This window comes from Bacillus sp. JKS001846 (genome assembly GCF_900176455.1).
Lineage (GTDB): Bacteria > Bacillota > Bacilli > Bacillales > Bacillaceae_G > Bacillus_A > Bacillus_A cereus.
In genome coordinates, this window is sequence record NZ_FWYG01000002.1 from 230,687 (window position 1) to 288,357 (window position 57,671).

Sequence of the window (57,671 nt, forward strand, 5' to 3'; positions counted from 1 at the left end):
TCCTTTCTTTTTAGAGTGGATAGTCGTTACAGAAGGACACTTTCCGAAGTGCTCTTACATTTTCATACCAAATAGTGTTTTTATAAAAAACTTTTCACCTTTAAAGCAGACAAGCATATATTATTGTATGGGGCACTCCACTCCATACGTTCAACCCTTTTAGTCTAGATGCACACTTATATGTGTGCTCTTTTTTATTCACTTGAAATAAGGATTTTGTTCAATGAAAAGAAAACATCCGGGGCAGTAGATGCTCTTAATACAATTGGAGTTTTAACTAAATAAATGGAATAGAAGCGATTAAGCTCGTCCTATACTTTAATATATGTGAAAGGTGAAACATAAAAAGACACCTTAATTAGATGTCTTCTCAGAGTGCCAGAGGTAATTTATATGTTGGATATACCTTCTATATCATTGTATGACAATCAATTCTTATTATGCCTAAAAAAGGTTTTAAATACGTTGATTGTGTAGTTATAATTTAACAAAGAATAAGAACCTGTTATGGACACTTTTTATACAAACAAGATATTAAATTTAATTAGTAATGTATGCGTTGATATAAATCTGAATAGGCTTAATCATTACATCATTGATACCAAAAACATATTTTTTATTATTTAACATATATTCTGACAACTCCTATTAATTGTTTGGAACGCATGTTAAATTTATACGCTTTCCCCCTATTTATAAACACTTTTACCCTCCCCCCTCTATCATTAATTTATTTGCACAATTCAACTCTAATTTACATATGCTACTGTGTGCTACACATGCATCTAGATCACCTATGGGCAGGCATGATCTGAATTCAACCTTTTAAAGCGCACTATATAAACGCTTTTTTTCATGCGTAAATAGTCTCTACAAAATGAAATTATTATTACATTCCCTTCCGTATAACATTTTCAATCCGGTTTATACTATAACTGTAACTTTAGAGTTACACAACCTAACTTTTAGGGCCTAATTTTCTTTTGTACAACAAGTGGTTAGCTAATCAAGCTGGCTACTTTGTTGTGCTAAATGATGTCTTTACTCGAATTTACGCTTCACTTCTTCTATTAGCCAAGATACGATATTAAAATCATTAGCTTCAACTCGTTCCATACCAATCACAGACCTTTATAGTGTAAAAATATCAGTATGTCCAATTTTTATAGATTTTTTGCACCAGAACCAAAAATAATTTCATTAAACCAATTTCATATTCACACAGAAAATCCACACTTAACTAGAGTCATATACTCACACCATCCTTTCTAGACGAGCATAAGATGTACTAACGAACGAAAGGGGGTAATTTTATGGGTTTTGGTTTTGGTGGAGGTTGTGATTTTAATAGATGTGATGATCATAGACAAGAACATCACAGAAAAGATGAAAGAGAAGACAATAGAAGACAAATGAATAACAATCCAGAATTATTACAATTTTTAAGAACGTTAACTCCTGGTACTTGTATTGTTCTTCAATATGATTGTCAACCACCTACAAGTGCAACATTCCAAGGTTTTCAAGGAAACAACGTAATTATTTTATCTGATTTTGATTGTTTCCCAGGATTAGCACGTATTGCAATTAACAGAATTAACGTAATTTCTATAAATTCACCTGATTGTAATCGTTTCTGTTGCAAGCGTAGGCATTGTAAAGAATGTCATGAGCATAAACATGAGCACGAACACCATCGTAGAGATGAATATTAAAAAATAAGTGAAAGAAAAATCTTTCCCTTAATTTATAAGCCAATTTGCAAGAAAAACACCTATTAAAAAATAGGTGTTTTTTCTTTCCTAAATTTAATGAACTAAACATAAATAACAAACCATTCCCTATAGCAGACATATACTATTGTAAGGTCGGCATCCAAATGACCCAAATAAATACCCACGCCAAGAAATAAAACTACAAAGTATTTCTTGGCACCTTTTACATAAAATAAATTTTTTTAAAATGTACAAACCTAATTGAAAATCTACACATATAATGTATTCTACCTTTCTATTATCTTATTTAAGGGATTTATCTTATATAAATCCCTTCTTTTTTAAGTATTTAACCATTCCATTTAACATACATAAAATAATTATTCCTAAAAACAAAATAAGATAAGAGCTTTTCACTCTTATCTTTCCCTAATATTTATTAAAAATTCTATTAAACTACTCGTTGAACACTAATAGCATCTAGGCTGGTCACATTAAAGTTGGCAGCAGCATCCACCCAAATAAGAAATCCATTCTCTATACGAATAAAGACTCCTGTTCCATCGATTTGATCTCCACCTGAAAAAACTCTAATTTTATCGCCTTCCCGTAAACCATTCAATCTTTTTCGTTCTTCAATATCCCCAATTTTTCTTACTTCCTCACGGCCTCTTTTCCTTCGATTTCTATTACATTCATCACATTCACATCTACGTTCAAAAGACATTTAACATAACCCCTTTTTCCTAAAAAACTTATTTGCACTATATATTATGAAAGAAATAAATTAATGGATTAGGTGTTCTTCTCCTAGCAATTGCCCAATTAGCTAATTTATTTAAAATTATAATTACTAATTTCAATAATTGTACAAGCCATTTTGTATTACTTACATACAATAACAGTGAGATGATAATCATCTTATACCCCAAAACCCTAAATTACCCGTTCAGTAACTATCTTTAAAAGATAGAAAAAAGGACAGTTTTTAACTGTCCTTTTTTATTTTTTACAAAGATACATATTTTAAAAATCAACATCTGTTACCAATAAATACATATATTATCTACTACTCCAATACACTGTTAGATAAAACTTCTCTATCATGGAAGAGACTTATTTTCTATCTGTCAAGAATTTAGGTTCTTTTTTCACTGTTTGACATCCATTTATATTAATGGACGGTAATTACTTCCCTTCCATATAATCGATTCTACGCTTTTCATTTTAAATCTAGTATCTTTTCTTTCTTCTATTTTTTTTAATGTATTCATAAATTTTATCCATGATAAACGTTTCATGTTTTATCCAAATGGCTTCAGCTTCTTCTAATGTAACTACACTTACTAGTTTTTCAATTGCTGTGTCTTTAACTAAAAATGTAGCTACAGCACCTGTAGATGTCGAGTATTTACTGATAACTAAATCTATAATATTTTCAATCTCTAATATTTTATTATTATGAGAATTCTTCTCGATTTGACTACTTTGATTTGTTATTTCTTTTTCAGACAGTTTTTTTAATCGGGAATTTAGAATAAATTCAATATAACCTATTGGAGAATTAATATCTGTACGAAATCGTATATCCTCAATTATTTCTAATACAATTTCTTTATGGGCTTTCCATTTTTTTAACACTTTAGGAAACACTTTTTCTTTACAGCGTTCTTCAAACCTTTTAATTTTTTGTTCAAATGTATTGGGCTGTTGAAATTTATCTAAATTCTTTTCAAAATGAACTAAATTGTTATCTTTCTTTTTTTGTCCACAGATAATAAATTTTATTTTTTGTACTTTCCTCCCTAATTTAATTTCTTCAAATTCAAAAGAAATGTCTGTATTTTGGTTCAATTCTTTTTGAGAGGGTTTTAACACACGTTGCTTAAAATTTGCATAGTTAGGGTATATATCCATTGCATCTAAGTAATACCTTAAATTTTCGAGACTAATTGTACGTTCTTTTAAATCTTCATATTGTTTTAGCAGTTCATAAATACGTATAGCGTATGTACTTTTCAATTTAATAACATTTGCTAATCTATAGCTTGTAAACTTGCTGCTTAATTCTAATAAAAATGGCTTTAATAATGGATCGAAACGCATATCGATTGTTCCTTTATTTCTGTTGTAAATTGCTGAAGAAAGCCAAGATACCTGTATCAACTCTTCCCCCGTCCGAATTTCAATTACTTTTGATAATAATTCCTTTGTAATTTTACTTAACTCCGAATATTTAGTAGATCCATTTAGACCAAGTAGATTATGAAAATGTTTGATGGAAAATGTGTAAGTTTTAAAATCCCGATCATTGGGTTCAATATTACTAGCCAAACAAAGTAATATTTTTTGTTCTACTAAATTTAAACGTGAATTTGCCTCAATTAAAGTATTTGATTTAGAAACAATATTATTTTCTTTGATCTGCAAATCTTGATTTTCAGGCATACCTACATACGTCCCTTCTTTCTTACCTCTACTTTTTTATGAACTATAACAAATACATTCCATTTGTTATAGTTATTTTTTATTAATTTAGAAATCTAAATTCTGACTATTAAAATTGAAGAACCGTTTGTTTTATATAAAATTATTCCAAAAATCATTTAAATAGTAATGATTATTTTAAAAATATTTAGAGCTACAAAGTTTATAACCAAATTTGTTACCTTTAGAACCATTTTTTTGCTAGAGTTAAGCAACCAAATTTGTTATCTTTAGAACCATTTATGTTAAAGTTAACTAACCAAATTTGTTATCTTTAGAACCATTTATGTTAAAGTTAACCAACCAAATCTGTTACCTTTAGAACTACTTTTGTTAGAGCTAAGCAACCAAATTTGTTACCTTTAGAACTACTTTTGTTAGAGCTAAGCAACTAAATTTGTTACCTTTAGAACTATTTTTGCTAGAGTTAAGCAACCAAATTTGTTACCTTTAGAACTATTTTTGCTAGAGTTAAGCAACCAAATTTGTTACCTTTAGAACTATTTTTGCTAGAGTTAAGCAACCAAATTTGTTACCTTTAAACCATTTTTGTTATGATTAAAACCAAATTTGTTACCTTTAAAACCATTTTTGTTATACTTAAAACCAAGTTTGTTACCTTTAAAACCATCCTTGTTAGAGTTAAATAACCAAATTTGTTACCTTTAAAACCATTTTTGTTATAGTTAAAACCAAATTTGTTATCTTTAGAACCACTTTTGTTATAATTAAGAATCATAACCCCTTATATATCAAGACATTTCATACTCTTAAAACATATAAACATATAAAACATATAAAATAATTAATATATAAAACAAGCAAACCAAAAAGTGTTGAATGCATATACTTATTATTATTTTTCAAATGAAATTTCCACGTCATAAAACCAAATTTGTTATATTTAGTTGAAATAGACAAATAAACGTCAATTAATTAAAATAGGAATATTTAACTATGAATCGAGTTATATATTCGGTTGAAATTTCATAAAATAAAAAAGCCTCAAAAAAGGGCCTTATGAGTTTCGTAAGAAAGGAATGTCTCCTATATACTATATGCTTGTTACAATAGGATGTGAATAAATACATAATAGTCTCATTTGTCGGAGAAGTGAAGTAGCTTAATTGGATGGAGGGATAGTTGAAGGTATTCTTTGTATGGAGATGCTGTTTTATGAAGATGAAGATTAAAACTCAGTATCACGAACTTTTTTAGAAAAAGTACCTGAATCTTTTTAAAAATAAGAAAAAATATAGATTGACACTCCCTTGCTTAAAGTTGAGAGCTTTAATTCTAAAGGATTAACGAACCAGACTCTTGGATGACTAAGAGTTCGCAATCCATTTTTTGTCGTAAGGAAATACATATAATGGTGTTTTTTATTGATTATGGGTATGAATGTATATTTGGTTAGCAATAATTTCGGTAAGACCCCTTTTCTTAATAAAACAATGATCTGTTCCTTAATGTTATTTAGATATTTACTTGTCTGATTGAGATACCTACGGATATCTTTTTTCTTCTTGCAATTACAATCGGTTAGGTTGAATTTTGTTCTCCTGCGATAACACAGGGCTTTGAAATACGAAAAGACCGCAAGGCTTTTTTAAAAAGCACTTTGCAGCCATATAATTTCCTTTCTTTTTTAAATGAAAATCGATTGTATTCTTTTCTGATTCAAAGGTACAATATAAATATATTTAACCGCCTAACTTTTATATATGTTTCATCAACTCTTCAGGAATCGCTTGTTGACCTCAAGTGTACGTTTGTTGAATCCGTTTTCAAAATTACTTTTTACCTGTTTTATTTTGTCCATATATAAGATTAAGAAGCTGCATATATTCATCTTCTTGTCCGATGTCAAATCGTTTCCCTTCAATCATTTTTCCATATACTTTTTTAGTCATAATTAAAGAATGAATTGCATCTGTTAATTGATATTCCCCCCAACACCAGGTTGAATGTTTTTTAATAACGGAAAAATATCAGGTGTGAAAACATATCTACCAATTACTGCAAGATTAGATGGAGGATTTACTTTTGGCTTTTCTATGATATTTGTAATATTCATATAATTACCCTTTACAATATCTCCTTCAATAATACCATACTTCTCTATGCACTCATCTGGTACCGTATGAATGCCTATTACACTATTTTTTGTCTCTTTATAAATACTAATTAACTGATTTAAAGCAGTTTCTTTATCTGAAACTACAATATCATCTGGCAAGAGGACAGCAAAAGGTTCATTGCCAATAAATGTTTCACCTAATTTTATTGCCTCACCCAGTCCTCTCGCATATGGCTGCCTTATATAATGGATTTGAACATTAGGAATAGCAAGCCCTTTTAACAAATGGGTTTTTTTTTCTTTTTCTAAAAAAGCCTCCAATTCTAATGAATAATCAAAGTAATCAACTATTAAATCCTTTCTGCTAGAAAGTACAATTAATATTTGCTCAATACCTGAATTTACAGCCTCTTCCACAATATAATGAATCGCTGGTTTATTACCTATTGGAAACATTTCTTTTGGAATTACCTTTGTAATTGGAAAGCTCCTTGTGCCGTAACCAGCAGCTGGAATGATTGCTTTTTTTATCACTAATCTCTCGCTCCCTCATGTGTTTACAATATTAATATTCAGTAACCTCCTTACCTGCGCATGACGATTCCAAAAGAGGCTTTTACCTTCTGATTGCTTTCATCGCTTATATGAATAGGCCTTTCATTTGTCACCAATCCAACTTGTCCCTCAATATACTGTAACAACTAGTACTATAGTACTAAGTTTAGAGAGGTGATTATCATATGGATATATGTATTATAGGCTCTGGTTATGTGGGAATCACATCAGCAGCAGTATTAGCAGATTTAGGTCATGATGTTATATGTGTAGATAAGGATCAAGAAAAAATTCATTCTCTCCAAAAGGGGGAATGCCCCATTTATGAACCGGGTTTAAAGGAACTTATTAACAAAAATAGAAACCGATTACAATTCAGTTGTGATATCGATAATGCTATTCAACAATCACCCGTTATTTTTATCGCTGTAGGAACCCCTTCTACCTCAAGTGGAAAGACGGATTTAAAATATATATACTCCGTCATTGACCTGCTAGTTCCGGCTATAACATCGTATAAAACTATTATTACGAAAAGTACAGTTCCACCAGGTACAAATCAACTATTATATGAGACACTTATTAAACGTGGGGTTTCATCGATCTTATTCAATATTGTCTCCAATCCTGAATTTCTTCGCGAAGGCTCTGCTGTTCACGATATGCTCAATCCAGATAGAACTATTATAGGTATCCAAAAAGGTGATACAACGTCGTTAAAAATTATGCAGGATATATATAAAGGGATTAGTGCTCCTTTCCTTTGTACAGGTTTAAATGAAGCAGAGATGATTAAATATACATCTAATGTATTTTTGGCTACCAAAATATCTTTTATAAATGAAATTTCTCGAATTTGTGATGCATATAACATTGATATTGTTGAAGTGGCAAAAGGAATTGGCTATGACTTTCGAATTAACCCTCATTTTCTTCAGGCGGGGATGGGGTATGGCGGATCATGCTTCCCAAAAGACGTACATTCACTCATTTATACAGCAAATGATAGGCACGTAGCAGTTCCTATTTTACAGGCTGTACAATTCATTAACTCCACACAGATAGATCTCTATATTGAAAAAATTAATAAAGCTATAAAAGAACCCCCTTCAAAAAAAATAACGGTTTTAGGAATTGCCTTTAAGCCAAATACTGATGATATTCGTAGCTCTCTTGCCGTAATGCTTCTTGAAAAGTTAATCCCTCATGGCTATGATCTACATGCTTATGACCCCAAAGCTTTTCTTCCTTCACATTTAAAAAGACAAGTTACCCAGCATGATAACCTAGAATCTTCAATTACAAATTCTGATTGTATTATTATCGCCACGGACTGGAATGAATTTAAAACACTTAATTGGAAACAAGTCAAACAAGTTATGAGGGGATGCACAATCGTGGATGGACGCAATTGCATTGAAAAAGATGAAATAGAAAAATATGGATTACAATATATTGGAGTGGGCCGATCATGAAAATACTTGTAACAGGAGCCGCTGGTTTCATTGGCTCACATTTGTGTCAAGCATTACTTAAAAATAGTGTATATCATGTAGTTGGAATTGATCATTTCATCGGTCCTACTCCAGCTACTTTAAAGACAGGTAATATACAATCCCTTGAATTGAATTCACGTTTTCAATTCATACAAGAAGACATTCTAAATACAGATTTATCAAAACTATTACAAGATATAGATGTTATTTATCATCTAGCTGCTATTCCTGGTGTGAGATCAAGTTGGGGAAAAGATTTTCAGCCTTATGTTACAAATAACATAATGGTTACACAGCAGTTGCTTGAAGCCTGTAAACACATAAAATTAGATAAATTTATTCACATATCCACCTCTTCTGTTTATGGTGAAAAATCTGGTGCAGTTTCTGAGGATTTATTACCTACCCCTCTATCCCCATACGGTGTTACCAAATTAAGTGGTGAGCACTTATGTCATGTTTATCACAAAAATTTTCATATACCAATTGTTATTTTAAGATATTTCACAGTATATGGGCCAAGGCAGCGTCCTGATATGGCATTTCATAGATTAATTAAACAACTGCTAGAAGATAAACCTCTCACAATATTTGGTGATGGAACACAAACACGTGATTTTACCTATATTGATGACTGTATACGAGGAACGGTGGCCGCTTTAGAGACAAAAAAAAATATAATAGGTGAAATTATCAATATCGGTGGGAAAGAAAAAGCATCCATTTTAGACATCATTTCTATGTTAGAAAAAATATCAGGGAAATCAGCAATCAAAAACTTTCTAAAATCAGTTCCTGGAGAACCAAAGCAGACATGGGCAGATATATCTAAGGCCAGTACATTACTGCAATACTCTCCAACAGTTTCTCTATCCGACGGACTGGAAGCAGAATATGATTATATAAAACAACTATACAAAGGAGATTAGTTTATGAAAATTGCATATATATGTACAGAAAAATTACCATCTCCAGCGATTAAAGGTGGAGCAATTCAAATGATGATCGATGGGGTGTCCCCCTATATAAGTCAAGATTATGAACTTACTATTTTCTCCATTTCAGATCCAAATCTTCCAAATCAAAAAACACAAGATAATGTCAATTACGTGTATTTGCCTCAAAAAGACTATGAACAGCACGTTATAAGAACCCTCCAAACCAATACATTTGATATTATACATGTCTTTAATCGTCCTAAAAATATACCTCTATATAAACAAGCTTCTCCACACAGTAAATTTGTATTAGGTCTTCATAACGATATGTTTGCTGAACATAAACTATCTATTTGTGAAGGCAATCTTATTATTGAAATGGTTACCGCCATTACGACTGTTAGTAACTATATTAAACAAACTGTGATTGAGAGATTTCCACAAGCTGAAGAAAAGATTTCCATTGTCTACTCTGGTGTTAATTTAAAACAATCCCCCTCCATCTGGACATCAACAGGAAAAAAGATAAGAAATGCATTTCGTACAAAATACGGTATCCAAGATAAAAAAGTAATTCTATTTGTTGGCCGATTATGCAAAAATAAAGGTCCAGACTTGCTCATTCAATCTATGAAGAAGATTATTCAAACGCATAAAGATACGGTACTTGTAATTGTTGGTGGTAAATGGTTTAGTGATAACCGAGTAAATAAATATGTTAAAAGGCTATATAGACTTGCAAGACCAATTAAAGAACACGTAATTTTCACCAAATTTATTCCTGCAGATCAAATTCATAATATATTTCTAATGGGGGATATATTTATATGTAGCTCACAATGGAACGAACCATTGGCACGTGTTCATTATGAAGCAATGGCTGCTGGAATCCCAATTATTACAACAAACCGTGGGGGAAATGCAGAAGTTATAACAGATGAATATAACGGCTGCCTAGTAGAACAATATAATAATCCAATGGAGTTTGCCAGACTTGTCCAGGCTTTGTTATCTCAACGCGAATTTGCACAATGGATTGCTGAAAACGGAAGAAAAATTGTGGAGGAAAACTTTACATTTAAGCATACAGCAAAAAAACTAGATCAGGTATATAAACAAGTCGCAGAATCTACTAATCAACCTGCTAGAAATCTAATACGCCCTCTCAAAATTCTAATTGTTTGAACTGCCCAGCATTTAACGTTTTTATGAACTATTTGAATTAAGGGATTCCTAAATACAGAAACTTAACGGTTTCTAACTAATTAAGCTATTCGTGTAGTTCCTAACGGTAAGAGGTGGGGCGCTTTATTGCTAAGATTCTGTCCTACATTAACATCTCAATCTTAATATGTGTGCTAAAAGAAGAGAGAATCTACTCAAGAAGATTTGGATGTTTAACGTTTTTATTTTGATCAAAACAATTCAAACATAACTAACTAGAAATAAAAAATATATAACGGCGGCCTATTATGCATATGTTAAAGAACAAAAAAACGCTTGGAGAACCAAGCGTTTTTTTGTTCTAATTATTTTACGCGTCTTCTTCTTCACCATCATCGTCTTCGTCTTCTTCATCTTCATCTTCGTCTTCTTCATCTTCATCTTCGTCTTCTTCCTCTTCGTCTTCTTCTTCATCTTCGTCTTCTTCTTCGTCTTCATCTTCGTCTTCTTCGTCTTCGTCTTCTTCGTCTTCTTCCTCTTCATCTTCTTCATCTTCGTCTTCTTCGTCTTCTTCTTCGTCTTCTTCCTCTTCGTCTTCTTCGTCTTCTTCGTCTTCTTCGTCTTCTTCTTCATCTTCGTCTTCTTCGTCTTCTTCCTCTTCTTCATCTTCGTCTTCGTCTTCGTCTTCTTCGTCTTCCTCTTCGTCTTCTTCCTCTTCGTCTTCGTCTTCTTCGTCTTCTTCTTCATCTTCTTCATCTTCATCTTCTTCGTCTTCTTCTTCGTCTTCTTCATCTTCGTCTTCTTCGTCTTCTTCGTCTTCTTCTTCGTCTTCTTCGTCTTCCTCTTCCTCTTCTTCTTCTTCTTCGTCTGTAAAGATAACTTCTGTTTCATCTGCATATTGAATTTCAACCTCTACACCATTATGTGTACCAGATTGAATTATTTCAGCTAGAGCTTTTAGAACTTCCTGTAAATCACCATCTGAATTAACACTAAAGCCATTTTCAACATCTAATTTTATTTTTGCTCTTTTCACATCAGCCATTTACCTAACTCCTTCAATATATTTTTATATATACTATGTTGAAAGAATATGAAAAGATTAATCTATTTGCGGAAATTTCATTATTCATTTTCCTTAGCACTCTTTACTAAGTTTGCTATCCACGGGCTTCTTAATGGATGATCGGGAGTAATAATTTTAACTTTTACTTTCGGCTTTTCTATTTGAGCTGGAACGACCCCATTTTGTTCTGGGTATTGTTCTTCTATTTCTATTGCATTTTGGGTCTCTTCATCTTTTACTTCATCAATTATTGTGCTTTTCTTCCTCTTCTTCTTTTTCTTCTTCGTCTTCTTCGTTTTTCTCGTCTTCTGAACCTCTTCATCTTTTACTTCATTAATTATTTTAGTTTTTTGTGGAGATTCCTCTTCTAAATCTAGCAATCCGATTTTGGGTAACTCCTCTAATTCTATTTCCTTAATAATCGCTAAATTCTCTAGCACCGAAGATTCATTTAGTACAATATTTTTTTGCTGCTCATACTCTGACAATTCCCATCCCATTGGCCCTGGTGGAGAAAATACAAATTTCTCTAAATCTAAAATAGGGATTACTATCTCTTCTTGTTCTGAACTCATTTTATTTCCCTCCACTATTGCTCTTGATTTCTTGGTAAATATCAGAAAAACTTTGTAAAAATTCTTCCTTAGAGTCTTCAAGTGCAATGATATTTTGCAATGCCCAAATATACTTTTCATCAGACCAGGAACGCTTTTGTCCTAAATAGTATTTATGTGCAATTGCACAGAATAAGTGAGGGAACGATAAATCAGTCCAGAGAACACGAAATTGTTTTTCTGATAAGGGATTTTCCGAATTATATGCACTTAACATATGAATTGCTAAATTAGTATCCCAAACCGACATTTTTTTCATCACTTTATTTAAAATGATACGTAGATCCCTCACGGGTAAATCACTTGTAATAGAATGTAGCTCTTTCATAAAAACAGCATCATCTATTTCTGCAAACCTTGCTAAAGTAAAATCTTGCTGACAAAAACTATTAGATGCAATAACTTCTTTTGTCCATTGGTCATAATATGGATCATCTATTTCTTGTAATGCTCTCTTACCACGTGCTAACATCTTATCGACGTATTCTAAAAACATTGTTGAAAATACATCATCTGGAAAGGAGAGTGCAATTCTTTTGTTTCCTTCTAATTCTTGTAATTTCCATCTGTATAATTTATGCCATTTTCCTAATCGACTCCGAATTTTACTTTCTTGCATCGGAATATATCCTTCTGATGCTTGATGAAATTTACCTGCATATATGAGTACCTTTTCTAATTGTTCTTTATTATAATATATGACTTCTTTCCCTTGATGCTTATCATATAGTACATACGCATACTCATCAGATCCGATACAAAAGCCCCCTCTTGTTGTTTTATGAATGTTTGTAATGGGTAATCCATTTTGAAGGAGATATAAATGTGCTCCAGCAATAAATAGCATCCTTTTAGGGTGCATATGTGCTTGTTTTAATATTTTTAATCCTTCTTCTGTTTCAACTTCCCACATTGTTCTCCCACTTCTGCTTGATTGTAAAGTAATATTACTTACTTCAAATGGATAAAAGTTAAGGACCTTTTTTAAATGTTCATTCTCTAATCCAGTTGTTTCTTCCAATTTTCTTCACCCTCCTCTTAAATTTTATAAAACTTCCCCATACACTTTCATTAAATCCATAGCGACTCGGTTCCAATTAAATTCTTTTTCAACCTTCGCACGTCCATATTTCCCTATCTGTTTTCTTTTATTTTCGTTATTTAATAGATTAATTATCTTTTCTGCATATGCATCAGGATTCTCAAAGTCATTGACAATATATCCATTTTTTCCTTCTTCAATAACTTCAGGGTTACCGCCTCGATTACTTGTGATAATGGGTAAACCCGCTGCCATTGCTTCGTAATGCACCCTAGCAAGAGGCTCTTGCCACTGTGAAGAGCAAACAAAAATATCTGACATAGCATAAAGTGTTGAAATATCCTTCGGTTTAACAAATTTAATAAAGACTACATGTTCTGGAAACATTGCACCTAAGGTATATAAATGTTTTACATAATTATTTACATTGTTATCTCCAAACCATTTTGAACCAATAAAAACCATTACGATGTCTGGATTTTTCTCAATTATCTTAGGAAGAGCTTGTAGCAAAATATGAGGACCTTTTACTTTGCTCAAGCGTCCAACAAACAAAACTATTTTTTTATTTTGTAAATTCAACTGTTTCTGCACATAATTTTTAACTTTTGTACCATTCGCGGTCCACGAAGGATAATATTCATTTACATCTACACCAGAATATACCGTTCTTGTCTTTGCTTTTGCAGTTTGAAAGCGCGAGGTAATTGTTTTTCCTATATAATCACTAACTGTTACAATTTTAGAAACAGCGGCAATACATGCTTCGCCCTCTTTATCACTTATCTTTTCGTATGCAAACATTTCATTATGCACACTTAACACGAATTTGGTCTGTGGTGCCGCCTCACGCAAAATTGTAACCCAATTGGGACGATTACATAAATGAACCACATCATATTTTTCCTGTTTCAAATGTTTAATAACATAAGGCAAATACTCCTCTTCTGGAAAACGTATATACCTTACACCTTTGTTTTTTTCTTCTGATTTTAGATTAGGATCTGTTATAGAAATAACTGTCACATTTTTCCCATTTGAAGCAATAATGGAAGCAACAGAATCTATATAAATTTGAATAGCTCCCCCCCGTACAGCTGGTACAGGTAGCTTTTCAGTGGATATTATCGCAATTTTCATTAAATCGCCTCCCTGTTTCATAAAATACAACTTTCTTCATATGTTACGAAGGAACCCTTATATTTGTGAGTTATCAAGAATTATTTCATCTTTTATAATTGAATTTGGTAAATAGCACTTTTTCTTCTTAAAGGCAAATGGCTAGAACAAAAATGGTCATGTACCATAAAGTAATAAGAGAGTATAAAAGGATGGTGGTATATGTGGAGAATCAAAATGAAGAAGCGATGTATACATTATCGCCCGAAGAGGAGCAAAAATTAGTTGCCTTGGCAGAGACAATGATTCAACATTGGGACATTCAAGCGACTACAATCGAATTAATACAAGGTGGACAACTAGCCTTAGTATGGAAAATTCATACTGCAGATGGACCATTTTGCTTAAAGAGAATTCATCGCCCTGAAAAAAAGGCTTTATTTTCTATTCACGCCCAAGATTATCTTGCAAAAAAAGGCATGCGTGTTCCGAGCATAATTCCAAGTAAAGTGAATCAGTTATATACAAAACACGGACCATTTTTATTTGTTGTTTATGATTGGATTGAGGGAAGACCATTTGAGCTTACAATGCAAGAAGACCTTGAAATGATTATGAAAGGGTTAGCAGATTTTCATGTAGCTTCTATTGGCTACAAACCGCCACCAGGCATACCTATCTTTACAAAACTGGGACGTTGGCCCAATCATTATATTAAAAGATTTCAACAGATGGAGATTTGGAAAAATTTATCCGCAACTATGCCAGATGATCCATTTTCACAATTGTACTTGGCTGAAATTGATGCTTTCATTTCAGAAGCAAAAAACACACACCAAAGATTATTGGAATCTGAATATACAAAATGGACTGATGAATTACAAGAATTCCCCAATTTATGTCATCAAGATTATGGAACAGGAAATTCCTTATTAGATCCAAGTAATCAAATTTGGGTAATTGATTTAGATACAGTTTCTTACGATCTTCCTATTCGAGACTTGCGTAAAATGATTATTCCTCTACTAGATACAACTGGTGTTTGGAATGAAAACCAATTTCAAATTATGATTAACGCATATGAGTCAGTTTCCCCTTTAACAGCTGAGCAGAAGAAAATTATGTTTATTGATATGTTATTTCCTTATGAATTGTATGATGTGATTCGTGAAAAATACGTCAGAAAATCACCATTACTTGCTGAAGAACTTGCTGGAGCTATGGAATATGAAAGGATAAAGTCAAAGGCTTTAAACATATTAATAGAGGAATTTTAATACGCAATACAAACAGTTCTGGTAAAAAGGTTATTGTTATCTTTTTCCGCCAGAAGGCCGCTTTCTTAAAAATGTGAAGGTGTGAAATACCAATTTTAGATGAAAAATAAATGTCGGTATGCAAAAGTTTACGTTTTTACTAGAAGCAAGAATAAGGAGCCTTAATTGCGAGAACCATTGTTTGAAGTTGTTTTGTATTTAATCGTTTTCTTGCTATATGGAATCATACTTATAAAAAAGCAGGGAAAAGATTAACGTATCATTTTTTCACTGAAGAGCTAACTCAACTTCCAAAAAACGTTACGGGATGTAGTTATATCAAAAACGTGTATTTCTAGTTAACTATGTTCGAATTGCATTTACCAAAATAAAGACGTTAAAAATCTTAATCTTCGTGAGTGTGATTGCCCTTCTTGTAGTACACATAACGATAGGTATGTTAACGTAGGATTAAATCTTAAAAACGAAGCTATCCCTCTCTTAACTACAGGGATAGCTTAATCGATTAGAACCGTTAGGGAGTTAAATTAAGAGTGGCTCGGCAAGGTTCTGTTACGAAGTTCATTTAATAGAGGCATAGAACTTACACAGACTGTCCAATTCCAAATTATGATACATCTCCAAACAAAATATGTACAAGCCAAATTTATTTTTGGTAGATTGGCTATTCCTGATTATGAAAGGTATATTCCCAAAACCTTAAGTACTCTTTAAAGATTATGAGAATGAATTGAACTACCCCCACTTTCACTTCGTTTAGAAGTGAGGGATTCCTAAGTAAAGAGTTCTATCGAACTCTAATTGATTAGGCTAACCCCGCAGTCCTTGCGGTTAGAAGCCTTATCGCTTCATTCTTTATATTGATACTTGCGTTAATATCCCTATCATGGTGTGTACAACAAGAAGAACAGTCCCATTCACGTAGGTTTAAATTTTTAACGTCTTTATTTTGATATCCACAACAAGAACATAATTGGCTGGAAGCAAATGTTTTCGATACGACAATGACTTGTTTGCCATACCATTTTGCTTTATATTCCAACATGGTTCGAAACTGTGACCAAGATACTTCACTAATTGCTTTTGCTAACTTATGATTCTTTAACATATTCGATACTTGCAAATCCTCTATACCGATAACATCGTGGTTTTTGATGATTTCAGTTGAGATTTTGTCCAAGTAATCTTTTCTAGCATTTGATATGTATTCATGAATTCTAGCTACTTTTACTCGTTGTTTATTCCAGCCAGAAGATCCTTTCATTCTTCTAGAAAGAATACGCTGTGCTTTCGCCAACTTATCTTCTAATGATCGGAAAAACTTCGGATTTTCATAGGGTGTTCCATCTGACAAAATGGCGAAATCTTTTAGTCCTACATCTATCCCAATGTAAGAATGTGTTTTCGGAAGTTCTTGTACTTCTGTTTCAACTAATAGTGACACAAAATATCTACCAGAAGGGTTCCGTCTAACCGTAGCATTTACAATACGTCCCTTTACTTCGCGACTTTTGGCAAATCGAACAAGACCTAGTTTTGGCAATTTTACTTTATTTCCTACGACGGCAATGTTTTCATTTGTTTGTTTTGTAGTGTAAGATTGTACGTTGTTCTTCTTGGATTTGAAACGCGGGGCACCATTTTGTTTTTTGAAAAATCGTGTATACGCATCCGTAAGGTTGCGAACAGAAGACTGAATCGCAATACTATCCACTTCTTTGAGCCAAACAAACTCTTTCTTCATGGCAGGAAGTTTGGCAGAGCATGTACCATATGTTAAACCTTTTCCAGTCTCTTTGTATGCGTGATCCCATAAAGAAAGGAAATGATTGAATACAAAGCGAGAACAACCTATCGTTTTGTTAATTAGAATTGCTTGTGCCTGATTTGGATAGATACGAAACTTATAGGCTTTATTAATTATCATTTGATTCACCTCCATTTCGGTATATGACTATTATATACCGAACATATATTCTGTGGATAGTGAAGTAACACTTTATGTATATTGAACAATTAAGATGGCTTCCTGTCATCCCTTGTTCGAAGCCAATTCATCTCCCACCTACTCACTGGGCTGTGACCCTTCACGCTCCTTGAGGAAGGAGTCTTCTTGGCTAAAATGATAAATAGCTATGCTTTTCTCTTTCACATGACACAGCTCAATTTGGGAATACGTGTCCTTTTAAAAAGGAGTTCGTAAATAGCCCCTTCTCAATAATATAGGGAATAACTCTAATGTATAGAATAACCTAATATGCATGGATTTAACACTCCCAGCCCTAGAGGAGCAAGGAGTGTTAATTTAAAACATATTAGAATCAACATTAAAAATCACATGTTATTCTATTAGTTTTTGCATTTTAATGGGAAACCTCTTCCACATCACCAATTGATTGAATTGATTCAAGTCTAACATTAATTTTATTCGGAAAACCTATAATATTACCAGTTGAATTACTTATTACTTCTACATTTGGTCCAATAACAGTAACTAAATTTTGACTCACATTCATTATAATGCCTTTAATATGAATTCCTTCTAAAAACAATACAGTACGTAAATGAAGCAACCCATAGGCATATAAAAGTTCTCTAATCTCATTTGTTACTTCTGCAAAATTATTGTTAGAACTATTAACTACTGAATGATAAGAAGATTTCTTTAATTCTAAAGCCGTGTTAGGGGACATTTTTGATTTTAATAAACCATCAGAAAATTTTTCTGATTCTAATAAAGTATCAAAACGCCTTCTTGATTTAAATGGAGCGATAAGCGGAATCGGATTTATATCAAACAATCTAAATTTACGTTTACTATTATCAGATTTTAAACAAAACTGACACATCTATGCTCCCCCTATAATAAGTATGTATTATATAGTAAGCAGATTAATTAAAAATGTACTGGGTATTTATAATACCCAGTACATTTTTAATTAATTATGCTCCTCGATCATCACTAACCGCTAAAATGTCCCTAATTGCAACACTAATTTGGTTTGGATTTTCAAGTGCATTTCCATTATTATTACTTTCTACTTCAACGCCTTCTCCATTACCACGACGAAGAGTAACAAAATTTGCTCCAATTCGTGTAATCAAGCCTTCTACGTGAAATGATGGTAAAAATAATACAACTCTTGCCCCTACCAATTGAAATGCTTCCAACAAAGTTCTAATTTCATTATTATTCTCTTGAAATTCTGCCATTCTCTATCTCCATCCTTTACTTTTAATTTTGACATCTAACAATGTAATTCTATTAAATTAACTTATTATTAGTTGTCAAAATAATATATGTTTAAACATACTAATTGAAATAGACAAGTTGGCAAAAACTTTTTTAGTTATACGGTTAGCAGATTATATAAAAATGTACTGGATATTTATAATACCCAGTACATTTTTAATTAATTATGCTCCTCGATCATCACTAACCGCTAAAATGTCCCTAATTGCAACACTGATTTGGTTTGGATTTTCAAGTGCATTTCCATTATTATTACTTTCTACTTCAACGCCTTCTCCATTACCACGACGAAGAGTAACAAAATTTGCCCCAATTCGTGTAATCAAGCCTTCTACGTGAAATGATGGTAAAAATAATACAACTCTTGCCCCTACCAATTGAAATGCTTCCAACAAAGTTCTAATTTCATTATTATTCTCTTGAAATTCTGCCATTCTCTATCTCCATCCTTTACTTTTAATTTTGACATCTAACAATGTAATTCTATTAAATTAACTTATTATTAGTTGTCAAAATAATATATGTTTAAACATACTAATTGAAATAGACAAGTTGGCAAAAACCTTTTTTAGTAATACGGTTATTGGGATATAGTCTTTAAAACCCAATTCATAAAAAATATCCCTCTTAAACAAATTTCATATTTAAATAACAAATCCACACTTAACTAGACTCATATACTCACACCATTCTTTCTAGACGAGCATAAGATGTATTAACGAACGAAAGGGGGTAATTTTATGGGTTTTGGTTTTGGTGGAGGTTGTGATTTCAATAGATGTGATGATCGGAGAGATCATCACAGAGAACATCACAGAAAAGAAGAAAGAGAAGACAATAGACAGGTGAATAATAATCCAGAGTTATTACAATTCTTAAGAACATTAACTCCTGGTACTTGTATTGTTATTCAATATGATTGCCAACCACCTACAAGTGCAACATTCCAAGGTTTTCAAGGAAACAACGTCATTATATTATCTGACTTTGATTGTTTCCCAGGATTAGCACGTATTGCAATTAACAAAATTAACGTAATTTCTATAAATTCACCTGATTGCAACCGTTTCTGTTGCAAGCGTAAGCATTGTAGAAATTGTGACGAGCATAAACATGGGCATGATCGTAGAGATGATTATTAAAAATGAATGAATAGAAATACCTTTCCCTTAATTTATAAGCCAATTTGCAAGAAAAACACCTATTAAAAAATAGGTGTTTTTTCTTTCCTAAATTTACTGAACTAAACATAAATAACAAACCATTTCATATAGCGGACATATACTATTGTAAGGTCGGCATCCAAATGACCCAAATAAATACCCACGCCAAGAAATAAAACTACAAAGTATTTCTTGGCACCTTTTACATAAAATAAATAAACTTTTTAAAATGTACAAGTTAATTATCAAATGGTTTTTATTATATAATTAAAGATAAATAGACCTATACCACAAATCCACATATGCCTCCTCAAAATAAATAGAGAGACACTAGTCTCTCTTTCAAAAAATACTTTGGGAATTCTAAATTGTCCCTCTTAGTATCAAACCTAGAACGGCCATAATATCGCATTGATAATAATCCGTAAAATCCAGATTGTATTCTTGCTGATCTTTTCTAATTACTTATTAATTATTATTCGAGTTTCTAAATTACAAATATCGCGCATGATCTCTTTTTGTTCTGAATTTAGACCATCAATTTTCACATTTAAGTCTTCCATACACTCACATCCTTCGAACATCATAATAGAACAACCTCTATATGTCATGAGACAACTTTTTTTGACATGAATGTATAGGGATTATTTCCATGTCAAATCCTTATTTTATACATTCTTCCCGATCGTGTTTATCATTACTAAACTAGTACAGACATTTGTTAATTCACTAATAGTTGTACTAATTAATCACGTTTGGTGGTCTTATTAGAACTCAAAATGAATCTCAACTAAATTCTTCATATTCCAAGTATTATTAATAATTATTACGGAAAATTCAGTTATAAGAATGCAGACAATAGTTATTAATGCCCTATGTATACCCTGCAGAACATTAAATGGCTATTTTGTGCATTAAAAGAGAGCATCCGGCACGGTAGATGCTCTTAATACGATTAGAGTTTTAACTGAATAAATGGAATAGATGCGATTAAGCTTATCCTATACTTTAATATATGCTTGTTCTTCTTAAAAGGTGAAAAGTAAAAAGACACCTTAACTAGATGTCTTTTCAGAGTGCGGGGGTAATTTACATATTAGATATGCCTTTCTATATCATTGTATGACCATTAATTCTTGTTAGGCCTACAAAAGGATTTTAAATACATTGATTGTTTAGTTTCAATATAACAAAGAAAAAGCACCCGTTATGAATTCTTTTTTATATGAACGAAATATTAGAAGGGGTGATCATAACATTATTGATACGAACTAGCTTATCTTTTAATTATTTTCCAGACATTAAAATAATACTCCTTAATTGTTCGGAATTCATGTTAACTTTATACTCTTTTCCACCGTTCATAAACACTTTTACTTCACTCCTATGTTGTTAATTTATTTGCACAATTCAAATTTCCATATACTACTGTATGCACATGTATTTAAATCACATTTGGGAGTATGATTTGAAATACACATAACAAAATAACTATATAAAAATTTATTGATGTATATATAATCTTTACAAAATGAAATTTTTATCGTTTTCCGACAGAAGACTCCTTCCTCAAAAATGTGAAGGTGTGAAACACCAATTTTAGGTGGGAGATGAATGTCGGTTGGCATAAGCCAACATATTTGCTATCATTTACTTGTACAGATTGCTCTTCGAAAACTGAAGATATGAGGTTGGTTGCAGAAAAACGTTGCAACCGTAAAATTTTCAACGTTCTATCGCCCCACGCTTCTCAAAATTGCGAAAACCAAGCTAAAGTAGGTAGTGTGGTGAGTCAGCGTACAAGATACTTATGTTCTCACCGTAGGGATTGCGGGTAGAGCCTGCTAAGATAACTAGTGGATACATCGGTGTTCGCAGGAATCTCCCACTTCAAACAGTCCGTTAGGACGTTAAGTGGTGAGTAGTTCAATTGGGTTTCTTTTATTTAAATCATAATTCCCTTAAAAACTTTTCACCTTTTTACTGGACAAGCATATGTTATTGTATGGAGGCATCCATTCATAGAAATTTAACTTTCTTGTTAAAGAGCATACTTACATGTGTGCTCTTTTTTGTTTGATATGAAATAACGATTTTGTTAAGTTTTGCTCCATCCATTTTTTATACATCTTTCCGCTAAACACATTTGTCCAGAAAATCCTATATTATTGAACAGGTTTATCGACTCTCAACTTGCAATTTTTCACTTTTGATGATGTAACCATCTATAATGGAAATATACTTTTTTCAAAGGAGGCATCTAATGTATATATCAAACAGGATTGGCTTATTTAGCTGAATTGCAACTTGTCTATACTTTTTAATTGAACCTTTCTTTATTTTCACTTCTACAGCACCTTATAACTATTTGCATCATGCAATAAGTAATCTAGGTGTAACAACCTGTGGAGAATTCACCTATGAAATAGCTCCTTATGAAATATACTCCCCTAATCATTTTTGGATGAATCTACTCTTTATTCTTAATGGAATAACATTTTGTGTTGGAGTACTATATATCACGACATCTAGAAAAAACAAGAATTAATAAAATAGAAACATTTTTTATACTTATAATAGGAGTATCCACTATAGTTTCAGGATTAATTCCTGCAGATGTAAACCTAATTGGACATTCTATTCTAGTTTGGATAGGTATGCTTACTGTATTTCCAGGACTATTTATTTTTGCTAAGAATCTTAAAAAAGCTAGAAAATGGACATATTTCTGTTTACTAAGCTTAATAGTAATAACAACCCTTATCTTACTTGTTTTTCTTTTCCCCTTACCTTCAGGTCTACTACAAAGACTTTTTACTTGGTTCTTTTCGTTTTGGGAACTGTATCAACCTACAAATTAATAAAATAAAGATTTTATTTTACTTTTGCTAGCCACCCTTCCCTTGTATAAATGCACCTTTTTTACATACCATATTAAAATCCAAATAATCCTCTTTTAGGGGGATACTACTATGAACAAGGTATTAAAATAAATTTTAATCTTCTTTTATGCGTTGTTTTACATTGTAATGATTAGCTGGATTATCTATCTAAACTTTGTTTAAGAGCATTTTATTTCTCCAAGCAAGAAATCGATCTAAGCTCGAACATAAGTATTTGTAATTAGACATCAGGAGCGCTCTACAAGGCACTCTTTAGCTTTAAAATAAGGATTTTGTTAAAAAACTAAATAAAATTCCATATCCTGCTAATAATAATCACAATACAATCTGCTTCTTACCTAGGTTGTATCGAATGGAGCAGTTAATACAAATGACTGCTCTATTTTAATTTTCATTACATAAACTTAATATTTTTATCCATACTATACAAAACTCACGAAATATTTATACTCCTTAAATTCGTGGATGTAATGTTCTTATAGCAGTTAGCTTATGCTAGCTGCTCTTTTGTATTGAGTTAAAAATAAGTTTTAGGTCTTATTCCTTTTCTACAACATATACTTTTAACCTAACCGTCCAGCTCAAAGTGTTACCTCCTATCTTAAAGAGCACTTATGCATGGTGCTCTTTTTTATTTTATTTTTTTCATTTCCGCATAACGTTTGCAACCCTGTTCATACTATTTTTGTAACTTAAAGTTACAAACTATTTCTATAAGCGCAGCGTTTCTTTTGTACAACAAGCAGTTAGTTTTGTTAACTAGCTGCTTTGTTGGTAAAAGAAAGATTTTGTTTTAAAATTACACATACCTAAAAAACATACGTATAATATCTTGAGTATCCTTTTTCAATATTAGTTTTGGTCAGAGAACACTTTTAAGAGTGCTCTTTTAATGTATTGCGATGTATCACGTTTTACATACAATGAAAAGTCACATATATTATTATAGTGTATTGTTCATAGTAATAGGCGGAGCACCCTGATCAGGTGCTCTTTTTTATTTCCAATTAAATAACTATTTTGTTAAATTTCTCAATTCAAAAAGTACTAACTTTATAAAATGGATTCATATACATTTATTGAATACATATTAAGTTCATATAAAACCAAATAATTTAGGAGCTGATTGATATGACAAGTAAACCACTAGTAATAATGCTTCCTCCTATATCCAAAACCAAAATTACTTTTTATTCTTCTTCTGGTGAAATAATTAATCACAGTTTTTTTACAAACGAAACTCCAGAACCTATAGCAACGTTTGCAAATTGTCCTATAGAATTTGAAAGGTTTGAAACTAATAGAATGCCAGTCCTTATAAAATAATTTTCATTAATGTTTTTCTAAGTCCCACAGATTCCAGGAGGTTATTTTATATAGTTGCGATAGGAAAGATATTGAAGCTATCCCCGGCTTAACACTGCACGTGCAACTTTCATTGCATACAATGTCCCATCTTATTCCTTCTATACTAAAGTAACTAGATTAAAAGCTTTACGGAGTTTGTTTATTTTCTTCAATTGTTTATCATTCAATTGAAGTATTCTCATATATTTTCTAATCGTCTCTTCATTTGTGGCATCGTGTATTAGACTGTGGACTAATTCATTTACAATGATTAGGTTTTTGAGCTCGTCAGTTCCCCTATACCTTTCGTTACGTTGTGATAACAGTATGCATCATCAGCTAGTAAAAAGATTCCTGTGACAGCACATTTTCCATTTCTTATGTAATATCTCCATATCATGTTATTTGCCCATTCTATATTTTCTCCTTTACTAGAGGATAGCAATAATTTTTGTATTTCGTTAGTGATGTTATCTTCTAGGCTTTTGATGAGTTTTTGTCTTCCCTTTCTATTTAAAAGATTATTTTGTTAAAAACTTGTTCCTAATTTATAACCAATATCTTTATCCTTTATTTCTTATTAAAATTACGTTATATATAGTTCCTCCTGAATAAAACTTAGTATTTCGTCAATACTATAGACCACCCATTTGTAAACCACATTCCATAATTAGGGCAGTTAGCTTTTGCTAGTTGCTTTTTTTATTGAGTTGACAATAAAATTTAGGGCTTATTCCTTTTCTACACCATATAATTTTAATCTAGACATCCAACTCAAAGTGTTATCTCCTATCTTAAAGAGCACTTTTGCATGGTGCTCTTTTTTATTTAACCACTTTCATCTTTACATAAAAAATCCACACTTAATTAGACTCATTTACTCACACCATCCTTTCTAGACGAGCATAAGATGTACTGACGAACGAAAGGGGGTAATTTTATGGGTTTTGGTTTTGGTGGAGGTTGTGATTTTAACAGATGTGATGATCATAGACGAGAGCATCACAGAAAAGAAGAAAGAGAAGACAATAGAAGACAAATGAATAACAATCCAGAATTATTACAATTTTTAAGAACGTTAACTCCTGGTACTTGTATTGTTCTTCAATATGATTGTCAACCACCTACAAGTGCAACATTCCAAGGTTTTCAAGGAAACAACGTCATTATTTTATCTGACTTTGATTGTTTCCCAGGATTAGCACGTATTGCAATTAACAGAATTAACGTAATTTCTATAAATTCACCTGATTGTAATCGTTTCTGTTGCAAACGTAAGCATTGCAGAGAATGTCATGAGCATAAACATGAACACGAGCACAATCATAGAGATGAATATTAAATAATAAGTGAAAGAAAAATCTTTCCCTTAATTTATAAGCCAATTTGCAAGAAAAACACCTATTAAAAAAATAGGTGTTTTTCTTTTCTAAATTTCACTTAACCGAACATAAATAACAAACCATTCCCTATAGCGGACATATACTATTGTAAGGTCGGCATCCAAATGACCCAAATAAATACCCATGCCAAGAAATAAAACTACAAAGTATTTCTTGGCACCTTTTACATAAAATAAATAAATTTATTAAAAATGTACAAACTTAATTAAAAATCTACACATATAATGTACTCTACCTCTCTTATCATCTTAAAAAAGGGATTTAATTTAAAATTAATCCCTTTTTTAAGTATTTAAACACTCAATTTAATCTACATGATAGAATAATCCCTAAAAAAATAGGATACGGGGCCATTCCTGTTATCTTTTACTTATATTTATTTAGAGCGCTATTAAACTACTCGTCGAACACTAATAACCTCTAGGGTTGTCACGTTAATGTTTGCAGCAGCATCCACCCAAATATGGAATCCATACTCTATACGAATAAAGATTCCTTTTCCATTGATTTGATCTCCGCCTCAAAAAACGTTAATTCTGTCATCTTCTCTTATGTCATCTTCTCTTATGCCATCTAATCTTCTTCGTCCTTCAAAATTCCCCAATCCTCACAGCCCGCTTGAAGTGATACCATAAAGTTAGACAGATTATTTCATTAGGCGACCTTTTGGGCATGGGCCCAGTATTTTACTGGACTCATGTATTTTAGTTTTTCCTTACTTCTTTTATGATTATAGTACTTTGTTTACTTCGCTACTTATTTCTTAAATTGTTCTATACTTTTAAATCCCTTTCAATACAGAAATTCTGATTTCGTGATTCCAAAGAAGTTTTCAATCAATGTGTTATCGCAACAGTTTCCTTTATGAGACATTCATTGTGTAATGCCACGTTTAGTATAGGAATGACGGTTTCGTTTGCTAGTTTCATACTTTGATCAGAATTGATCAAGAGTGTATCTATTGTTGAAGCAGGTGAATAAGTTAGTCTTGAACCAATTGTATATATGATAATTTCCCCATTACATAGGTCCAATATTGGCGATAGATATAGCTTTTCTCCAAATAATTTAAACTCCGTAAATTATGTAACCCACTTTTCATTTTGCTTTTTAGCGTGGAAGTTGCGGTTTAAAATATTTGGTGCAATTTTTCCATCCGTTCCTTTATAAGAGTAATATTCTTTCATATGAACAGGAAATTTCAATCCCAAATCTTTCATGATACGATACATTTTTTATGATTCACCCTATTCCCGCGATTCATACAGTTTAATCCACTAATATTGCCACACTAAGGTAAATATCAATATCCACTTTCCCCACCTAAATAGCATTTTATCGCTTGTATTTTTCTTTCGAAGAAAATTTATCCATAAGAAAGTGCACCTCCGATTGTTAGACTGTTTCTAACAATCGAGGTGCACCTTAGTTCTTCATCAATTTCTATTACGTTCAACACATTCACATTATTTAAAATGCTATTAACCTATGCGTCGAACACTAATAACATCTAGGCTTGTCACATTAATATTTGCAGCAGCATCTACCCAAATAAGAAATCCATCCTCTATTCGAATAAAGACTCCTGTTCCATCGATTTGATCTCCACCTGAAAAAACGTTAATTCTGTCGCCTTCTCTTATACCATCTAATCTTCTTCGTCCTTCAAAGTTTCCCACTTCTCTCACCTCCTCACAGTCCGTTCTTCATCGACTTCTATTACGCTCAACACATTCACATTATTTAAAATGCTATTAACCTATGCGTCGAACACTAATAACATCTAGGCTTGTCACATTGATATTTGCAGCAGCGTCTACCCAAATAAGAAATCCATCCTCTATTCGAATAAAGACTCCTGTTCCATCGATTTGATCTCCACCTGAAAAAACGTTAATTCTGTCGCCTTCTCTTATACCGTTTAATCTTCTTCGTCCTTCAAAATTCCCCACTTCTCTTACTTCCTCACGTTCTCTTCTTCTTCGGTTTCTATTACATTCATCACATTCACATCTACGTTCAAAAGACATTTAATATACCCCCTTTTTCCTAAAAATTTTATTTGCATTATATATTATGAAAGAAATAAGTTAATTGATTAGACTTTCTTCCTCTATCAAACATCCAATTAACTAATTTATCAAAAAAAAAAAAAAAAATTAAAATTGTACAAGCCAATTTGTATGACTTACATACATTAACAAGGAGATGATCAACATCTTACTATACTCCAAATCCCAAATTACCTGTTCGTTAACTATCTTTAAAAAATAGAAAAAAGGTCAGTTTTCAACTGTCCTTTTTTCTTATTTACAATGATATATATTTTTGAAATTAAACACTCATTACTAATAAATACATATATTATATAGTGCTCCAACACACAGCTAAATAAAACTCCACTAACAAAGAAAGAACTTATTTTCTACCTTTCAAGAATTTAAGTTCTTTTTTCATTGTTTTATATCGTTTTATATTAATTTATGGGTTTTGATTCCCTTCCATATAATTGATTCTACGCTTTTACCCTACATTTATTAGTCATAAGAGTTCCTCTCAATCTCAAAGAACTTTTGCAGTATAAAAGCTAGGATTCGGCAACTCCACCTGTGGTACAACCACAATTTTTTAAAATTATTTACTGGTTCGTTGCATGAAGCCAACATCTCTAGCCGAAATTCATAAGATATTTAGAAAGAAAAAACTTTGAACCTCTTGAACGAATAGTTGTAATTCATCAGACACAGAAATAGACATACCAAAACGCTATCCCTTCCTATGATTCTTCAGAAAGTATAGTGCTTTTTGATTATAAAGCTATAAAAATATTATGGCTTGATGGATTATGTGGCGGCGCCCTATATTAATCCTAATAAACATAAACCATGCTGATTGACTTAGATTATTAACTCTTTGTTATTGAAAATGTTGTTCCAATTTTGTCGGAAGTAATATTCCAACTATTTTTTCTAGAGAAAATAAAAAACAAAGATTCCGCTTATGCGAAGATCATTTATCTAGTATTGAGCATTTAATAATTATGATAAGTACAAGCATCGTAAGGAAGTGTATACATGAATGAAAAACATGTTTTTTTGGATTGAGTAGCATTTGATCCGAACTTATTGGGTCCTACATTGCAACCTATCTCGTCATTCACTTTACCTACGGGATTAACAGGAATTGGAGTGACTGGACCTACAGGCGCTACAGGTGCAACCGGTATGACTGGTTTAGGAGTAACACCAGCATTCGGAATGTTGAATACTGATCCAGTTACAGATATTCCAGCAGTAACTGATACAAATATAGATTTTACAGTGACAGGACCTTTTAGTGGGGTTATATTAAGTACTGCTGACAATTCAATAACTGTTGGTAGTACTGGTGTATATGCTGTAACTTTTTCGACAGGGGTTAGTGTATTTGGAGAAGATTCAGGAATTCTTATTATAAATTTTACAATAAACGATACTGTTAATTTTCTTTCTCAAATCCGAATCGATTTGGATCAGGGCAATAGAATTATGGTATCAAAAATAGTTTTACTTTCATTAAACCAAGGAGATGTTCTTCGGGTATTAATTAGACTCTCTTCTGGACCTGTTTCTTTTGGTGATGCATCATTTGTTGTTGAAAAGGTTGGCTGACATAAAAAAGAGATCCGATTGGCTCTCTTTTTTTAATTTAGTAAAATTATCTGGATTTTCACCCCTTTATTTTGGAAATATTTCTTTTGTGATGAAATCAAGTCATAATCTCTCTTTGTTTTCATGCTGCATTTTCACATACAAAGAAACTTGCTTAGCAAAACAACCTTGCTGACGTCCATCAAGCTAATACTTAGAAGTCTCCAAAACACGTAAATTTTATATCATCACATTTGTCTATTCTATAAGCGTTCGGCTTACTTTTTGTTTTGGGGAACAATCAATTTCTTAACCTGATAGCGATATGGTGCCTCCCCTATTAGTAAAAAAACCTATCGATATGAAGTGAACCCCGAAAACGGGACACCTATCAAAACACCTAAACCACTTGTTCCCTAAATTCTTTAGGGGATAGGTGGTTTAATTTTTCTTGAATTCGCACACAATTGTAGTAATGAATGTATTCTAGCATAATCTTTCGCACAGTTGTGTTGGATACTTTTGTTATCTCTTGTGAATAGAAGGATTCACTTTTTAAATGACCAAAGAAGCTTTCCATGACGGCATTATCATGGCAATTTCCTCTCCGGGACATGCTGGTGATAATGTCGTTTTCTTTGGCATATGCTTGAAATTCCTTCGCTGTATAAATACTTCCTTGATTTGAGTGAAGAAGGACATCTTTTACTTTTCGCCCTCTCATTGCTTGTTTTAATGTCTTCATTGCTAATGGCAGTGCTTGGGACTCGCTGATGACATAACTAATAATTTCACGATTAAAGGCATCCATAATCGTTGATAAATACAAGGTACGCTCTTCAAATAATAGATACGTCACATCCGTAAACTACTTTTCATTTGGTGCGGATGCATCGAATTGGCGTTCCAATCGATGAGGGGCTACTACTGGCTCCGCACCACTGATATATTTCTTTTTCTTTCGACGAATTTTTGAGAGAATCTGATTTTGTCTCATGATTCGTAATACTTTTTTATGTTTCACACACAGCCCCATTTTCCGAAGAGTTGCGGTCACTCTTCGATATCCATATCGTAATTTATGCCGAAGACAAACATCCTTTATTTCTCTTCTATCTCATCTCTTAGGTCCACTGTTCGTTGTAACCAACGATAAAATGTAGACCGGGGTAATTCTAATACATTACACAATTCTTTTACCGTTATTTTTGTTTTTAAATCGGTCCATAAAGTAACTACAGTTTCCGGGTTCAACTCCTTTCGATTTCCAGATACTTTCCCCATATCAGTAATTTTGTTTTTAACTGTTTATTTTCTAACCGTAGCTGTTCCAATTCATTTAACTCTTTTGACCCTTTTCCATAAAAATATTGTTTTCCTACAGGTTGTTGAAAACGGTACGTTTGACCGGTACGATACCACTTCATCCACGTCTTAATTTGGGAAACATTTTTAATTCCAAACTTCTCCATAATGGTCCGATTGGAATATCCATCCTTTTTCATTTCAATCACTTTCCACTTTATTTCTTCTGGGTAATGAACTCTTGTCTTCAAACCAAAAACACCTCCATTGAATTTGCATACTTAGAATGCGAATTCAGGAGGTGTTCTTTTCATGTACCACTATTCGGGTTCACTTCAATATATGACATTAGCTCATTTTAGAAAATTCCTTACCAAAAAGAAGCATATATGATGAGGTGGACATATTTTAAACTATATTCCATTGGAAAGGTGCGGACACGTATATGAATTTACATTACAAGAAAAAGTTCATTATAACAAGCATGCCTTATTTTCCACATATTAATTTATCAGGCCTTCCTGAAGTAACAAGAATATCTTCATGCTTTCCTAAAACTCCAAAAACGAAAAAACCACTAAAATCCCCCAAATCAAAAACATTGTGCTTTAGGCAATTTATAGAGCATAAAATCCAATTAATTCCTCCTGCCAAAAAAGGAACCATCAAAGTGGATAGACAAATATTTACTACGATTGAAAAGGTGTGTTCAGAAGTAGTTACTATTTCAGGATTTATCCGTAAGACTATTACCTATACAGCATTAGCTTATAACAAGGTAATTCCAAACTATAGGATCCAAGGTGACATTCCCTTTCAAGGTCTTATAGAATCAAAAGACATTAATGAGGAGCATCAATTTAGCATCATCGAAGAAAAAATATTCGGCGATGTTTTTAAACGTGAAGCTAGCTTTGAAAATCCAAAGAAATTCCAAGTATACAATTCTCCATTTACTTTCAATTTTATAGAGAATGATGCTGTAAAAGTTTCTATAAAAATGAGTACTTAGTAAATTAACATTCTCCTATTTTGAATATTAATTCAGCTCATGCCAGAGGCTAACTTTGTAATTACTATTCTTTCTAACATCACTTATTATCTGCTGAAAAAACATTTTCAAATGGATTCAATACCTTATGTAGAATTTAAAATAATCATTTTTCTTGGAAGAATAAGTGAAAAAGATGAGTTTAACACTGATAGTGCCACGACTAGTTACCTTGCTAGAAAGTTAAATAGAACTAGGGGAAAGGTTTCAGAGTTAATGAACGGTTTAATAGAAAAGGGACGATTAGCAGTTGCAGAAACTAGAACAAATACCGAAGATGGCCGTATGGGTACAACTCATACATGATTTGTAAACCCCAATATTATCCGCTGTTCTTCAAAAAATCGAGTAAGTAGATAAAGTAACTCAAGAAAGCTATAAAAACCACTTAATAGTTTTAATCTGTACCCTTTGTAAAGCACATTTTGAAAAAAGTTAGGCAACATCAAGAAGATGATTTCTGTATCCAACAGGAGTCATCTTTTTTAAATTCCATTGATATCTATAATGATTATAATACGTCATATATTTCTTAATCTCTTGTTTCAATTCATTAAAGGACACGCAAGGTTTTATATGAGCTTTATCTTTCAGATGACCAAAAAATGATTCTTGTGGGGCGTTATCCCAACAGTTTCCTCTTCTTGACATGGATTGTCCAAGGTTTAGCTTTTTAACTAGCTTTTGATAGGTAGGGCTTGTGTAGCGGGATCCTTGATCTGAATGAATATAAGCACCTTCAGTCAATCGAATCCGCGGATTCCTTTTTAGTTTATGGAGAGTTGTCGTTACGAGCTCTAATGTCATCTGTTCTGAAACATGGTAAGCTAAAATTTCATTAGTTGAGCCGTCTAAAATTGTAGATAAATAGGCTCTTTGATTCTTACCGTAAACTAAATAGGGGATATCTGTAAGAAGTGTTTTCCCTGGGGTATTTTGTTTAAATTCCCGATTTAATTGATTCGGTACTATTCGATGTTCTTTTGTAGCTTTAAGCATTCTTTTATAAGGATTCGCTTTGCGAACCGGACAGATAATCTCGTATTTCTTCATAATTCTACGGATACGCTTTAAATTGTAGACAACTTGAAACTGACTCGCCAATGTCATCTTTATCTGACGAGCCCCCTTGTTTCTATTTCTAAATCGAAGTGCTTTTAATATGGTTTCCTTCAAGATTTCATCTCGATCACTCTTTTGTTTCCGTTGTTCTTGAGATGAAACTGAAAAGTAATTATAGTATCCCGAACGGGATACACCAGCTACTTTACACAAATGACTGACCATATTCCTTAAGTTGTATTTCATGATGACAGAACGAATCAAGATGAATTTCTGACTAGGTGGTAGTGTTATTTCCTTCTCATCCTCCCTTCCATAAGTTTGATTTTTTTTAGCAATTCGTTTTCCGCCTTTAGTAAGTTTCGTTCGGCTTCTAAACGGGCATACTTTTCTTCTAATGTAAGCTCTCTCTCAAGAGTTCTTCCAGCGTTTTCGATACGTGTATCCCTTAAACCCAATACACCATTTTTTCTATAAGCAGCACGCCATCTACTTCCCGATGACATAACTCGTTTCATTCCAATCATATCTATATCAAAACCACATTCTTCAAAAATATTTCGAGGTAGCTTTCCTTTTTCATTTTCCTCAATAAAAATATGCTTAAATTCCTCTGTATAAGTGATACCTTTCTGACTTACAGATTTTACGTATAGGTTATTTGATAGAATTTGAATTTCTCTTTCTGTAAATAGTTTTTTTGTCATTTTCAACATTCTCCGATCCCAATTTTCCTTTTATTATACAAGAAATACCCTATAGAATAGACTTTTTTCAAGTGTCTATTCTATAGGGTACATTTTATAAATCCTAGCCCTTTTTATTATACATTAAATTAGTGTATCAACCACCGTGATCTCCAACTGAAAGACTTTGAATCACTTCGTAAGATTGTGGAGTTTTCGCTATATTCGTTACACCTATAGTCAAGGTTATAGCCGTGACAATTCCCATTAAACTGAATGCTATTTTTTTCATTTTAAAGCTCCTTCCTCAAAAAATTTTCGTTTCGCTTGCAACCCTAAATGGAAATACTTACTGGCCGCATGATGATTCTTTTCATCATAAAATTTTGTTCCCAGCGTCTCATAAGACTCTTGAACATCTTCATACAATCCTTCTCTTTCGAAGTAATCAATTCCTGCTAGCACTACTGTTTCGAGTATTTGAGTAGGTGAAGCATTGTTTAGCTCTTGTAAAATGAGATATCGATGTATGAACTCTTCTTGATTTAGTTTCTTACTAATATTTAATCCGTTCTCAATGAGTTCTGCTGCGACATCTCGCTCGTCCAGTTTGTAATGTTCCAACGCCTTTGCATACATGGCTTTGTAATGGTTTGGAGACTTTTCAATGACTTCAGATAAATAACGAATCGCTAAAGATGATAGGTTTTGTTTAGAATACATCCAACCCAAGTTATGGCGCACCATAATAATAAACTTATCTTCTCCGACTTTCTGGAACTTGTCCATTGCACCCGCAAAATGTTCCTCTGCTAATGACCATTCTTTTAAGTTTATACAAGCTAACCCCAACAAGTTCTCACAAAATCCGACATTACGCTCATAATCAGCATGGGCTAAAAACATTTCTTTTGCCTTTGTTGTGTACTGAAAAGAGACCAGCGAATCACAAATATCAAAATGGAATGCACCTAACTTATAATAAAATTCAGCTTTCTCAACGTCATCATTGATAAGCTCTAATAATTTTTCGGCTTGATCAAAGTGTTCTTTTGCAACCTTGTAACTACCAGTTCCACTAGCATGGATAGCTTTAAAGAAATGATAATAATAAGTTAAAGTGTTGTTAGAAGGAATCTCAAAAGATTCTACTTTATCAAAACTACTTGTAGAAACACCTAAGTTATCAATTACATATTGATGACGAAAATCTAATAATGAATAGTATAATAATAAGTCCTGATCTTCTATGTTTTGAATTTTATCATCAATTTCTTCTTTTAAACGATGCGCATTACTTATGCGCCGTGCACGAATTTCCACATACCAATCATTTAATAAGCCCAGAATCTGTTCGTTTCCTTTGATTGCTATATTCATAATCTACCCCCTCAATACCAATTATCATATATTCTTTTAATAATATAATAACAGAATTTGTAATTTAATAGGTGTATTTTCAAATATATATCAATAAAATTCAGAATATTATTACTATTATTTTCAGAACTATAGCCAAACAAGAACCCCAAAATGAAATGAGATTCTTGTTTTACTGTCCAATGCTATTCTATAAACCTAGCACACTAACAATCTGACATGCTTTGGAATTTGCAATATGATAATACATCTCTAACCCTTTTCTTTCCGAGCGTAGAATCTTGCCACGCATCTTAGATAAATGCTGAGATACAGTTGATTGGGGTACTTCTAATAGCTCTGTTAACTGTGTTACATTACAAACTTTGCGACGTTCTAGCTCCTTCACAATTTGTAACCTAACTGGATGGGCCATAATCTTTAATAATTCTACATCCGCCTCTGGGATTTTGTACATTTCATTACTTACTTGAATAGTTGTCATTTTAATTTCTCCTCGTATATTATATTTAAGCTGTAATTCAAACTTAGGTTTTCTTCCTATTCAGTCAATAATGATTTACCAGGTGCCATAGCGCTGAAAGAACGATTATTACAGCGTATAGCCAATCAAAAAGTAGAAATTTTTAAAATGGGTTTAGAATCTACATCTGTTTATAGTTTTCATCCATCTATGTTTCTTCATTATGATAAAGAGTTACAAAGTTTTGGAGCAAAAGTCTTTCTAATGAATCCAAAACAAATTACGAACTTCAAGAAAAGCTATTCTGACATGGATAAAACAGATGAGATTGACGCCTTCGTCATCGCTGACTATTTACGGTTCGGACGAAATCAAATGTCTATCGTAAAAGAAAGCCAGTACGTAGCACTACAACAATTGACAAGATCTCGTTATCAGCTCGTTAGAATGTTAACAAAGGAAAAACAACATTTTCTACAACACCTAAGTTATAAGTGTAATACGTTCTCACAAGAGGTGGATTCTTCTATATTCGGTAACGCCATGATGGAGCTATTCCTTGAAAAATTTAGTCTAGAGGAATTAGAAAAGACAATTAAAGCAGGAATTTCTTATTTTAATAGAGAAGAGCTACATGAATATGTGCAAGAATACGCTAAAAAATTAGCGATTTTATTCCATCAAGAAAATAACCGTTCAAAAGCAAGCGATTATTTTTATCTTAGCCATCAAGCAGAAGAACAAAACTTTGAAAAGGAGGCTTTAAAATGAAAAAAGTAATGTTTAGCTTAATTGGATTAACAGCCGCATTTACGTTTATGTTTATGTTTAACGCTAACAATGGAACTGATACACAAAAAGCTCTTAGCGAGGATAAAGTCACACAATATGCTCACGGCCATACTGGTGGATGATAAATAAACAAAGGTCTTCACTTCATTGTGAGGGCTTTTTATATTTTATAAGAATTCCCATAAAAATGTTAGAATTACACCATTAGTTTCATAAAATATAATTTAGAAACATTAGAATATTTATAGAGATGAGGAATCTATTAATGTATTCACAAGACAATTTTTATAAAAAATTAATTAAAGAACAAAGAGTTGTAAATATTTTTCTAATTAACGGGGTTAGAATACCTGGAATCATTATTGCAGTGGATAAATTTTCAGTGCTAATCTCCACCCATGGAAAACAACAATTCCTTTATAAACAAGCGATTTCAACAGTTTCTGTATAAACTATCATGAACCCCGGTATTTCATTATTAATATAAAAACGAACCAAACATATTGAGAAACAAAAATATACCCTTCACAAAACCAAATAAACCAACGTTTTCCAATCTTTCTTAATATTCCACTTTTAGGTAAAATATCCCAAAAATATTAGTAGATTGTATTATGTAATAGAACCTATTATTACTTTAAAAGGAGATGGAGAAATTATGAAAAATGCATTAAGAAAATTAAGAGTATCCTCACTTGCTCTAACATTAGGAGTGGTTTCATTCGGGGTACTATCGCCAAATGCGAGTGCGGAAGGATTAGTGTATCGTGTTGGAGACACTATTTATGATACTCGTGAGACAGAAGAAAAAACAACGATACAAGAGAGTTTGAATCCCTTAGAGAACTCTTCAGGGCTAGCAGCACAACCTACTGTTAATTCAAAAGTATCAAGATATTTAGTCCCACCGCTTATAAGTGCAACGGCAACATCCTCGGCTACAATGAAACAAAATAAAATTGTAGCTAAAACAAGAGCATATAATGATTTAGGTGGGCTTATGGGGACAAAAACAGATTCTGCTAGTAATTCATCTTACGCAGGTGCAACAGTAAGTACAGGTATTAAATATATTTCTAGAGCTATTGGTAATCATACGTATGAAAAATCTGGGTATGTAACTATTAATCATGAAACAAGAACTTCATAAAAACAAATAAGTTACGTGACGAAAAAACATAAAATTAATTCATAAATAAAAAAAGGTTGATCTAATATTCAAGCGTTAAATGATTATTAGATTAATCTTTTTATACTGATGAATAATAAGGAGCGATTATGAAAAAGAGTTGGATTTTATTCATTTTAGTTTTTATATGTATTATTTCTATTAGTATTTTTGTTGTTCTTAATAATAAAGAAAATTCAAGTTCAAATGTAAAATCTACTGAAGAGCAACTCACAAAAGGATCTAATCGCTTGGGGTATGGAATGATGGGAAAAGGAAATAAAATAATAGATAATGGGAGTGTATTAAAAGATATATCCGACGGGAAAATCGATTCAAAGATTACTTTAAATAATTATATTGACAAAGATCGGAAGTATAAAATCCTTGTAATGAATAATTTTCAACAAGTTCCATTTGAAGCAAATAAGAAAAAAGATGAAAGTCATGCTTTTCTTGCTAAAGCTAACACAACTGTAGATACAAACATTTCAAATAAAGTAAATGACTATATAAATGAAGTGGCATATTTAATCATTAAAGATCCAGATCTCTTGATAGAAAAATTAGATTTAGATAAAGCAGGAGCAGTGTAGCAAGTATTACCTTTACGGTATAGTTTGGAAAATAAAACAACTCCTTATTATCAATACGAGAGTATTGCGCCCTTAAAAACAAGCGATAAACAACCAATTGATAATGTCTTTATTAGCGAAACAGAAGATGAATTAATTGCTTTGATGTCTGCCAAAAGCGGCCAAGAGATTTATTTAACTGTAGGAAATCCCACTGATGAGGTTATGGATTATGCTTTAGTATCCTTTTTAGATTGGGAACAAGTACCGCTGATTAATGAGGAGGTAGTGCTGTATGTAACTGTTAACCCTAATGAGAAAAAAGTATTTCAATTAAAATTACCAGAGACAGACAAAAAGAAAAATTATCAAGTGCTAGCATTTCCGTTTCCATACAAAACAAGTTATGAAAATTTTGACTCACATACAGTTGAAGGGACTTTTAGAACTGTGATTCAACCAAAATAAAATAGGGGTAGCCTGACATAGCTACCCCTATTTTATTTGTATTCTCATAATCTCCCTCTCTAGGTATTTCAGCCAAAAATTTGTTCTATTTTTATCTTCTTCCCTTACTAAATCTTTATAAATTATCATAGAACATGTTTATTTTTGTAGCTTTAAAATAAAGTTTGATTAAAAATATCGTGTTAACCCGTATTCTATGGTAAATAAAAAGAATCCATTTTGAAAAAGATTGATCAAAATGGATTCTTATCCAGCAGGTTTATGTTTTGGTTTTATAAAAAAGTTTGATCATTTTCTATCAATGAAAACAATTAATTGACTATTTTTATTATGAAAAGGTCGGAGCAGGAAATTCATCAATTTTGATACGAAGTAAACTATAAGGTTTCTGTCGTAAGTCTTTTCCATAATGAAATCTAGGCTGTCGATGTAATTGGTTCACAATGACATACAAATATTGATCCGGACCAATTGAAAAAGTATCCGGCCACAAAATTCTCGGATCATGTGCGATAGTTTCCATTATGCCATTTGGCAATATCTTACGGATACTGTTGTTTTCATAATCTCCAGCATAAACAGTTCCCTTTGCATCGGTGATCATTCCATCAGACGCACCTTTTTCTCCCCAATACTCCACATGATAAGGTAAATAATACAGGGTTTTATCAATCTTTTTTATAAATTATCAAACTTTATTTTAAATCAATAATTTTATATGTTTCGTATACAGGTAACATATTACAATGAACCCTTAATTCTTAGACTGGCCAATGAGAATTAAAGACTATCATTAAACATATCTATTAATTTATCTACTGTATTGTTACTTTCAAAAACAACAAAACATTTAATTTCCCTATCTATTGTAGATAGGGCTTACCAAGAAAGAGTGCAGACATGTTCTGCACTCTTTCTATCAACCTATTTCGAATTAAAATTACAGACCTAATACTCCGACAATCTGGCATGCTTTAGCATTGGCAACATGGTAGTACATCTCCAATCCTTTTCTTTCTGCACGAAGAATTTTCCCGCGCATTTTTGATAGATGCTGAGATACGGTAGATTGAGGTATATTTAATAGCTCCGTTAACTGTGTTACATTGCAAATCTTACGATGTTCTAACTCTTTTACAATTTGTAGCCTAACTGGATGAGCCATGATCTTAAGTAATTCTACATCTGCCTCTGGAATTTTGTTCATTTCATTATTTACTTGTAGTGTTTTCATTTTTGTTATCTTCCTTTTCATATTTCTTATTTTTAAATTAAGTTTTAAATGCATTTAATTAGACTTACATGTAAATTTCTCTTGTTTAGCGATCTGTTTTACTACGATTTAATTTACTGTTTGGTTTTATGTACAGAAGTACGATTATAGCTAAAAAACCAACAAAAGATAGCATAGGTATCGAGATGAAACCAAATAAATTCAGGTAATCTTCTGTACAAGAAACTCCTACTGAACATATCTTCATCTCACTAGCTGGAAACGTTTGAATTGTAATTTGATATACCGATAACATTAAGCCGATACACGCAAATGGAAATGCATACGTGCGAATTTTTTCTATATATCCCTATCCCCAATATTAATACTAATGGATACATGGCCATTCTTTGGTACCAGCACAAATCACATGGCGGCAGCTTCATCCATTCACTAAAAAACAAACTAATTAACATTGCGCTAGTAGCTATCGTCCAAGCAAATACAATGTGATACTTTTGAATGATCAACATCTTATTTTCGCCTCACCTAATTTTTAAAATACAAAACATTTGCTAATATATGACTAGTTTATTTCCGTGTTTCGAGTACCCTGTTTCAATGGAAAGTATCCAATCATTGATATCTTCCCAATCGTATCCCCTCTCTTTTAATTCTAAAGGAAAAAAATTCTCAAAATCATCGCGCATTTCGTACATGGTTTCTAATGCTTTTTCTAGCGGACTAAATCCATATACAATATGTGTATGTACTCTTTTATTTTTCTTTTCTGCTACAGCTAAATATACATACCGTCTTTCTTTCGCTAAAACAAACTTCAAAAATCCAGGTACTTGACTCAACATTTACACTCCTTTACGGTTTTCCTTACCGAGGTTAAAAAGACACGAGTAGGAAAACCATTAAGTTTTAATTTACTAATTTAATAAATGTCCCGTTTTTTTTGCTTTGAAAATACAAAAAAACGCTCATCATCACAATATTTATTACACCAGCTGCAGCACCAATTTTGGAGATAACATACACATATTCATTATTACTAAATGGCAATAGGCTCGCGAAAATAAATAAAATTGAAATGATAAAGGATAAGAACATATTTCTTTTGTTTTCATTCATTCAAAAAACCTCCATTTTGCACAAATATTTGTATTGCAATGGATTAGAATGCTAAGCCGCATCATTACGGTTATAATGATGTTTCTCTTCATCCACATACCCTTTTATGTTCCAAACGCCAGTCTTTGATGCTTTTGCTTCTTTTTCGCTTTCTAGCATTTGTGGTAGCAAAGTAGTGTTAGGTTTTGAAATGTAAGCTACAATACCATATCCTGATTTGATCATTAACTCGTTTATATGTATCCCTTCACAAAATACATATGCTAATTTCCTGCCATACTTGTCCTCTTTGGGTCCACGATCATAGACTATTGTTACATTTTTTCCTTTTAACTGTTTCTTTAGAAATGAAGATGCTTCTTTTCCCATCTTTTGCGGTGGGATTTTTTGAGATACAGACTCAGGGGTATCCAATAACAGTAATCTTACCGTCTGTTTCTGCCCGTTTACGTTCACGTCTATCGTATCTCCATCCTTTATATGTATTACCTTCCCTTTAACAGTCTCTAAGCCTTTTAATTTCTCATTATAAGCTTCTGGAATATCTACAATACCATTCCCTACTGTGTGCTGTTGTATTCCGTTTTGTACTGTTTGGGCAGGTCTTGAATCATTTTTTGTTTGCGTCAAATTACTACATGCTGTCATTTGAAATACGAATGATGTTATACAAATAGCCTTAATCCATATTTTCATATCGAATTTTCTTCCTCCTAATCAAAATACGTAAATAGCTACCTCTAATAAACAAACGGACTCTCTATTGTATTTACTTCTCGATAATTACAACATAGGCAAAACTGTATCCATTTTGGGTGATCATTATAAAGTACTCTATATGACCGTTCCTTACACTGCGGGCATGTTGACACCATACTTTCTTCATTTTCTTCCTGACTTTTCAATTTTTCAAAAGATACATTAGCAGATGCTATATTACTGTTACACAATATATATATCCCCCTTTTGAGTCTTGAAATCTTAAAAATACATAAAAAGGACACACCTATGGCATATGTATGCGTAGGTGTGTCCTTTTGCAAGATAGTTTTAGAAGTATTTTGTTACTTTCATCATATCATATTTCTTATTAATTTTATATATGAAATTTAGGATTTTGCGATATTATTTCTTCTTCTCATTTATAAACATAATGCCTTGTTTTTGCATAACATAGCTTAATTTTGTATCAAGTTTTTCTCCATTATTCCTATTTTCAAAACCTGAGATTGTATTGATCTTATTCTTTTCTAATAACTTTTTTAATTTCGTGCTAGTTATTTTCTTTTTCAACATGATGTTATTTTTCTTTTATTTTGGGTAAACACATATTAGAGGTAGAAAAATGGAAAACTTCTCTTATTCTAAAATAATTCCCTCGACACAAAGATACTGTCTTGTACAAGTATTCAACTTAACAAATATGTTTTAGGAAGGTTAGAAAAAATGGATATTTTATTAGCGATTTTACCAGCCTTATTTTGGGGAAGTATTGTACTCTTCAACGTTAAACTAGGAGGCGGTCCTTACAGTCAAGTACTTGGAACTACCCTTGGCGCTCTAGTTTTTTCTATCGGTGTTTATATTTTTATAAAACCCGTTTTGACGCCTATGGTGATAATTATCGGGATTATATCAGGCCTATTTTGGGCATTAGGACAAGCCAATCAATTGAAAAGTATTGATTTAATTGGGGTTTCTAAAACAATGCCTATTTCAACAGGAATGCAATTAGTTTCGACTACTTTATTTGGGGTCATTGTATTTCATGAATGGTCAACAACAACATCTGTTGTATTAGGTGTTCTGGCACTTCTTTGTATCATAATTGGAATCGTTCTCACATCTCTCCAAAGCAAAGAAGAGAAAAACAATGAACAAACAGGAAATTTCAAAAAAGGGATTGTGATTTTATTAATTTCAACTCTTGGTTACTTAGTATATGTGGTAATTATCCGCCTATTCGGTATAGACGGATGGTCAGCGTTATTACCACAAGCCATTGGTATGGTGTTAGGTGGAATCCTATTAACCTTTAAGCATCAACCATTTAATAAATATGCAATTCGCAATATTATTCCTGGTTTAATTTGGGCAGCCGGAAATATGTTTTTATTTATTTCCCAGCCACGTGTAGGGGTGGCAACAAGTTTTTCTCTTTCCCAAATGGGGATCGTGATCTCAACTTTAGGTGGAATTTTTATATTAGGTGAAAAGAAAACAAAACGACAATTTATTGCAATTGTCATTGGAATTATCTTCATTATTGCAGCTGGCATTATGTTAGGAATTGCAAAAGGATAAAAAGGAGGAAAAAATTATGTATACAGATTTAAAAGGGAAAGTTGTTGTTATTACAGGTGCATCCACAGGATTAGGAAGAGCGATGGCAATTCGTTTTGGAGAAGAACAAGCCAAAGTTGTAATTAATTATTATTCAAACGAATCAGAGGCAAATGAAGTAGTACAAGTAGTTAAGCAAGTAGGTGGAGAAGCAATCGCGGTAAAAGGAGATGTAACAGTTGAATCAGATGTTATTAATCTCATTCAATCTGCTGTGAAAGAATTTGGTACACTGGATGTCATGATTAATAATGCGGGTATCGAAAATCCAGTACCTTCACATGAAATGCCATTAAGTGATTGGAATAGGGTAATTGCTACGAATTTAACAGGGGCTTTCTTAGGAAGCCGGGAAGCAATTAAATATTTTGTTGAGCATGATATTAAAGGTAGTGTTATTAATATGTCAAGCGTTCACGAGCAAATTCCATGGCCATTATTTGTACACTATGCAGCAAGTAAAGGTGGCGTTAAGCTAATGACAGAAACATTAGCACTAGAATATGCACCAAAAGGAATCCGTGTAAATAATATTGGACCTGGTGCTATGAATACGCCGATTAATGCTGAAAAATTTGCGGATCCAGAAAAACGTGCCGATGTTGAAAGTATGGTTCCAATGGGGTATATCGGAGAACCGAAAGAAATTGCAGCGGTAGCAGCATGGCTTGCTTCTTCACAAGCGAGCTATGTAACAGGTATTACACTGTTCGCTGATGGTGGCATGACGCTATATCCATCTTTCCAAGCTGGACGTGGTTGATTGATATATAATTAAATTAGCTACTTTCAATAAGTTTAAACGCGGCAGTTAGCTTTTTATTGAATAACTTTTTAATACATGTGAATACTATAGATACACCAAGGTCGAATACGAATAACCATTGCGTTCTTCTTATTCGTAGAGCAGTTAGCTTTTGCTAACTGCTTTTCCTTTAGGAAAAATAAATGAATTTTTATTAGGTTCATTTTCATTCCTGTTTACACTATAACTGTAGCTTTATATTGCACATCTTTTACATGCAGAACTTAATTTTCTTTCACACAACAAGTAGTTAGCTTATTAAAAGGGTACTTGGGCATTTGCCCATCCTCCGAAAATAATTTCTTCAAGAGATTTATCAAAAAGATTAACATAATCCATAACGACTGTTTCAGTAATAAAATTCCCGCTTTTAGGAATCTTCATATTTTCAATTCGACTTACAGCAGATTTATCACTAATCTTCTCCATTGGAATACCCAAATCTAAGCGTAATTTTTTGCAACGTTCTGCAATTCTTTCAACTAAATATTTTTCTATATCAATCATTCGAATACCAACTCTCTAATCTCTTGAGGTACCTCTACAGTTTTCCATAAATCCGTTAGATTTACATCATCACTACTTGGACGAATATCCATTTCTTTATTAACCTTAACAAATACAGGAACTTTCATAGCATTGCCGGTAATAATAGCTTCACCTTTACCTAAACTAGGTATCCTCCAACATCATAATAATCGCATATCAACAATGTCCCACTACAAAACCCACAAACTTTCATTTGGGAACGTTATTTTAAATGGGATATGTAAAGACTTAACCCCACTATACTAGTAACTCATAGTTAGACTAAATAAAAATGATACTTTCAAAATACCAATAGCTAAAGAACATGCTTTGTTTGAAGTATATTTTATACAGATTTAGAGATTTACTAATTCAGCTAGTTTAGCAGCTACATCTCCGAGTGATTCTTCAGATGTATCTAATCCGCTTCTAGACGCTAATAAGGGACTTACTTCTCTCAAAGCATCATAAGTTGTACCATGAACGATTGGGATTAGACGATCTGTAGCAAGTAATACAGACAACTCTTTATCCGCAACACCTTCATTCGAAAGACGGTTCAGGAAAGCAGGAGTCACTAGTACAATTCCGACCTTTGAATTTACCAATCCCTTATCAATAGCTCGTAATAATGGTTGACCAAGTAAGACATCTTTTTCGCTAAACCATACTGATACACCTAAAGTCTCAAGTAAATCATGTAAGTCTTTAGCAGACTCTTTTCTATCATCCCAGGCATGACATAAAAAAACATCTCTTAAATCTGGTTGAGTAACAGTTATTTCTTCTACTTTATCACGAATTGGCTTAAGGCTTCTAATTTCCGCTGAAGTATAGAGTACTGTGGAAGTAGACTTTGACCAACGTGCTTTAGAATTACGAGCCGCACTTCCATTGCTGATTGAGTTACTTCTCCCCGTATTTTCTGAAACTGAAGAATAAGACGGGAATTAAGTATTGGAACTGTAATAATTACCACGAGAACGTCCTCTACATGCTGGGCAATTTGCTGCAGCACTTGCTGAACTATGTCCTCTTACTGGAGCTGTACATCTAACCATTTTTATGCCTCCTGAATATTTATGATTTAGGATTATACTCTTAGAATATATTACCTACTTTTATAATATCAGAAATAAATATTTTATGAAAAAACTTGTTTGATAAATACTAAATCAAATGCCCCTTATTTTCGTAATAAGGAGCACTTGTTCTCAAAGCCATGTTCAGTTAAATTTTTAACTTTAGTATATGAAATAGCTACATTTTTTTAGATGGACCTCAAAAAAATAAAAGATATTAAATTAAGTTATTAAGTTTGTGCATATTAGGCATAGGAATCCCCATTTTATCTCCTAACTGCAGCATTTTTTTGAAATTATCTTTCATTTCATCCATTGCTAATAATGCATGGGCTGTAAAACGTTGAACAATCGGATTTTCTTCAAAATTATTTTTAAACATTGGGTATAATGCAGAAAATGGCATATTATACATTTCAACTTCAGGAAATTCGCTTAAATTAACTCCTCTTTTTTCACATAAACTATAACATTCGCTCATTGCTTTAAAGCAAGTTTCTACTAATTTTTCATCTTTTAAATACTTTTCAATATCATTATATTTCGAAAGTCCAACTCCAATAGGACCCGATCCTACATTATGCATCCATAATGCATGTAATATGTTTGTAGGAATTTCAGGAATAATAGCACACTCTTCAAACATCTTAATCATTTTGTTTAGTAATGGTTTTTGTTCTTCATATATTGCACCTAATTTAACATCTTGCCCTATATTTCCCCAAAGCAAGTTACCTTTAAACGTACCTCCACCTCCAGGGTATCCCATAATATATTGTTCTTTTTTGAACATACTATCAATTTCGTTTGTTCCATCCCAATTTAAAGTAAATAACAAATAATTTGCATTAGGTGCTTGTTTTATAAGTATTTCAAGAACCTCATATAATTTACATGAATTTACAGGTACAATTATTAAATCATAATCACACTCCACACTAACTACACATTTATAAGTATATTCTCCAATTGTATACATATTTTCTTCATTTTCACGTTCATCTATAACGTCATATGATATAGTTCTTTTGTTCATAAGGTTAAACTTGTTTTCACGAACAAAATGAGTAATTTCATGATGTTTTGAAAGTGCATGGGCATAAAGGGTCCCAATTACTCCTGTGCCAACCATTAATATCTTCATTATTTTCACCTCGACTCAAATAATTTACTAATAAAACTAAATGTATTATTTTCAGCACCCAAACTACGTGTAAGCAATTCCTCAAACGCATTAACTTTTGAAATCATTGTTTCTTCATTCCATTTAAATAAATCAATATCTAAATAAAAATTAGAAAGGGTTAAAATCATCTCGGCTGTTTCAAGGGGGTAGGTTACATGAAAAATTCCCTCTTTAACCCCTTGTGCTATTATTTCGGCATAAATGGGTGCAAATTGTTTAATAATGCTAACTATTAATTTCTGATGAAATATTGCATTTGATGGAGAATTAATTTTTTCATTTTGCTCATTATTATTACTGGCAATTTGTATCCCAATTAAAATAATTTGTTTAAGCCTTTCATCAGATTTCAATTCTTTTACATCCTGTTCTGTTATTTCCTTAGACCAACGTTTAACATACATTTCTATTGCTGCATCCGCACACTCTTCTTTAGAAGAAAAATAATGATAAAATGCACCCTTTGAAATATTTAATGTCTTAATAATAAATGAGAGTGTTGTATTCTCATAACCATTTGTAATAAATATATTCCATATTTTTTCTAGTAGCTCATTTCTTTTGTTATTGAAATCTTTATTTGTTCTAGCCATTTTCCCTCCCTATAATTAAACCGACCGACGGTTTAATTATAGTTTATAACAAATAATTTGTAAATACTGCCAGGGTTCTGTCGCATGCCCATCAATCTAAAGTTTTAAATTATCCCCCAAACGAAAATTTTGTGTCTTTTATAGCAACGAAGCTCATTTTTATCGTTTTGGGGGCAACACGTTCTATTAGCTTGATAGGCATGTGGCGGGACCCCACATCCATCAACTTAAGGATTTAGACTATTTTTGAAGTTAAAAGCACGTTACTATTTTCTTATGTTAATGAGAAAAGGGTGACGTGCTTTTTATGAATATGAATCAAAAACAAGAATTATCTTTATTCGCTGAAGAGTTATATCGATATATGTCTCCCGCTACACTTAATCAATTAGCCATAGAAGCAGGCGGGATGAAACGAAAACGTAAGTGCCACGGGCACCATTTCTTATCTTTGTGTGTATGGCTTAATCAACAAGTCGCTACTACCTCTCTTACTCAACTATGTAGTCAATTAGAAACTTCAACAGGAGTTTTATTAAGTCCGGAAGGACTTAATCGGCGATTTAACTCGGCTTCTGTAGCCTTCTTTCGAACGGTGTTTACTACACTTCTACAAGCTAAAATTGGAGGCGTATCTAAGATTTCTCATTCTCTTTCTTCCTACTTTGAGCGCATTCGCATCCTTGATTCTACAACCTTTCAAGTTCCAGATCGATTCGCATCCACTTATCCTGGTGCCGGAGGATGTAGTCATAAAGCTGGTGTGAAAATTCAACTAGAGTATGACTTGTTAAGTGGAGAATTTTCTGATGTGAAAATTGAACCAGGAAAACGAAGTGATCAGGCATATGGTGCGACTCGAACAGGCATGATACAAAAGAATGAGCTGTATATTCGTGACTTAGGATATTTTCGTCTACAAGACTTTCAGTCTATTCAAGACAAGCAAGGGTATTATTTATCTCGTCTTAAGTTACCAACTAAAATATATAGAAAAGAGTTCGAAACAGTGGTATTTAAAACAAAACCCTCTCAATTAAAACCGGTATATATACAAATTCATTTGGAAGACATTATGAAACAATTACAACCTGGCCAAGTGTATGAATTACACGATGTATATGTAGGGAGTAAAGACAAACTGCCTACTTGTATTGTAGTTTATAGGTGTACCGAGGAGCAAAAACGGAAACGCCTACATGACCGAGCTATTCGTGAAAAGAAAAAAGGAATTACATATACAGAGCGCACGAAGCTTTTACAAGGTATTACGGTATATATGACAAACATTCCTACGGAATGGGTACCAAAAGAGAAAATCTATGATTTATATTCATTACGTTGGCAAATTGAGCTGTTATTTAAAATATGGAAATCTTGGTTTCAAATTCATCGTTGTAAATCTATTAAACAAGAGCGATTAGAATGTCATCTTTATGGGCAACTCATTAGTATTCTACTATGTTCTTCTACTATGTTTAAAATGCGAGAACTCCTATTACGTAAGAAACAGAAAGAGCTAAGTGAATATAAAGCGATGTACATAATTAAGGATTATTTTTCACTTTTTTACCAAGCATTACACAAAAACACCCAAGAATTATCAAAGGTTCTCCTTCGTCTGTTTAACCTCCTACAGCACAACGGACGAAAATCTCATCGATACGAGAAAAAGACAGTCTTTGATATTTTGGGTGTTGTCTATGAGTATACCACTTCCATTCATCAGGTAGCATAATTATAGTGAAAAAATTGTAACCCTTCGGGGTTTATTTGATATGCCTACTTTTAGGATATCTATAAAAAATAATGAAAAACTACATGGAAAGATCCGCCTTTGTATAAACATATACCTTAAGTTGATGGATGTGTGGCGGGACCCCATCACCATCAATCTAAAGTTTTGAAGTACCCTCTAAATGAAATTTTTCTTTCTCTACATAACGTGACCTAATTGATACTACGAAATACAAAAACATCCTGCATGTTTGAACCATGCAGGATGTTTTCTAGTCTTTGTTTTTCATAATGTAAGAAACCAGACGAAGGATCTCTAGATATAACCATACTAATGTCATCATAAGTCCTACTGCGCTGTACCATTCCATATACTTTGGTGCTCCACTATGAGTACCATGTTCAATTGAATCAAAATCTAGTAATAAATCTAATGCAGCAACAACAATTACAATTGCACTTATGATAATACTAATTGTCCCACCTTGGTGAATATATGGAACAGTCATCCCTAAGATGCTCAATAAGAAAACAATTAAATACATAATAAAAATTCCAAGTGTTGCAACCGTTACAACAGCACGAAACTTTTTAGTTACTTTTACTATTCGAGTTGCGTATAACACTAACATGGAAAATAAAATCGAAATTGTTAGTAATACGGCAGTTAAAGCGATAGAATTACCAAAGCGCATTGTATAATATGCTGAAATACTTCCTAATAAAACTCCTTGTAATATTGCGTAAATCGGTGCGCAAATTGGGGATATGCGCGGAACGAATATAACCACAAAAGCGAAAATTAGAGTAACTATTATAATTCCAATTAACACGGGTATTTTCATTGTCTCTTGTGTCATCTGTACGTATGAATAGACAGACGCTGCAAAAAGTAAGATAAGCAAAATGAATGTTTTTCCTATCGTTCCACCTATTGTCATCGTAGAAGCGCTTGTCTTCTCTTCATGGAATTTGTCTTTTTTTAACATTGGATTAGATGTTCTCATGCTTTCCTCCCAAAATATCTTTTACTTATAAAGTGATTTTTTATATCTCTAATTTCTTATTGATAATGCGACCTGTAATCGCTACGAGTACAATTATTAACAAGCAATTAAAACATAGACCAAAAATAGTGAAATCTTCAATAGGATAAAATGATGTATCAAAAAAATTATTCTTATCCATGAACCCAGAACTCTTAATAGTAACTGCATATTTCTCTAATTTACTTAACACATTCATTACCATTGTTTGTATTGTTGAAAAAATAGCAACGAAAATGATGAATAAAATTATTTTACTCATCCATGACTTCACTGGAAACAGCCGTATAATTGCCATGATAAAATAACCAGAAATAAGGATACTCATGAAATCGATTCCCCATAAAAGAAAAGCAAATATGTGTTGGAAGATTCCGTAACTATACAACTTGTGATATTCTTGTCGGAATTCTCCGGTTATTTCCCCACCATAAAGACTGGGATCATAACCAATTACTTTTCCATCATCAAGACTTTGTGAAAAATAATATGAAAAAATTAAGCCTATACCTAATAAAATAATAAACATTACTGTGAAAAATAATAAATTCACATATATATATTTTCGGGTTTGGATGGCTGTATAACGAATCATAGAATTTTTTAATATTTTATTGAAAGAAGGCAGCGCTATTAAAAGAAGTAAAAATGCAGCTATACCAATTATCATCAGGAATATAAGTAAGACTAAATCCTTTATAAACGGAGGTAGTACCCTTGAGAGTCCTATCGTACTAAATAAAAGAAGTAAAGAAATAATAATAAAACCAGAATAAAAGACAGCTATTTTTTTTCTATTGCACTTATATAAATAGAGAAAAAGTGGATTCATTTCTCAAAAACCTCCCTAAACAACTCATGTACTGCTTTTCCTTGATGAAAACGAATTTCCTCCACGTTTTCATGTAATACAATATCTCCGTCTTTTAAAAAGATTACCTCATCAAATATACTTTCGATTTCTTCTATTAAATGAGTTGAAATGAGAATGGTACAATCTTCTCGGTAAAATTTAAGAATTAAATCTAGTACATGTTTTCTAGAAACAAGATCAATTCCACCCAATGGCTCATCTAATATATATAACTTTGCTTTCCTGGAGAAAGTTAAGATAAGTTGTAATTTTTCCACTTCACCTTTTGATAAAGCAACTATATGCTCTTCTAATGGCATTTTAAATTCAGTTATTAATTCCATTGCTTGGTTTAAATCAAAATCGGGATAAAAATTACGATAGAAAGCTACAGCATCTTTTATCGTCATCCACTCGTCAAAAACAGGACTATCAGGCATAAATGAAACAGTTTTCTTTGTTTCTATTCCTACCTTCTGACCTTCAATTGTGATAGTTCCTTTAGAAGGATTACGCAAACCTGCAATCATTTTTAATAATGTCGTTTTTCCGCTACCATTATCACCAACAAGACCAATAATTTTCCCTTCAGAAATTGTTGCATTTAAATCTTGAAGGACTGTTTTTAAGTTATATCTTTTCCACAGATTTTTAATTTTTAATAACTCTGTCATTCGTTTCCCTTCCTTTTCTTTTCTAATGAAGAATGGAGGATTGGAATAATTTCTTCTTTCGTAAATCCTAAATTGTCCATTCCATTTATAAAATTATCAAGCAACTCTGTTGCCATTTCTTTGCGTAGTTCAGTAATCTTTTCTCTTTCACTCGTTACAAATCTCCCTGTTCCTCTTCGTGTCACAGCAATACCTTCTCGTTCTAGCTCTTGAAATGTGCGTTGAATCGTATTTGGATTCACTTGTAATTCACTGGCTAGTTCACGTACAGCTGGGATTTTGTCACCCGGTGCTAAACGGCCTGTTACAATTTCCTTTTTTATGCATTCCATTACCTGAATATAAATCGGGATATTAGGAGAAAATTCATTTTCCATTTCTTCCCTCCTCAGTATTAGTGTACTAGATGAATAATACACTAATACTGATTGTGTGTAAATGGTAATTTTTTCGAACTATATATAATAAATAAAAGATAATATATCTAGTAAATTAGCGTAATCAAAAAAGTGCCATAAACGACCTTTTTTAAAACTTTTTAATCGATTATATTTTATTGAAAAATTATAGTTGACCATAAAACCAATATCCGATATATTGGTTTTATGAAAAAAGATATTATTAAACCCATTAAACGTATGTCATTTAGAGATGAAGTTTATCTAACTTTGAAAAAAGCAATCGTTACATTAGAGCTACAACCTGAGCAACGCTTAAATGACAAAGAGTTAGCAGAAGAATTCGGAATTAGCCGTACTCCAGTTAGAGAGGCGTTGAAACGTCTTGAGGATGAAGGACTTGTTGAATCTATTCCTGGTTCAGTTACTCGTGTTGCACCATTAAATCCTGAGGAGGCGAAACACGCATTTACTGTGGTAGCTGCTTTACACTCATTAGCTGCTCGTTTAGCAGTACCATTATTAAAAGAATCAGATATTCAAGAATTAGAGTTCAGTAATAAAGCTTTACTATTATCTATTGAGAAAAAAGATATTATAAAAGCAATTGAGGCTGACGAGTTATTCCACAATGTTTTTCTAGATGTGGCAGGAAATCCTGAAATCATTCGTGCGTTAGAACGAAGTATATCTAAGATTCAACGTCTCGAGATTTCTCAGTTCACTTCTATAAATGGTCTAAAATCAGTAGAACAACATCAGCAAATTATAGAGGCGTGTAGAAATAAAGATAAAGAAACAACAGCACATCTTGTAGAACAAAACTGGTTAAGTCTTGAGAAATTACTGACTTATGAGACAGATTGAGGTGAGGAATTTGCGCCCTATTTTTTTAGGTATATGTGCTGCTTTCTTTTTTGCCTTCACATTTATACTGAATCGAGCAATGGAATTATCAGGTGGTAACTGGATATGGAGTGCCTCACTAAGGTTTATTTTCATGCTTCCATTCCTTTCACTTCTTGTTATAAGTAGGAAAAAATCAAAAGTATTATTACAAATTATGAGAGAAGATTTAAGAACATGGTTTTTATGGAGCTTTGTAGGATTTGGTCTATTTTACGCTCCATTATGCTTTGCCGCTGCACATGCCCCAGGATGGATAATTGCTGGGACATGGCAAATCACTATTATATCAGGATCTTTGCTAGCTCCTCTTTTTATTCAAACCGTTCAAACCCCAGATGGAATTCTTAAGAAAAGAGGTAAAATCCCAATGAAGGGTATGGGTATGTCATTGATTATTCTTCTTGGTATTTTCCTTATGCAAATGGAACAAGCAAAATCACTTGCTATAAAAGATATTTTATTAGGTATTATTCCTGTTATTGTGGCTTCTTTTGCTTACCCGCTCGGGAATCGTAAGATGATGGAGGTTTGTGGAGATCGTCTAGATGCTTATCAACGTGTCCTTGGAATGACATTAGCTAGCTTACCATTTTGGTTTTTACTATCCTTGTACGGTCTTTTTACAGTAGGAGTTCCTAGTAAAGAACAAACTATGCAATCTATTTTAGTTGCTATTTGTTCGGGTGTAATTGCAACTATCTTATTTTTTAAAGCGACTGATATGGTTAAAGGAGATATGCAGAAACTTGCAACTGTTGAAGCAACACAATCCATGGAGGTGCTTTTTGCTGTTATCGGAGAACTAATTTTATTACATTCTTCATTCCCCTCTATTTTATCTTGGTGTGGTATGTTTGTAATAATGTTAGGAATGATAGCACATAGTTATGTTTCCCATAAAGGTGAAACAGCGTATAACCAAAATATTAGTGCTTAATTGATATTTGAAATGTACAGTATGAACCTTTTTCTAGTTAGTATAGGTAATTTTATTACTTTTTTAAAAATGTATTATTATAAGTTTCATGTCAGAAATTGATTAAGTAAAAGAATATGAACAAAAGCCGCTGCCCTTAATATATAGGGAAATCGGCTTTTTCTTTATAAAATTTTTAGCGTACGAAATTCGCGTTTTGTTGGTGCTACCTCATCGCTATCAAGCTAAGAAAGACAAATACCCTAAAATCGAGAAAATTGACATCTTCATGTGGAAATGTACAATTTTCTCGATTTTGAGGTTATAAAATTCTTAAGTTGATGGGCACGGGGTCACGATATCCAAAAAAGAAAATTGTACGTTTTAACACATTTCAGACACAAAAAAACCGATTCCCTGTACGTTAAGGAATGGGTTTTTATTTTTGAATGATATTGTAAATAAAATTAGCTAATAAAACCCCTTCCATAAAATGGTATGACTTGAAGAAACACAAAGTATTTTTACTTCTTTGTTTCTTCAAGTTTTCGTTTATTAATAGCTCGATAAAGAGAGTCCTGTGATATTCTAGTTTCTTCTATGATTCCTTTGATGGAATATTGGTCACTATCATATATACGTAGTGCAATTAAAAGTTTTTCTTTTTCTAGTTTTGGTCTACCTATTTTATTTCCCGTTTTTTTTACTCTCTTCTAATCCTTCTTTTCCTCGTTCAGCTTCAATCATTCTGATTTACACCCCACGATTGAAGCTGAATATCCAATTCATTTTAAAATTGCTTGTGTTCGATATTGTACTACAACTTCTAAACCCTTTGAACGAAACTTTTTTACAGCTTTATCTAATTCTATTTTTAAATCCTTACGACTCCCAGATTTAACTATTTCAATTTCTATAGTTTTCACAGTAATACCTCCTAAACAAAATGGTAAAATTATTGCGTTCAGTATCACTTTGTGCTTCTTTACAATACATTTAACTTATTAAGATTTAAAAATTATACAACAAAAGAGTAAAACGGTTTAGGATACTCTTTTCATCTACCTCTTAACTTGATACCATTTTATAATTGAGTTCTTCACCAAAATCATTTGTGACAATCCCTTTAACCGATGAATGTTGCAAGTAAGAACGGCCCATTCAATATTTTCTATTCAAATATGATAGAATAAAAATATATCCAAAACGGAGGGATAACAAATGAATTCAAACACAAAACAGTTTATTTATGATATCCAGCAAAGAAAGAACAATTATATAGAAAATGCTTTAATAGCAATACAACATCCTGAAAAAGAGCATTCTGAACAGGTCATTCAAAATATAGTAGAGAAGATGGATATGATGATTAGTTTAGTTACTACTTACATGGCTATTGAATCAGAATCTACAAAAGAATTAAAAGAGCTTCAGAAAGAACTTATTCATGCTCAAGCATATATTCAAAACCGGAAATTTGAAGAAACACAGAGATAAAACCCTGTGTTTTTACTTGGTGGAATATGACATTAATTTTTTATAAATTAGATTATTGTTTTGGCATAATCCATACAATTTGTTGAATGCGTACAATATATGGCGCCGTATCTTCAATGAGCAAATGATCTGGTTTCACATCTTTTAACTTTCCTCTTACATTACCTCTTACAGTTTCAATAACCACATGTTTACCAATTACTGATTGTAATGTCTGATATACGTAGGGATTAGGTGTACTTACCATATGTTGTTCACTCAAGTCATTTCCTTTCGAATAACTCATTCTATAAGACTCCTTTCTAACTTGCATTCTTTCTCCTAATATATGATATAAATCTTATAAATATGCTAGAAGGATAATTCATTATAAGAACGGAAATAACATTTTAATAGGGTACGGTTTCTATTTCTACATTGCTAAAAAAATGATTTATAAAAGCTATTTTTACCAGTTAACAGGAGATGATAAAGGGATATTTTGAATGTACATCTAGTTTGTTTCTTTTAGCATATGTATGATTTTAAATACGTCCTTTATTAGAATAGTGCTCATACTTTTTTTGAGATTCTTTCGTAATACGTGCATTAAGTAAAATTGCTAACAATAAAAACACTCCATATTTTCCTCCTGTTGCTCCTATGATAATCACACTACTACAAACAAGTATAATTAATAGGATAAACGAAACTGAATAAATACGGTCATAATTCTTTGACATCTTTTCGTATTTTATGCGTTCTTTCCTTGCATCCATCTAAATTCCTCCTTTAAATTATCCATTTCACTATCAAATAAATCTCGCCCTTAAAAAGGAAACAATATATCGTTATATAAATTAGTTTGTTTTTTTATCAACTAATTTATATAACATAAAAAGAAATCCTACCAATATTAAGCTTTCCACCATGATAATCCCGACCCTCTCCTTCCTTTTAGCCCAAACACATCAAATAAAAGTTGCAGCAAACAAAAAGGATCCTCCCTTCTCTTAAAGGCTGATCCTTTTCTTCTTGCATGAAACTATTTTTAGCTATTCTTGATTAATTAGAATAACAGCTGGTCCATCTACACGAATTCCACCAACTTCGATTTTTTCATAAGGCTCAACTGTAATAGAGATGATCCCTTCTCGCTTCTTTAATTCATTACTTAATTCTTTTGTTAACATTTTTTTCATGTGTGCACTCCTTCTTATTGCTTAATTTACTATTTGTATGTAAATAAAATTTAAAATGGTTTCCTGGTCTGGAAACCATTTTTTTGTAGTTGACCATATAGTGTTACCAGTTCGTTTATCAATTTTACGTAAAGAAGATAAGCAATTACTATACACTGTCTCATTAGATGTAAGAAACTCTTAAAGATAGCAGTTAAATTGATTGTTTTTTCTTCTAGAAATAATGACTTAGATAGTATATTACCTAAAACAATGAAAGCCCTACCTCTCTTTCATCCTTACGGCTCCTTGTCCGTGCCAGTGTGAATCAGGATTGCAAAAATCAAGTGACTATTTAATCGAGTTATTTGATGAAACTTCGAACGTTCGTAAAAGAAATTTAAAAATAAAAATGGATTAGATTGAAGTAATAACAAAAGAGGTTCCTACTCTAAAAGTGAGTTGAAGAAATTGAATATCTTTGAAATGATTTGCTTTTAATACTCATCATATTCCCGAAAAATCCAGGATGTTTTCGGAGATATAATTCATTATTTATAATGAACCTTAACAGAAACTTTTTATTTGATTTTCAGTGATTCCTTTAATTAATTCTAGTTCACTGACCAAAAATCTATATGCATCATCCAACAATTTTTTTCGCTTGTATTCAGTGCTTTTTCTTTCTTCATACGCATTAAATCCCGTACAACTTCAGCACCTTTTTGTATTTCACCCGTTTTTATTTTGTCCGTGTTCACTTTATGCCTTTGTTTCCACGGCAGTAATTTACAGGATTCTTCATGCTGAAAAATGTGTATAATGTGCTTTAATGCAAGTATATCAGTAACTGGGCGTATATTCGAATTCAATATTTTACCCGTAGGAATCATGACTTGCATATTACTGATCGACATTTTTATGACAAAATACTGTTGTTTTTTTCCTGAGAATTCTTTTTCTACTATGGCTTCAATTATACCTGCTCCGTGCATTGGATAAACAATGTTATCGCCAATTTGAAACATATAATCCACCTCCATATGTGGTAACCTTCTCAAGGTTAACATATATGTTGTTTTTTATCAAATATTTTATAATATCATAAAATTATTTTTATTGTCAATTGTTTTTTCTTTAAAAATCAAATTAAGTAAAACTAGCACAAAAACCATAAGGATTGTGTAAGATTTCTAATAAAGGGAAGGGGAATTTTCCCTCGCATATTCTGAAACCTCTACTCATTAACTTAGATCCGTTTTCCCTTGAAAACGACCAAATCGATCCCTTATTTTTTTCAATCTTGTGTGGTACTCCAAAATCTCAATTCTTGCTTTTTCTGCAAGAGGGGCAATTGGTCGTAAGTCTTTTAACCCCCAATACTCAACCA

At 32.3% G+C, this 57,671-nt stretch carries 55 protein-coding genes and 14 pseudogenes (1 of these 69 cut by a window edge); 26 read left to right on the forward strand and 43 right to left on the reverse strand.

Annotation, left to right across the window (positions count from 1 at the left end; all coding sequences use genetic code 11):
* The first annotated feature begins 1,313 nt into the window (after positions 1–1,313).
* A complete protein-coding gene (locus tag B9A45_RS30020; RefSeq protein ID WP_084065771.1) occupies positions 1,314–1,715 on the forward strand; it encodes a hypothetical protein in 402 nt (133 codons plus the stop codon).
* A gap of 451 nt (positions 1,716–2,166) precedes the next feature.
* Here B9A45_RS30020 and B9A45_RS30025 read toward each other — a convergent pair whose 3' ends face one another.
* From B9A45_RS30025 to B9A45_RS30040, 3 genes and pseudogenes are all read right to left on the reverse strand, one after another.
* The gene (locus tag B9A45_RS30025) at positions 2,167–2,442 is read right to left on the reverse strand and encodes a hypothetical protein (protein ID WP_084065772.1); all 276 of its coding nucleotides are present in this window, start codon (positions 2,440–2,442) and stop codon (positions 2,167–2,169) included.
* A gap of 506 nt (positions 2,443–2,948) precedes the next feature.
* A complete protein-coding gene (locus tag B9A45_RS30030) occupies positions 2,949–4,163 on the reverse strand; it encodes a replication initiation protein (RefSeq protein WP_084065773.1) in 1,215 nt (404 codons plus the stop codon).
* A 1,832-nt stretch (positions 4,164–5,995) separates the two neighbouring features.
* A pseudogene (locus tag B9A45_RS30040) lies at positions 5,996–6,816 on the reverse strand (UTP--glucose-1-phosphate uridylyltransferase).
* Positions 6,817–7,022: 206 nt separating this feature from the next.
* On the opposite strand from B9A45_RS30040, the gene B9A45_RS30045 reads away from it, so the two are divergent.
* The 3 genes from B9A45_RS30045 to B9A45_RS30055 are packed head-to-tail and all read left to right on the forward strand — an operon-like array spanning position 7,023 to position 10,456.
* Positions 7,023–8,312 carry a UDP-glucose dehydrogenase family protein gene (locus tag B9A45_RS30045; RefSeq protein ID WP_084065775.1) on the forward strand — a complete coding sequence of 430 codons (1,290 nt, stop codon included), beginning with the start codon at positions 7,023–7,025 and terminating at the stop codon, positions 8,310–8,312.
* Positions 8,309–9,262 carry an NAD-dependent epimerase/dehydratase family protein gene (locus B9A45_RS30050; protein WP_084065776.1) on the forward strand — a complete coding sequence of 318 codons (954 nt, stop codon included), beginning with the start codon at positions 8,309–8,311 and terminating at the stop codon, positions 9,260–9,262. Before B9A45_RS30045 ends, B9A45_RS30050 begins: the two co-directional genes overlap by 4 nt.
* A gap of 3 nt (positions 9,263–9,265) precedes the next feature.
* On the forward strand, positions 9,266–10,456 hold the full coding sequence (locus B9A45_RS30055; protein ID WP_084065777.1) for a glycosyltransferase family 4 protein: 1,191 nt from the start codon (positions 9,266–9,268) through the stop codon (positions 10,454–10,456).
* A gap of 349 nt (positions 10,457–10,805) precedes the next feature.
* On the opposite strand, the gene B9A45_RS30060 is transcribed toward B9A45_RS30055, so the two are convergent.
* The 4 genes from B9A45_RS30060 to B9A45_RS30075 all read right to left on the reverse strand — a co-directional run bounded on the left by B9A45_RS30060 (position 10,806) and on the right by B9A45_RS30075 (position 14,297).
* Entirely contained in the window at positions 10,806–11,480 is a 675-nt protein-coding gene (locus tag B9A45_RS30060) for an AAA family ATPase (RefSeq protein ID WP_084065778.1), read from the reverse strand.
* Between the two features lie 80 nt (positions 11,481–11,560).
* Positions 11,561–12,076, reverse strand: coding sequence for a hypothetical protein (locus tag B9A45_RS30065; protein ID WP_084065779.1), 516 nt, complete (start codon positions 12,074–12,076; stop codon positions 11,561–11,563).
* A gap of 1 nt (position 12,077) precedes the next feature.
* Positions 12,078–13,136 (reverse strand): spore coat putative kinase CotS, encoded by a 1,059-nt coding sequence (gene cotS, locus B9A45_RS30070; RefSeq protein ID WP_084065780.1) that lies wholly within the window; start codon positions 13,134–13,136, stop codon positions 12,078–12,080.
* A gap of 24 nt (positions 13,137–13,160) precedes the next feature.
* Positions 13,161–14,297, reverse strand: a complete 1,137-nt coding sequence (locus B9A45_RS30075) for a glycosyltransferase family 4 protein (protein ID WP_084065781.1) — start codon at positions 14,295–14,297, stop codon at positions 13,161–13,163.
* A 152-nt stretch (positions 14,298–14,449) separates the two neighbouring features.
* Between B9A45_RS30075 and B9A45_RS30080 the strand changes: the two genes are divergently transcribed.
* Together B9A45_RS30080 and B9A45_RS33050 are read left to right on the forward strand one after the other, a co-directional pair.
* Positions 14,450–15,553: a CotS family spore coat protein gene (locus B9A45_RS30080; RefSeq protein WP_084065782.1), complete on the forward strand. Its 1,104-nt coding sequence runs from the start codon at positions 14,450–14,452 to the stop codon at positions 15,551–15,553.
* Positions 15,554–15,856: 303 nt separating this feature from the next.
* Positions 15,857–16,054 (forward strand): annotated as a pseudogene (locus B9A45_RS33050) (zinc ribbon domain-containing protein); the annotation flags it as partial.
* Positions 16,055–16,358: 304 nt separating this feature from the next.
* Here B9A45_RS33050 and tnpB read toward each other — a convergent pair.
* From tnpB to B9A45_RS30105, 4 genes are all read right to left on the reverse strand, one after another.
* Entirely contained in the window at positions 16,359–17,480 is a 1,122-nt protein-coding gene (gene tnpB / locus B9A45_RS30090; RefSeq protein WP_084065783.1) for an IS200/IS605 family element RNA-guided endonuclease TnpB, read from the reverse strand.
* Between the two features lie 436 nt (positions 17,481–17,916).
* Complete coding sequence (locus B9A45_RS30095) at positions 17,917–18,402, reverse strand: hypothetical protein (protein WP_084065784.1); 486 nt, start codon at positions 18,400–18,402, stop codon at positions 17,917–17,919.
* A 94-nt stretch (positions 18,403–18,496) separates the two neighbouring features.
* Positions 18,497–18,766 (reverse strand): hypothetical protein, encoded by a 270-nt coding sequence (locus B9A45_RS30100; RefSeq protein WP_084065785.1) that lies wholly within the window; start codon positions 18,764–18,766, stop codon positions 18,497–18,499.
* A gap of 204 nt (positions 18,767–18,970) precedes the next feature.
* Complete coding sequence (locus B9A45_RS30105) at positions 18,971–19,240, reverse strand: hypothetical protein (RefSeq protein WP_084065785.1); 270 nt, start codon at positions 19,238–19,240, stop codon at positions 18,971–18,973.
* 306 nt (positions 19,241–19,546) lie between these two features.
* Here B9A45_RS30105 and B9A45_RS30110 point away from each other — a divergent pair, with 306 nt between their 5' ends.
* Positions 19,547–19,948, forward strand: a complete 402-nt coding sequence (locus tag B9A45_RS30110) for a hypothetical protein (protein WP_084065786.1) — start codon at positions 19,547–19,549, stop codon at positions 19,946–19,948.
* Between the two features lie 384 nt (positions 19,949–20,332).
* Here the strand turns inward: B9A45_RS30110 and B9A45_RS30115 are convergent.
* Positions 20,333–20,532 (reverse strand): annotated as a pseudogene (locus B9A45_RS30115) (hypothetical protein).
* 1,736 nt (positions 20,533–22,268) lie between these two features.
* On the opposite strand from B9A45_RS30115, the pseudogene B9A45_RS33055 reads away from it, so the two are divergent.
* The 3 genes and pseudogenes from B9A45_RS33055 (at position 22,269) to B9A45_RS30145 (ending at position 25,561) form a co-directional block, all read left to right on the forward strand.
* Positions 22,269–22,838, forward strand: a pseudogene (locus B9A45_RS33055) (DUF998 domain-containing protein).
* 1,165 nt (positions 22,839–24,003) lie between these two features.
* The gene (locus tag B9A45_RS30135) at positions 24,004–24,198 is read left to right on the forward strand and encodes a hypothetical protein (RefSeq protein WP_084065787.1); all 195 of its coding nucleotides are present in this window, start codon (positions 24,004–24,006) and stop codon (positions 24,196–24,198) included.
* A gap of 961 nt (positions 24,199–25,159) precedes the next feature.
* Positions 25,160–25,561 carry a hypothetical protein gene (locus B9A45_RS30145; RefSeq protein ID WP_084065788.1) on the forward strand — a complete coding sequence of 134 codons (402 nt, stop codon included), beginning with the start codon at positions 25,160–25,162 and terminating at the stop codon, positions 25,559–25,561.
* Between the two features lie 715 nt (positions 25,562–26,276).
* On the opposite strand, the pseudogene B9A45_RS33060 reads toward B9A45_RS30145, so the two are convergent.
* The 3 genes and pseudogenes from B9A45_RS33060 to B9A45_RS30160 all read right to left on the reverse strand — a co-directional run.
* Positions 26,277–26,886: pseudogene (locus B9A45_RS33060) on the reverse strand (IS3 family transposase); the annotation flags it as partial.
* Positions 26,887–27,103: 217 nt separating this feature from the next.
* A complete protein-coding gene (locus B9A45_RS30155; protein ID WP_084065789.1) occupies positions 27,104–27,301 on the reverse strand; it encodes a hypothetical protein in 198 nt (65 codons plus the stop codon).
* Positions 27,302–27,376: 75 nt separating this feature from the next.
* Positions 27,377–27,652 carry a hypothetical protein gene (locus B9A45_RS30160; RefSeq protein WP_084065790.1) on the reverse strand — a complete coding sequence of 92 codons (276 nt, stop codon included), beginning with the start codon at positions 27,650–27,652 and terminating at the stop codon, positions 27,377–27,379.
* 1,107 nt (positions 27,653–28,759) lie between these two features.
* Here B9A45_RS30160 and B9A45_RS33175 point away from each other — a divergent pair.
* Complete coding sequence (locus tag B9A45_RS33175; RefSeq protein WP_347366358.1) at positions 28,760–29,272, forward strand: collagen-like protein; 513 nt, start codon at positions 28,760–28,762, stop codon at positions 29,270–29,272.
* Positions 29,273–29,374: 102 nt separating this feature from the next.
* Here B9A45_RS33175 and B9A45_RS33300 read toward each other — a convergent pair.
* Both B9A45_RS33300 and B9A45_RS30170 read right to left on the reverse strand, forming a co-directional pair.
* Positions 29,375–29,458 (reverse strand): annotated as a pseudogene (locus tag B9A45_RS33300) (XRE family transcriptional regulator); the annotation flags it as partial.
* 193 nt (positions 29,459–29,651) lie between these two features.
* Positions 29,652–30,807, reverse strand: a pseudogene (locus B9A45_RS30170) (IS3 family transposase).
* Between the two features lie 194 nt (positions 30,808–31,001).
* Between B9A45_RS30170 and B9A45_RS30175 the strand changes: the two are divergent.
* On the forward strand, positions 31,002–31,568 hold the full coding sequence (locus B9A45_RS30175) for a hypothetical protein (RefSeq protein WP_084065792.1): 567 nt from the start codon (positions 31,002–31,004) through the stop codon (positions 31,566–31,568).
* A gap of 39 nt (positions 31,569–31,607) precedes the next feature.
* Positions 31,608–31,913, forward strand: a complete 306-nt coding sequence (locus B9A45_RS33070) for a MarR family transcriptional regulator (protein ID WP_084065793.1) — start codon at positions 31,608–31,610, stop codon at positions 31,911–31,913.
* 129 nt (positions 31,914–32,042) lie between these two features.
* Here B9A45_RS33070 and B9A45_RS30185 read toward each other — a convergent pair.
* From B9A45_RS30185 to B9A45_RS30195, 4 genes are all read right to left on the reverse strand, one after another.
* Positions 32,043–33,385 (reverse strand): IS3 family transposase gene (locus tag B9A45_RS30185; RefSeq protein WP_142263112.1). Its coding sequence is split into 2 segments (ribosomal slippage): positions 32,043–33,004 and positions 33,004–33,385, totalling 1,344 coding nucleotides; the frame shifts between segments, so codons are not numbered across the junction.
* A gap of 127 nt (positions 33,386–33,512) precedes the next feature.
* Positions 33,513–33,647 (reverse strand): hypothetical protein, encoded by a 135-nt coding sequence (locus tag B9A45_RS33075; protein ID WP_256891733.1) that lies wholly within the window; start codon positions 33,645–33,647, stop codon positions 33,513–33,515.
* The gene (locus tag B9A45_RS30190; protein WP_084065794.1) at positions 33,644–34,735 is read right to left on the reverse strand and encodes a response regulator aspartate phosphatase; all 1,092 of its coding nucleotides are present in this window, start codon (positions 34,733–34,735) and stop codon (positions 33,644–33,646) included. Before B9A45_RS30190 ends, B9A45_RS33075 begins: the two co-directional genes overlap by 4 nt.
* A gap of 190 nt (positions 34,736–34,925) precedes the next feature.
* Positions 34,926–35,219 carry an ArsR/SmtB family transcription factor gene (locus B9A45_RS30195; protein WP_084065795.1) on the reverse strand — a complete coding sequence of 98 codons (294 nt, stop codon included), beginning with the start codon at positions 35,217–35,219 and terminating at the stop codon, positions 34,926–34,928.
* Between the two features lie 54 nt (positions 35,220–35,273).
* On the opposite strand from B9A45_RS30195, the pseudogene B9A45_RS30200 reads away from it, so the two are divergent.
* From B9A45_RS30200 to B9A45_RS30220, 7 genes and pseudogenes are all read left to right on the forward strand, one after another.
* Positions 35,274–35,783 (forward strand): annotated as a pseudogene (locus B9A45_RS30200) (IS110 family transposase); the annotation flags it as partial.
* A pseudogene (locus B9A45_RS33305) lies at positions 35,760–35,969 on the forward strand (tetratricopeptide repeat protein); the annotation flags it as partial. The pseudogenes B9A45_RS30200 and B9A45_RS33305, both read left to right, overlap by 24 nt.
* Positions 35,966–36,112, forward strand: a complete 147-nt coding sequence (locus tag B9A45_RS32435) for a hypothetical protein (protein ID WP_179135420.1) — start codon at positions 35,966–35,968, stop codon at positions 36,110–36,112. The pseudogene B9A45_RS33305 and the gene B9A45_RS32435, both read left to right, overlap by 4 nt.
* A gap of 143 nt (positions 36,113–36,255) precedes the next feature.
* Positions 36,256–36,441: an RNA chaperone Hfq gene (hfq, locus tag B9A45_RS30205; RefSeq protein WP_084065796.1), complete on the forward strand. Its 186-nt coding sequence runs from the start codon at positions 36,256–36,258 to the stop codon at positions 36,439–36,441.
* 207 nt (positions 36,442–36,648) lie between these two features.
* Complete coding sequence (locus B9A45_RS30210) at positions 36,649–37,140, forward strand: hypothetical protein (RefSeq protein ID WP_084065797.1); 492 nt, start codon at positions 36,649–36,651, stop codon at positions 37,138–37,140.
* 128 nt (positions 37,141–37,268) lie between these two features.
* Positions 37,269–37,754 carry a hypothetical protein gene (locus B9A45_RS30215; protein WP_084065798.1) on the forward strand — a complete coding sequence of 162 codons (486 nt, stop codon included), beginning with the start codon at positions 37,269–37,271 and terminating at the stop codon, positions 37,752–37,754.
* Between the two features lie 24 nt (positions 37,755–37,778).
* Positions 37,779–38,201, forward strand: a complete 423-nt coding sequence (locus B9A45_RS30220) for a hypothetical protein (protein WP_084065799.1) — start codon at positions 37,779–37,781, stop codon at positions 38,199–38,201.
* Positions 38,202–38,529: 328 nt separating this feature from the next.
* Here the strand turns inward: B9A45_RS30220 and B9A45_RS30225 are convergent.
* From B9A45_RS30225 to B9A45_RS32525, 7 genes and pseudogenes are all read right to left on the reverse strand, one after another.
* A pseudogene (locus tag B9A45_RS30225) lies at positions 38,530–38,847 on the reverse strand (gluconolaconase); the annotation flags it as partial.
* A gap of 294 nt (positions 38,848–39,141) precedes the next feature.
* Positions 39,142–39,435, reverse strand: a complete 294-nt coding sequence (locus B9A45_RS30230; RefSeq protein WP_000854874.1) for an ArsR/SmtB family transcription factor — start codon at positions 39,433–39,435, stop codon at positions 39,142–39,144.
* 85 nt (positions 39,436–39,520) lie between these two features.
* Positions 39,521–39,947: pseudogene (locus tag B9A45_RS30235) on the reverse strand (disulfide bond formation protein B).
* Between the two features lie 42 nt (positions 39,948–39,989).
* The gene (locus tag B9A45_RS30240; protein ID WP_084065800.1) at positions 39,990–40,277 is read right to left on the reverse strand and encodes a hypothetical protein; all 288 of its coding nucleotides are present in this window, start codon (positions 40,275–40,277) and stop codon (positions 39,990–39,992) included.
* 67 nt (positions 40,278–40,344) lie between these two features.
* A complete protein-coding gene (locus B9A45_RS30245) occupies positions 40,345–40,554 on the reverse strand; it encodes a hypothetical protein (RefSeq protein WP_084065801.1) in 210 nt (69 codons plus the stop codon).
* Between the two features lie 51 nt (positions 40,555–40,605).
* Positions 40,606–41,250, reverse strand: a complete 645-nt coding sequence (locus B9A45_RS30250) for a thermonuclease family protein (RefSeq protein WP_084065802.1) — start codon at positions 41,248–41,250, stop codon at positions 40,606–40,608.
* A gap of 429 nt (positions 41,251–41,679) precedes the next feature.
* The gene (locus B9A45_RS32525) at positions 41,680–41,850 is read right to left on the reverse strand and encodes a DNA topoisomerase I (RefSeq protein WP_084065804.1); all 171 of its coding nucleotides are present in this window, start codon (positions 41,848–41,850) and stop codon (positions 41,680–41,682) included.
* A gap of 150 nt (positions 41,851–42,000) precedes the next feature.
* Between B9A45_RS32525 and B9A45_RS30265 the strand changes: the two genes are divergently transcribed.
* Together B9A45_RS30265 and gdh are read left to right on the forward strand one after the other, a co-directional pair.
* Complete coding sequence (locus tag B9A45_RS30265; RefSeq protein WP_084065805.1) at positions 42,001–42,858, forward strand: RhaT/GlcU family sugar-proton symporter; 858 nt, start codon at positions 42,001–42,003, stop codon at positions 42,856–42,858.
* A 16-nt stretch (positions 42,859–42,874) separates the two neighbouring features.
* The gene (gene gdh / locus B9A45_RS30270; RefSeq protein ID WP_084065806.1) at positions 42,875–43,660 is read left to right on the forward strand and encodes a glucose 1-dehydrogenase; all 786 of its coding nucleotides are present in this window, start codon (positions 42,875–42,877) and stop codon (positions 43,658–43,660) included.
* 300 nt (positions 43,661–43,960) lie between these two features.
* Here the strand turns inward: gdh and B9A45_RS30275 are convergent, their stop codons facing one another.
* From B9A45_RS30275 to B9A45_RS30295, 4 genes and pseudogenes are all read right to left on the reverse strand, one after another.
* A complete protein-coding gene (locus B9A45_RS30275; RefSeq protein ID WP_084065807.1) occupies positions 43,961–44,209 on the reverse strand; it encodes a hypothetical protein in 249 nt (82 codons plus the stop codon).
* Between the two features lie 377 nt (positions 44,210–44,586).
* Positions 44,587–45,291, reverse strand: a pseudogene (locus tag B9A45_RS33310) (toll/interleukin-1 receptor domain-containing protein).
* Between the two features lie 238 nt (positions 45,292–45,529).
* Positions 45,530–46,456, reverse strand: coding sequence for a ketopantoate reductase family protein (locus tag B9A45_RS30290; RefSeq protein WP_084065808.1), 927 nt, complete (start codon positions 46,454–46,456; stop codon positions 45,530–45,532).
* A gap of 5 nt (positions 46,457–46,461) precedes the next feature.
* Positions 46,462–47,091, reverse strand: a complete 630-nt coding sequence (locus tag B9A45_RS30295; RefSeq protein WP_084065809.1) for a TetR/AcrR family transcriptional regulator — start codon at positions 47,089–47,091, stop codon at positions 46,462–46,464.
* 307 nt (positions 47,092–47,398) lie between these two features.
* On the opposite strand from B9A45_RS30295, the gene B9A45_RS30300 reads away from it, so the two are divergent.
* Positions 47,399–48,829 carry an IS4 family transposase gene (locus tag B9A45_RS30300; protein ID WP_084065810.1) on the forward strand — a complete coding sequence of 477 codons (1,431 nt, stop codon included), beginning with the start codon at positions 47,399–47,401 and terminating at the stop codon, positions 48,827–48,829.
* 271 nt (positions 48,830–49,100) lie between these two features.
* On the opposite strand, the gene B9A45_RS30305 is transcribed toward B9A45_RS30300, so the two are convergent.
* Genes B9A45_RS30305 through B9A45_RS30320 form a run of 4 tightly spaced genes read right to left on the reverse strand, consistent with a single transcriptional unit; the run spans position 49,101 to position 51,778 of the window.
* Positions 49,101–49,835, reverse strand: coding sequence for a Bax inhibitor-1/YccA family protein (locus B9A45_RS30305; RefSeq protein WP_084065811.1), 735 nt, complete (start codon positions 49,833–49,835; stop codon positions 49,101–49,103).
* A 40-nt stretch (positions 49,836–49,875) separates the two neighbouring features.
* Positions 49,876–50,706, reverse strand: coding sequence for an ABC transporter permease (locus B9A45_RS30310; RefSeq protein WP_084065812.1), 831 nt, complete (start codon positions 50,704–50,706; stop codon positions 49,876–49,878).
* Positions 50,703–51,401 carry an ABC transporter ATP-binding protein gene (locus tag B9A45_RS30315; protein ID WP_084065813.1) on the reverse strand — a complete coding sequence of 233 codons (699 nt, stop codon included), beginning with the start codon at positions 51,399–51,401 and terminating at the stop codon, positions 50,703–50,705. Before B9A45_RS30315 ends, B9A45_RS30310 begins: the two co-directional genes overlap by 4 nt.
* The gene (locus B9A45_RS30320; RefSeq protein WP_084065814.1) at positions 51,398–51,778 is read right to left on the reverse strand and encodes a GntR family transcriptional regulator; all 381 of its coding nucleotides are present in this window, start codon (positions 51,776–51,778) and stop codon (positions 51,398–51,400) included. The genes B9A45_RS30315 and B9A45_RS30320 overlap by 4 nt, the downstream gene beginning before the upstream one ends.
* A gap of 228 nt (positions 51,779–52,006) precedes the next feature.
* Here B9A45_RS30320 and B9A45_RS30325 point away from each other — a divergent pair, with 228 nt between their 5' ends.
* Both B9A45_RS30325 and B9A45_RS30330 read left to right on the forward strand, forming a co-directional pair.
* Entirely contained in the window at positions 52,007–52,666 is a 660-nt protein-coding gene (locus tag B9A45_RS30325) for a GntR family transcriptional regulator (RefSeq protein ID WP_084065815.1), read from the forward strand.
* Complete coding sequence (locus tag B9A45_RS30330) at positions 52,653–53,645, forward strand: DMT family transporter (RefSeq protein WP_084065816.1); 993 nt, start codon at positions 52,653–52,655, stop codon at positions 53,643–53,645. The genes B9A45_RS30325 and B9A45_RS30330 overlap by 14 nt, the downstream gene beginning before the upstream one ends.
* 503 nt (positions 53,646–54,148) lie before the next feature.
* Here the strand turns inward: B9A45_RS30330 and B9A45_RS33085 are convergent.
* Together B9A45_RS33085 and B9A45_RS30340 are read right to left on the reverse strand one after the other, a co-directional pair.
* Positions 54,149–54,374, reverse strand: a pseudogene (locus tag B9A45_RS33085) (recombinase family protein); the annotation flags it as partial.
* A gap of 35 nt (positions 54,375–54,409) precedes the next feature.
* Positions 54,410–54,550: a hypothetical protein gene (locus B9A45_RS30340; RefSeq protein ID WP_256891734.1), complete on the reverse strand. Its 141-nt coding sequence runs from the start codon at positions 54,548–54,550 to the stop codon at positions 54,410–54,412.
* 295 nt (positions 54,551–54,845) lie between these two features.
* Here B9A45_RS30340 and B9A45_RS30345 point away from each other — a divergent pair, with 295 nt between their 5' ends.
* Complete coding sequence (locus tag B9A45_RS30345) at positions 54,846–55,121, forward strand: hypothetical protein (protein WP_084065817.1); 276 nt, start codon at positions 54,846–54,848, stop codon at positions 55,119–55,121.
* A gap of 52 nt (positions 55,122–55,173) precedes the next feature.
* On the opposite strand, the gene B9A45_RS30350 is transcribed toward B9A45_RS30345, so the two are convergent.
* The 5 genes and pseudogenes from B9A45_RS30350 to B9A45_RS30370 all read right to left on the reverse strand — a co-directional run.
* The gene (locus B9A45_RS30350; protein WP_000122389.1) at positions 55,174–55,407 is read right to left on the reverse strand and encodes a YuzF family protein; all 234 of its coding nucleotides are present in this window, start codon (positions 55,405–55,407) and stop codon (positions 55,174–55,176) included.
* 238 nt (positions 55,408–55,645) lie between these two features.
* Positions 55,646–55,879, reverse strand: coding sequence for a hypothetical protein (locus B9A45_RS30355; protein WP_000340038.1), 234 nt, complete (start codon positions 55,877–55,879; stop codon positions 55,646–55,648).
* 276 nt (positions 55,880–56,155) lie between these two features.
* Positions 56,156–56,302, reverse strand: coding sequence for a BC1881 family protein (locus B9A45_RS30360; protein ID WP_000738547.1), 147 nt, complete (start codon positions 56,300–56,302; stop codon positions 56,156–56,158).
* A 546-nt stretch (positions 56,303–56,848) separates the two neighbouring features.
* Positions 56,849–57,309, reverse strand: a pseudogene (locus B9A45_RS30365) (CarD family transcriptional regulator).
* A gap of 216 nt (positions 57,310–57,525) precedes the next feature.
* Positions 57,526–57,671, reverse strand: the 3' portion of a protein-coding gene (locus tag B9A45_RS30370) for an acyl-ACP desaturase (RefSeq protein WP_084065818.1). 763 nt of this gene lie beyond the right edge of the window; the window shows 146 of its 909 coding nt (coding positions 764–909); the start codon falls outside the window, past its right edge — the gene reads right to left on this strand; its stop codon occupies positions 57,526–57,528.

Coding starts and splice junctions, on each gene's coding strand:
- B9A45_RS30020 (WP_084065771.1), top strand. CDS start 1,314: ATGGGTTTTGGTTTTGGTGGAGGTTGTGATTTTAATAGATGTGATGAT.
- B9A45_RS30025 (WP_084065772.1), bottom strand. CDS start 2,442: ATGTCTTTTGAACGTAGATGTGAATGTGATGAATGTAATAGAAATCGA.
- B9A45_RS30030 (WP_084065773.1), bottom strand. CDS start 4,163: ATGCCTGAAAATCAAGATTTGCAGATCAAAGAAAATAATATTGTTTCT.
- B9A45_RS30045 (WP_084065775.1), top strand. CDS start 7,023: ATGGATATATGTATTATAGGCTCTGGTTATGTGGGAATCACATCAGCA.
- B9A45_RS30050 (WP_084065776.1), top strand. CDS start 8,309: ATGAAAATACTTGTAACAGGAGCCGCTGGTTTCATTGGCTCACATTTG.
- B9A45_RS30055 (WP_084065777.1), top strand. CDS start 9,266: ATGAAAATTGCATATATATGTACAGAAAAATTACCATCTCCAGCGATT.
- B9A45_RS30060 (WP_084065778.1), bottom strand. CDS start 11,480: ATGGCTGATGTGAAAAGAGCAAAAATAAAATTAGATGTTGAAAATGGC.
- B9A45_RS30065 (WP_084065779.1), bottom strand. CDS start 12,076: ATGAGTTCAGAACAAGAAGAGATAGTAATCCCTATTTTAGATTTAGAG.
- B9A45_RS30075 (WP_084065781.1), bottom strand. CDS start 14,297: ATGAAAATTGCGATAATATCCACTGAAAAGCTACCTGTACCAGCTGTA.
- B9A45_RS30080 (WP_084065782.1), top strand. CDS start 14,450: ATGGTCATGTACCATAAAGTAATAAGAGAGTATAAAAGGATGGTGGTA.
- tnpB (WP_084065783.1), bottom strand. CDS start 17,480: ATGATAATTAATAAAGCCTATAAGTTTCGTATCTATCCAAATCAGGCA.
- B9A45_RS30095 (WP_084065784.1), bottom strand. CDS start 18,402: ATGTGTCAGTTTTGTTTAAAATCTGATAATAGTAAACGTAAATTTAGA.
- B9A45_RS30100 (WP_084065785.1), bottom strand. CDS start 18,766: ATGGCAGAATTTCAAGAGAATAATAATGAAATTAGAACTTTGTTGGAA.
- B9A45_RS30105 (WP_084065785.1), bottom strand. CDS start 19,240: ATGGCAGAATTTCAAGAGAATAATAATGAAATTAGAACTTTGTTGGAA.
- B9A45_RS30110 (WP_084065786.1), top strand. CDS start 19,547: ATGGGTTTTGGTTTTGGTGGAGGTTGTGATTTCAATAGATGTGATGAT.
- B9A45_RS30135 (WP_084065787.1), top strand. CDS start 24,004: ATGACAAGTAAACCACTAGTAATAATGCTTCCTCCTATATCCAAAACC.
- B9A45_RS30145 (WP_084065788.1), top strand. CDS start 25,160: ATGGGTTTTGGTTTTGGTGGAGGTTGTGATTTTAACAGATGTGATGAT.
- B9A45_RS30160 (WP_084065790.1), bottom strand. CDS start 27,652: ATGTCTTTTGAACGTAGATGTGAATGTGATGAATGTAATAGAAACCGA.
- B9A45_RS30175 (WP_084065792.1), top strand. CDS start 31,002: ATGAATTTACATTACAAGAAAAAGTTCATTATAACAAGCATGCCTTAT.
- B9A45_RS33070 (WP_084065793.1), top strand. CDS start 31,608: ATGCCAGAGGCTAACTTTGTAATTACTATTCTTTCTAACATCACTTAT.
- B9A45_RS33075 (WP_256891733.1), bottom strand. CDS start 33,647: ATGAAAAAAATAGCATTCAGTTTAATGGGAATTGTCACGGCTATAACC.
- B9A45_RS30190 (WP_084065794.1), bottom strand. CDS start 34,735: ATGAATATAGCAATCAAAGGAAACGAACAGATTCTGGGCTTATTAAAT.
- B9A45_RS30195 (WP_084065795.1), bottom strand. CDS start 35,219: ATGACAACTATTCAAGTAAGTAATGAAATGTACAAAATCCCAGAGGCG.
- B9A45_RS32435 (WP_179135420.1), top strand. CDS start 35,966: ATGAAAAAAGTAATGTTTAGCTTAATTGGATTAACAGCCGCATTTACG.
- hfq (WP_084065796.1), top strand. CDS start 36,256: ATGTATTCACAAGACAATTTTTATAAAAAATTAATTAAAGAACAAAGA.
- B9A45_RS30210 (WP_084065797.1), top strand. CDS start 36,649: ATGAAAAATGCATTAAGAAAATTAAGAGTATCCTCACTTGCTCTAACA.
- B9A45_RS30215 (WP_084065798.1), top strand. CDS start 37,269: ATGAAAAAGAGTTGGATTTTATTCATTTTAGTTTTTATATGTATTATT.
- B9A45_RS30230 (WP_000854874.1), bottom strand. CDS start 39,435: ATGAAAACACTACAAGTAAATAATGAAATGAACAAAATTCCAGAGGCA.
- B9A45_RS30245 (WP_084065801.1), bottom strand. CDS start 40,554: ATGAATGAAAACAAAAGAAATATGTTCTTATCCTTTATCATTTCAATT.
- B9A45_RS30250 (WP_084065802.1), bottom strand. CDS start 41,250: ATGAAAATATGGATTAAGGCTATTTGTATAACATCATTCGTATTTCAA.
- B9A45_RS32525 (WP_084065804.1), bottom strand. CDS start 41,850: ATGTTGAAAAAGAAAATAACTAGCACGAAATTAAAAAAGTTATTAGAA.
- B9A45_RS30265 (WP_084065805.1), top strand. CDS start 42,001: ATGGATATTTTATTAGCGATTTTACCAGCCTTATTTTGGGGAAGTATT.
- gdh (WP_084065806.1), top strand. CDS start 42,875: ATGTATACAGATTTAAAAGGGAAAGTTGTTGTTATTACAGGTGCATCC.
- B9A45_RS30275 (WP_084065807.1), bottom strand. CDS start 44,209: ATGATTGATATAGAAAAATATTTAGTTGAAAGAATTGCAGAACGTTGC.
- B9A45_RS30290 (WP_084065808.1), bottom strand. CDS start 46,456: ATGAAGATATTAATGGTTGGCACAGGAGTAATTGGGACCCTTTATGCC.
- B9A45_RS30295 (WP_084065809.1), bottom strand. CDS start 47,091: ATGGCTAGAACAAATAAAGATTTCAATAACAAAAGAAATGAGCTACTA.
- B9A45_RS30300 (WP_084065810.1), top strand. CDS start 47,399: ATGAATATGAATCAAAAACAAGAATTATCTTTATTCGCTGAAGAGTTA.
- B9A45_RS30305 (WP_084065811.1), bottom strand. CDS start 49,835: ATGAGAACATCTAATCCAATGTTAAAAAAAGACAAATTCCATGAAGAG.
- B9A45_RS30310 (WP_084065812.1), bottom strand. CDS start 50,706: ATGAATCCACTTTTTCTCTATTTATATAAGTGCAATAGAAAAAAAATA.
- B9A45_RS30315 (WP_084065813.1), bottom strand. CDS start 51,401: ATGACAGAGTTATTAAAAATTAAAAATCTGTGGAAAAGATATAACTTA.
- B9A45_RS30320 (WP_084065814.1), bottom strand. CDS start 51,778: ATGGAAAATGAATTTTCTCCTAATATCCCGATTTATATTCAGGTAATG.
- B9A45_RS30325 (WP_084065815.1), top strand. CDS start 52,007: ATGAAAAAAGATATTATTAAACCCATTAAACGTATGTCATTTAGAGAT.
- B9A45_RS30330 (WP_084065816.1), top strand. CDS start 52,653: ATGAGACAGATTGAGGTGAGGAATTTGCGCCCTATTTTTTTAGGTATA.
- B9A45_RS30345 (WP_084065817.1), top strand. CDS start 54,846: ATGAATTCAAACACAAAACAGTTTATTTATGATATCCAGCAAAGAAAG.
- B9A45_RS30350 (WP_000122389.1), bottom strand. CDS start 55,407: ATGAGTTATTCGAAAGGAAATGACTTGAGTGAACAACATATGGTAAGT.
- B9A45_RS30355 (WP_000340038.1), bottom strand. CDS start 55,879: ATGGATGCAAGGAAAGAACGCATAAAATACGAAAAGATGTCAAAGAAT.
- B9A45_RS30360 (WP_000738547.1), bottom strand. CDS start 56,302: ATGAAAAAAATGTTAACAAAAGAATTAAGTAATGAATTAAAGAAGCGA.